The sequence below is a fragment of the Delftia sp. BGA-UO-ETr-SB1 genome, assembly GCF_059567865.1.
On sequence record NZ_JCAQOW010000006.1, the window covers coordinates 1,269,228 to 1,325,434 of the forward strand.

Annotated in this window: 50 protein-coding genes and 2 tRNA genes (2 of these 52 cut by a window edge); 30 read left to right on the forward strand and 22 right to left on the reverse strand. The window is 64.8% G+C overall.

Going from position 1 to position 56,207, the window contains the following annotated elements; all coding sequences use genetic code 11:
* The 4 genes from AC57B5_RS24510 to AC57B5_RS24525 all read left to right on the forward strand — a co-directional run.
* On the forward strand, positions 1-349 hold the 3' end of the coding sequence (locus AC57B5_RS24510) for a cytochrome c1 (RefSeq protein WP_012207299.1). The gene continues 407 nt to the left of window position 1, outside the view; the window shows 349 of its 756 coding nt (coding positions 408-756); the start codon falls outside the window, past its left edge; its stop codon occupies positions 347-349.
* A gap of 103 nt (positions 350-452) precedes the next feature.
* Positions 453-1,064: a glutathione S-transferase N-terminal domain-containing protein gene (locus AC57B5_RS24515; RefSeq protein ID WP_012207298.1), complete on the forward strand. Its 612-nt coding sequence runs from the start codon at positions 453-455 to the stop codon at positions 1,062-1,064.
* Between the two features lie 101 nt (positions 1,065-1,165).
* Complete coding sequence (locus AC57B5_RS24520) at positions 1,166-1,702, forward strand: ClpXP protease specificity-enhancing factor (RefSeq protein WP_486303107.1); 537 nt, start codon at positions 1,166-1,168, stop codon at positions 1,700-1,702.
* A 98-nt stretch (positions 1,703-1,800) separates the two neighbouring features.
* Positions 1,801-1,876 (forward strand) — tRNA-Thr (locus AC57B5_RS24525).
* 69 nt (positions 1,877-1,945) lie between these two features.
* On the opposite strand, the gene AC57B5_RS24530 is transcribed toward AC57B5_RS24525, so the two are convergent.
* Positions 1,946-2,251: a hypothetical protein gene (locus tag AC57B5_RS24530; RefSeq protein WP_034396930.1), complete on the reverse strand. Its 306-nt coding sequence runs from the start codon at positions 2,249-2,251 to the stop codon at positions 1,946-1,948.
* Between the two features lie 311 nt (positions 2,252-2,562).
* Between AC57B5_RS24530 and secA the strand changes: the two genes are divergently transcribed.
* The 4 genes from secA to AC57B5_RS24550 all read left to right on the forward strand — a co-directional run bounded on the left by secA (position 2,563) and on the right by AC57B5_RS24550 (position 8,384).
* Positions 2,563-5,310, forward strand: a complete 2,748-nt coding sequence (secA, locus tag AC57B5_RS24535; protein WP_012207295.1) for a preprotein translocase subunit SecA — start codon at positions 2,563-2,565, stop codon at positions 5,308-5,310.
* 150 nt (positions 5,311-5,460) lie between these two features.
* Positions 5,461-6,693: a bifunctional glutamate N-acetyltransferase/amino-acid acetyltransferase ArgJ gene (argJ, locus tag AC57B5_RS24540; protein WP_013800814.1), complete on the forward strand. Its 1,233-nt coding sequence runs from the start codon at positions 5,461-5,463 to the stop codon at positions 6,691-6,693.
* Between the two features lie 165 nt (positions 6,694-6,858).
* Positions 6,859-7,815, forward strand: a complete 957-nt coding sequence (locus tag AC57B5_RS24545; RefSeq protein ID WP_123690462.1) for an ATP-binding protein — start codon at positions 6,859-6,861, stop codon at positions 7,813-7,815.
* Between the two features lie 50 nt (positions 7,816-7,865).
* Positions 7,866-8,384, forward strand: a complete 519-nt coding sequence (locus tag AC57B5_RS24550; protein WP_065345741.1) for a (deoxy)nucleoside triphosphate pyrophosphohydrolase — start codon at positions 7,866-7,868, stop codon at positions 8,382-8,384.
* 10 nt (positions 8,385-8,394) lie between these two features.
* Here the strand turns inward: AC57B5_RS24550 and AC57B5_RS24555 are convergent, their stop codons facing one another.
* From AC57B5_RS24555 to AC57B5_RS24590, 8 genes are all read right to left on the reverse strand, one after another.
* Positions 8,395-8,631 (reverse strand): DNA gyrase inhibitor YacG, encoded by a 237-nt coding sequence (locus AC57B5_RS24555; RefSeq protein WP_123691054.1) that lies wholly within the window; start codon positions 8,629-8,631, stop codon positions 8,395-8,397.
* Positions 8,632-8,648: 17 nt separating this feature from the next.
* Complete coding sequence (zapD, locus tag AC57B5_RS24560; protein ID WP_012207290.1) at positions 8,649-9,404, reverse strand: cell division protein ZapD; 756 nt, start codon at positions 9,402-9,404, stop codon at positions 8,649-8,651.
* Positions 9,405-9,493: 89 nt separating this feature from the next.
* The gene (coaE, locus tag AC57B5_RS24565) at positions 9,494-10,138 is read right to left on the reverse strand and encodes a dephospho-CoA kinase (RefSeq protein ID WP_496400520.1); all 645 of its coding nucleotides are present in this window, start codon (positions 10,136-10,138) and stop codon (positions 9,494-9,496) included.
* Between the two features lie 14 nt (positions 10,139-10,152).
* The gene (locus AC57B5_RS24570) at positions 10,153-11,040 is read right to left on the reverse strand and encodes a prepilin peptidase (RefSeq protein ID WP_496400521.1); all 888 of its coding nucleotides are present in this window, start codon (positions 11,038-11,040) and stop codon (positions 10,153-10,155) included.
* Complete coding sequence (locus tag AC57B5_RS24575; protein ID WP_239972261.1) at positions 11,040-12,257, reverse strand: type II secretion system F family protein; 1,218 nt, start codon at positions 12,255-12,257, stop codon at positions 11,040-11,042. The genes AC57B5_RS24570 and AC57B5_RS24575 overlap by 1 nt, the downstream gene beginning before the upstream one ends.
* 38 nt (positions 12,258-12,295) lie before the next feature.
* The gene (gene pilB / locus AC57B5_RS24580; protein ID WP_496400522.1) at positions 12,296-14,038 is read right to left on the reverse strand and encodes a type IV-A pilus assembly ATPase PilB; all 1,743 of its coding nucleotides are present in this window, start codon (positions 14,036-14,038) and stop codon (positions 12,296-12,298) included.
* Between the two features lie 130 nt (positions 14,039-14,168).
* Positions 14,169-14,245: transfer RNA gene (locus AC57B5_RS24585), tRNA-Pro, on the reverse strand.
* Between the two features lie 33 nt (positions 14,246-14,278).
* The gene (locus tag AC57B5_RS24590; protein ID WP_496400873.1) at positions 14,279-15,208 is read right to left on the reverse strand and encodes a polyprenyl synthetase family protein; all 930 of its coding nucleotides are present in this window, start codon (positions 15,206-15,208) and stop codon (positions 14,279-14,281) included.
* A 230-nt stretch (positions 15,209-15,438) separates the two neighbouring features.
* Between AC57B5_RS24590 and rplU the strand changes: the two genes are divergently transcribed.
* From rplU to proB, 4 genes are all read left to right on the forward strand, one after another.
* The gene (rplU, locus tag AC57B5_RS24595; RefSeq protein WP_012207284.1) at positions 15,439-15,750 is read left to right on the forward strand and encodes a 50S ribosomal protein L21; all 312 of its coding nucleotides are present in this window, start codon (positions 15,439-15,441) and stop codon (positions 15,748-15,750) included.
* 15 nt (positions 15,751-15,765) lie between these two features.
* On the forward strand, positions 15,766-16,023 hold the full coding sequence (rpmA, locus tag AC57B5_RS24600) for a 50S ribosomal protein L27 (protein WP_012207283.1): 258 nt from the start codon (positions 15,766-15,768) through the stop codon (positions 16,021-16,023).
* Between the two features lie 149 nt (positions 16,024-16,172).
* On the forward strand, positions 16,173-17,288 hold the full coding sequence (gene cgtA / locus AC57B5_RS24605) for an Obg family GTPase CgtA (RefSeq protein ID WP_012207282.1): 1,116 nt from the start codon (positions 16,173-16,175) through the stop codon (positions 17,286-17,288).
* 83 nt (positions 17,289-17,371) lie between these two features.
* Entirely contained in the window at positions 17,372-18,520 is a 1,149-nt protein-coding gene (gene proB / locus AC57B5_RS24610) for a glutamate 5-kinase (protein WP_012207281.1), read from the forward strand.
* Between the two features lie 66 nt (positions 18,521-18,586).
* On the opposite strand, the gene AC57B5_RS24615 is transcribed toward proB, so the two are convergent.
* Complete coding sequence (locus tag AC57B5_RS24615; protein ID WP_012207280.1) at positions 18,587-19,276, reverse strand: RNA pyrophosphohydrolase; 690 nt, start codon at positions 19,274-19,276, stop codon at positions 18,587-18,589.
* Positions 19,277-19,369: 93 nt separating this feature from the next.
* Here AC57B5_RS24615 and AC57B5_RS24620 point away from each other — a divergent pair, with 93 nt between their 5' ends.
* Both AC57B5_RS24620 and AC57B5_RS24625 read left to right on the forward strand, forming a co-directional pair.
* Positions 19,370-21,115 carry a proline--tRNA ligase gene (locus AC57B5_RS24620; RefSeq protein WP_496400523.1) on the forward strand — a complete coding sequence of 582 codons (1,746 nt, stop codon included), beginning with the start codon at positions 19,370-19,372 and terminating at the stop codon, positions 21,113-21,115.
* Entirely contained in the window at positions 21,112-21,765 is a 654-nt protein-coding gene (locus AC57B5_RS24625; RefSeq protein WP_063328228.1) for a lytic transglycosylase domain-containing protein, read from the forward strand. Before AC57B5_RS24620 ends, AC57B5_RS24625 begins: the two co-directional genes overlap by 4 nt.
* Before the next feature lie 54 nt (positions 21,766-21,819).
* Here AC57B5_RS24625 and paeA read toward each other — a convergent pair whose 3' ends face one another.
* The 5 genes from paeA to hemA all read right to left on the reverse strand — a co-directional run bounded on the left by paeA (position 21,820) and on the right by hemA (position 27,282).
* Complete coding sequence (paeA, locus tag AC57B5_RS24630) at positions 21,820-23,193, reverse strand: polyamine export protein PaeA (protein WP_123690472.1); 1,374 nt, start codon at positions 23,191-23,193, stop codon at positions 21,820-21,822.
* A gap of 187 nt (positions 23,194-23,380) precedes the next feature.
* The gene (gene grxD, locus AC57B5_RS24635) at positions 23,381-23,704 is read right to left on the reverse strand and encodes a Grx4 family monothiol glutaredoxin (RefSeq protein ID WP_012207276.1); all 324 of its coding nucleotides are present in this window, start codon (positions 23,702-23,704) and stop codon (positions 23,381-23,383) included.
* A 116-nt stretch (positions 23,705-23,820) separates the two neighbouring features.
* Positions 23,821-24,690 carry a peptide chain release factor N(5)-glutamine methyltransferase gene (gene prmC / locus AC57B5_RS24640; RefSeq protein WP_496400524.1) on the reverse strand — a complete coding sequence of 290 codons (870 nt, stop codon included), beginning with the start codon at positions 24,688-24,690 and terminating at the stop codon, positions 23,821-23,823.
* A 10-nt stretch (positions 24,691-24,700) separates the two neighbouring features.
* Positions 24,701-25,783, reverse strand: coding sequence for a peptide chain release factor 1 (gene prfA / locus AC57B5_RS24645; protein WP_063328226.1), 1,083 nt, complete (start codon positions 25,781-25,783; stop codon positions 24,701-24,703).
* Positions 25,784-25,956: 173 nt separating this feature from the next.
* Entirely contained in the window at positions 25,957-27,282 is a 1,326-nt protein-coding gene (gene hemA / locus AC57B5_RS24650) for a glutamyl-tRNA reductase (protein WP_197944160.1), read from the reverse strand.
* A 72-nt stretch (positions 27,283-27,354) separates the two neighbouring features.
* Between hemA and AC57B5_RS24655 the strand changes: the two genes are divergently transcribed.
* Entirely contained in the window at positions 27,355-27,630 is a 276-nt protein-coding gene (locus AC57B5_RS24655) for a hypothetical protein (protein WP_013800828.1), read from the forward strand.
* A 55-nt stretch (positions 27,631-27,685) separates the two neighbouring features.
* On the opposite strand, the gene AC57B5_RS24660 is transcribed toward AC57B5_RS24655, so the two are convergent.
* A complete protein-coding gene (locus tag AC57B5_RS24660; RefSeq protein WP_496400525.1) occupies positions 27,686-28,609 on the reverse strand; it encodes a LysR substrate-binding domain-containing protein in 924 nt (307 codons plus the stop codon).
* Positions 28,610-28,756: 147 nt separating this feature from the next.
* Between AC57B5_RS24660 and AC57B5_RS24665 the strand changes: the two genes are divergently transcribed.
* Both AC57B5_RS24665 and AC57B5_RS24670 read left to right on the forward strand, forming a co-directional pair.
* Positions 28,757-29,749: a tripartite tricarboxylate transporter substrate binding protein BugE gene (locus AC57B5_RS24665; RefSeq protein ID WP_496400526.1), complete on the forward strand. Its 993-nt coding sequence runs from the start codon at positions 28,757-28,759 to the stop codon at positions 29,747-29,749.
* Positions 29,749-30,654, forward strand: a complete 906-nt coding sequence (locus AC57B5_RS24670) for an N-formylglutamate amidohydrolase (protein ID WP_013800830.1) — start codon at positions 29,749-29,751, stop codon at positions 30,652-30,654. Before AC57B5_RS24665 ends, AC57B5_RS24670 begins: the two co-directional genes overlap by 1 nt.
* On the opposite strand, the gene AC57B5_RS24675 is transcribed toward AC57B5_RS24670, so the two are convergent.
* The 6 genes from AC57B5_RS24675 to ugpB form a co-directional block, all read right to left on the reverse strand.
* Complete coding sequence (locus tag AC57B5_RS24675) at positions 30,651-33,080, reverse strand: DUF3772 domain-containing protein (RefSeq protein ID WP_496400874.1); 2,430 nt, start codon at positions 33,078-33,080, stop codon at positions 30,651-30,653. The genes AC57B5_RS24670 and AC57B5_RS24675 overlap by 4 nt on opposite strands.
* A 153-nt stretch (positions 33,081-33,233) precedes the next feature.
* Entirely contained in the window at positions 33,234-33,998 is a 765-nt protein-coding gene (gene ugpQ / locus AC57B5_RS24680; RefSeq protein WP_496400527.1) for a glycerophosphodiester phosphodiesterase, read from the reverse strand.
* 90 nt (positions 33,999-34,088) lie between these two features.
* A complete protein-coding gene (gene ugpC / locus AC57B5_RS24685) occupies positions 34,089-35,099 on the reverse strand; it encodes a sn-glycerol-3-phosphate ABC transporter ATP-binding protein UgpC (protein WP_034396898.1) in 1,011 nt (336 codons plus the stop codon).
* An 89-nt stretch (positions 35,100-35,188) separates the two neighbouring features.
* Positions 35,189-36,037: a sn-glycerol-3-phosphate ABC transporter permease UgpE gene (ugpE, locus tag AC57B5_RS24690; RefSeq protein WP_012207265.1), complete on the reverse strand. Its 849-nt coding sequence runs from the start codon at positions 36,035-36,037 to the stop codon at positions 35,189-35,191.
* Positions 36,038-36,039: 2 nt separating this feature from the next.
* Positions 36,040-36,921 carry a sn-glycerol-3-phosphate ABC transporter permease UgpA gene (gene ugpA, locus AC57B5_RS24695; RefSeq protein ID WP_012207264.1) on the reverse strand — a complete coding sequence of 294 codons (882 nt, stop codon included), beginning with the start codon at positions 36,919-36,921 and terminating at the stop codon, positions 36,040-36,042.
* Positions 36,922-37,044: 123 nt separating this feature from the next.
* Positions 37,045-38,349: a sn-glycerol-3-phosphate ABC transporter substrate-binding protein UgpB gene (gene ugpB / locus AC57B5_RS24700; protein ID WP_013800834.1), complete on the reverse strand. Its 1,305-nt coding sequence runs from the start codon at positions 38,347-38,349 to the stop codon at positions 37,045-37,047.
* Positions 38,350-38,769: 420 nt separating this feature from the next.
* On the opposite strand from ugpB, the gene AC57B5_RS24705 reads away from it, so the two are divergent.
* The 13 genes from AC57B5_RS24705 to AC57B5_RS24765 all read left to right on the forward strand — a co-directional run.
* A complete protein-coding gene (locus tag AC57B5_RS24705; protein ID WP_496400528.1) occupies positions 38,770-42,684 on the forward strand; it encodes a DUF3683 domain-containing protein in 3,915 nt (1,304 codons plus the stop codon).
* Positions 42,684-43,139 (forward strand): HIT family protein, encoded by a 456-nt coding sequence (locus AC57B5_RS24710; RefSeq protein ID WP_496400529.1) that lies wholly within the window; start codon positions 42,684-42,686, stop codon positions 43,137-43,139. Before AC57B5_RS24705 ends, AC57B5_RS24710 begins: the two co-directional genes overlap by 1 nt.
* Before the next feature lie 10 nt (positions 43,140-43,149).
* A complete protein-coding gene (locus AC57B5_RS24715; RefSeq protein WP_013800837.1) occupies positions 43,150-43,572 on the forward strand; it encodes a gamma-butyrobetaine hydroxylase family protein in 423 nt (140 codons plus the stop codon).
* 227 nt (positions 43,573-43,799) lie between these two features.
* A complete protein-coding gene (ubiE, locus tag AC57B5_RS24720) occupies positions 43,800-44,531 on the forward strand; it encodes a bifunctional demethylmenaquinone methyltransferase/2-methoxy-6-polyprenyl-1,4-benzoquinol methylase UbiE (protein WP_013800838.1) in 732 nt (243 codons plus the stop codon).
* A gap of 53 nt (positions 44,532-44,584) precedes the next feature.
* Entirely contained in the window at positions 44,585-45,601 is a 1,017-nt protein-coding gene (locus AC57B5_RS24725) for a Tim44 domain-containing protein (protein WP_012207258.1), read from the forward strand.
* Positions 45,602-45,723: 122 nt separating this feature from the next.
* Complete coding sequence (locus AC57B5_RS24730) at positions 45,724-46,362, forward strand: ubiquinone biosynthesis accessory factor UbiJ (protein ID WP_065345757.1); 639 nt, start codon at positions 45,724-45,726, stop codon at positions 46,360-46,362.
* Positions 46,359-47,924: a ubiquinone biosynthesis regulatory protein kinase UbiB gene (gene ubiB / locus AC57B5_RS24735; RefSeq protein ID WP_496400530.1), complete on the forward strand. Its 1,566-nt coding sequence runs from the start codon at positions 46,359-46,361 to the stop codon at positions 47,922-47,924. The genes AC57B5_RS24730 and ubiB overlap by 4 nt, the downstream gene beginning before the upstream one ends.
* Before the next feature lie 58 nt (positions 47,925-47,982).
* The gene (locus AC57B5_RS24740) at positions 47,983-49,431 is read left to right on the forward strand and encodes a high affinity choline transporter 1 (protein WP_496400531.1); all 1,449 of its coding nucleotides are present in this window, start codon (positions 47,983-47,985) and stop codon (positions 49,429-49,431) included.
* Between the two features lie 177 nt (positions 49,432-49,608).
* On the forward strand, positions 49,609-52,293 hold the full coding sequence (locus tag AC57B5_RS24745) for a DUF7933 domain-containing protein (RefSeq protein ID WP_496400532.1): 2,685 nt from the start codon (positions 49,609-49,611) through the stop codon (positions 52,291-52,293).
* Between the two features lie 223 nt (positions 52,294-52,516).
* The gene (locus AC57B5_RS24750; RefSeq protein WP_202758350.1) at positions 52,517-52,828 is read left to right on the forward strand and encodes an FmdB family zinc ribbon protein; all 312 of its coding nucleotides are present in this window, start codon (positions 52,517-52,519) and stop codon (positions 52,826-52,828) included.
* Between the two features lie 18 nt (positions 52,829-52,846).
* Complete coding sequence (locus AC57B5_RS24755; protein ID WP_012207252.1) at positions 52,847-53,470, forward strand: DUF502 domain-containing protein; 624 nt, start codon at positions 52,847-52,849, stop codon at positions 53,468-53,470.
* 41 nt (positions 53,471-53,511) lie between these two features.
* Positions 53,512-55,314 carry an aspartate--tRNA ligase gene (gene aspS / locus AC57B5_RS24760; RefSeq protein ID WP_013800843.1) on the forward strand — a complete coding sequence of 601 codons (1,803 nt, stop codon included), beginning with the start codon at positions 53,512-53,514 and terminating at the stop codon, positions 55,312-55,314.
* A gap of 78 nt (positions 55,315-55,392) precedes the next feature.
* Positions 55,393-56,207 carry the 5' portion of a CsgG/HfaB family protein gene (locus AC57B5_RS24765; RefSeq protein WP_099732903.1) on the forward strand. 1 nt of this gene lie beyond the right edge of the window, so 815 of the gene's 816 nt are visible here — the first part of the coding sequence; the start codon lies at positions 55,393-55,395; only part of the stop codon is in view: it crosses the right edge, with 2 bases visible at positions 56,206-56,207.

Genomic DNA, 56,207 nt, shown 5'->3' on the forward strand with positions numbered 1-56,207 from the left:
CCGCGATGACACCAAGGCCACGGGCTGGAACAACCTGGCCTTCCCCAGCGTGGGCATGCCCCATGCACTGTGGCAACTGCAGGGCGAGCGCCGTGCCATCTTCGAAGAAGCCGAAGAGCACGGCGTGAAGACCCAGGTTTTCAAGGGGTGGGAGCAGGTCTCTCCCGGCTCCATGAGCCCAGTGCAGTACGATCAGGCAGTTGGCGATCTGGTGAACTACCTGCAATGGATGGGTGAGCCGGCACAGAACAGCCGCATCCGCATTGGCGTGGGCGTGCTGCTTTTCCTGGCGGTCTTCATCTTCATTGCATGGCGCCTCAACGCCGCGTTCTGGAAAGACGTCAAATAAAACCGTGACTGCAGAAGGTCGTGCAAGCGATTGCGCGGCTGAACTGTGTGCAGAGTGGGCGCCGCGAGCGACCCACTCTTTTTGATTTTTAGGAGCCTCCACCATGATGGTGCTTTATTCGGGAACGACCTGCCCCTTTTCACACCGTTGCCGTTTCGTCCTGTTCGAAAAAGGCATGGACTTCGAGATCCGCGATGTGGACCTGTTCAGCAAGCCTGAAGACATCAGCGTGATGAACCCGTACGGCCAGGTGCCCATCCTGGTCGAGCGCGACCTGATCCTGTACGAATCGAACATCATCAACGAGTACATCGACGAGCGCTTCCCGCATCCCCAGCTGATGCCCGGCGACCCGGTGGACCGCGCCCGCGTGCGCCTGTTCCTGCTGAACTTCGAGAAGGAACTGTTCGTGCACGTGAGCACGCTCGAGGAGCGCAACGTCAAGGGCAACGAAAAGGCCATCGAAAAGGCGCGCGCCCACATCCGCGACCGCCTGACGCAACTGGCTCCCGTGTTCCTCAAGAACAAGTACATGCTGGGCGAGAACTTCTCCATGCTGGACGTGGCCATTGCCCCGCTGCTGTGGCGCCTGGACTACTACGGCATCGAGGTGTCCAAGAACGCCGCCCCGCTGCTCAAGTACGCCGAGCGCATCTTCTCGCGCCCTGCCTACATCGAAGCGCTGACGCCTTCCGAGAAGGTGATGCGCAAGTAATTCGCATCGGTTGACGACTGATTGCGCGGGCAGGGAAGGCGGTCAACCGGTCGCCATCCTGCCCGTTTTCGTATTACGACCACTCTTTTCCTGGGATCGTCATGACTGCCCCCGAAGCAACTTCCACCCGCCCCTACCTGATCCGGGCCCTGTACGAGTGGTGCACCGACAACGGCTTCACACCCCACATCGCAGTGCGCGTGGACCGCAACGTGCAGGTGCCGCGCGAGTTCGTGCGCGACGGCGAGATCGTGCTCAACGTCAGCTACGACGCCACCAGCGGCCTGCAGATGGGCAATGACTTCATCAGCTTCACGGCCCGCTTTGGCGGCAAGCCACGCGAAATCATGGTGCCTGTCGAGCAGGTGATGGCCATCTACGCACGGGAGACCGGCCAAGGCATGGCTTTCCCGGCGCCGGAGTCGGATGCCGACAACGACAACGACAACGAAGTTTCGGGCGAGCAGGAATCCGATGAGCCCGTGTCGCAGGACGCAGTTGCCGAAGTGCCGGCCGAGCCAGCTGCCGACGAACGTGTGGTGCAGTTGGTGAGTATCCAGAACGAGGGTGATGATGAAGAGCCCCCGCGCACGCCGCCGCCCTCGGGCACGCGGCCCTCGTTGAAGCTGGTGAAGTAGGTTTTTCGTATCCCGGGCCTGCGATCACGCGCGCAAGCGTGTTCGCAGACGCCGGGAACGGCTGAAGCAGTCTTTTTCTGCGCTAGAATTCGTGCTTCGCCGGTTTAGCTCAGTTGGTAGAGCACCCGCCTTGTAAGCGGTAGGTCGTCAGTTCGAATCCGACAACCGGCACCAAAAGGTCTCCTTCGGAGGCCTTTTTTCATTGCCTTCTTCATTTCCGGCCGCGTTTGTTTCAGCGGCCGATCAGGCCTGCACTTTGAGCCGGATCTCGGTCACATCCCATCCCTTGGTGCGCAGGTGGGCGGCCATGGCGGGCAGCAACTGGCGGATCTTGGCGGCGGCCGCATTGTTTCGCACCAGCAGGCACCAGGTGCTGCCCTCGATGGGGCCCGCCTGCAGGCTGGCGCGCAGCAGCGGCGGTACCAGGGGCAGGATGGCCGTCAGGCGATTGCTGGAGTCCCGCGTGAGCTGTGCGAGCCGCGCCAGCGTGGGCGAGTTCTCGACGGCGTGCAGGGCGGTGACGGCGTGGTGGCGGCGTGTGAAGGTCATGGGCTTGAAGGGCTGGACTGGCAGCGTTGGCATGCGCCGGCCCGGAGGGTCGTTATAGCAGCATCTGCGGTGTGGCGCGGGTCCGGGGATTCGGGTTCGGGGCTGTGCGGCTGCATGCGTCGGCCTGCCTGAGAGAGGGTTGGACAGAGGCAGTTAGAATCAATTGTTCGGTTCTCGCTTCGGCCCGGTCGCATGTGTTCTTCAGAAGAGCACTTGCAGGCAGGTGGAGCGGCCCCATCTGAAATCCAACAATCTAGGGATTCCAGGCACACCGCAGTCCGCTTCAGCGGGCGGCGGTGTGTCTTTTTCGCATGGCCACCAACTTCCTCACCAAACTATTCGGCAGCCGAAACGATCGGCTTCTCAAGCAATACCGCAAGACGGTTGTTCGCATCAATGCGATGGAGCCCGACTACGAGAAGCTCAGCGACGAGGCTCTGCGTGCAAAGACGCAGGAGTTCAAGGAACGTGTGGCCAAGGGCGAGTCGCTGGACGACCTGCTGCCCGAAGCCTTCGCCGTGGTGCGCGAGGGTTCCAAGCGCGTCATGAAGATGCGCCACTTCGACGTTCAGCTGCTGGGCGGCATGGCGCTGCACTACGGCAAGATCGCCGAAATGCGCACCGGCGAAGGCAAGACGCTGACCGCCACACTGCCGGTCTACCTGAACGCACTGTCGGGCAATGGCGTGCACGTGGTGACCGTGAACGACTATCTGGCCAATCGCGATGCGACCTGGATGGCCAAGCTGTACAACTTCCTCGGACTGTCGGTGGGCATCAATCTGCCCAACATGCCGCGCGAGGAAAAGCAGGCCGCCTACAACAGCGACATCACCTACGGCACCAACAACGAATACGGCTTCGACTACCTGCGCGACAACATGGTCTACGAGTCGGGCGACCGCGTTCAGCGCGTGCTCAACTACGCCATCGTCGACGAGGTGGACTCCATCCTGATCGATGAGGCCCGCACGCCGCTGATCATCAGCGGCCAGGCCGAAGACCACACGGCCATGTACGTGGCCATGAACAAGATCGTTCCCAACCTGGTGCGCCAGGAAGGCGAGGCCGACCCGCGCACCGGCGAAGGTGTGACCAAGCCCGGCGACTTCACCGTGGACGAGAAGAGCCACCAGGTGTTCCTGACCGACCAGGGCTACGAGGCTGCAGAGCGCCTGCTGGGCCACGCCGGCATGATTGCCGAGGGCGCCTCGCTGTACGACCCGGCCAACATCACCCTGGTCCACCATCTCTACGCGGCGCTGCGTGCCAACAACCTCTACCACCGTGACCAGCACTATGTGGTGCAGAACGGTGAGATCGTCATCGTTGACGAGTTCACGGGCCGCCTGATGGCAGGCCGGCGCTGGAGCGACGGCCTGCACCAGGCGGTCGAGGCCAAGGAAGGCGTGACCATCCAGGCCGAGAACCAGACCATGGCCTCGATCACCTTCCAGAACTACTTCCGTCTCTACGGCAAGCTGGCTGGCATGACGGGCACGGCCGATACCGAGGCCTACGAATTCCAGGAAATCTATGGTCTCGAGACCATGGTGATTCCGCCCAACCGTCCCAGCAAGCGCGACGACCAGCTCGACCGTGTCTACAAGACCACGCGTGAGAAGTACGAGGCGGCGATCCGCGATATCCGTGAATGCTATGAGCGCGGCCAGCCCGTGCTGGTGGGCACGACTTCGATTGAGAACTCCGAAATCATCGACGAGCTGCTCAACAAGGAAAACCTTCCCCACCAGGTGCTCAACGCCAAGCAGCACGAGCGCGAGGCCGACATCGTGGCCCAGGCCGGCCGTCCCGGCATGATCACCATCGCCACCAACATGGCCGGCCGCGGCACCGACATCGTGCTGGGCGGCAACATCGAAAAGCAGGTGGCTGCTGTCGAGGCCGATGAGTCCCTGTCCGAAGCCGAACGCCAGCAGCGCATCGAACAAATGCGCGCCGACTGGAAGATCGAGCACGACAAGGTCTCGGCCCTGGGTGGCCTGCGCATCATCGCCACCGAGCGCCATGAATCGCGCCGTATCGACAACCAGCTGCGTGGCCGTTCGGGCCGCCAGGGCGATCCCGGCTCCTCGCGTTTCTACCTGAGCCTGGACGATGCGCTGATGCGCATCTTCGCGGGCGACCGTGTGCGCGCCATCATGGACCGCCTGAAGATGCCCGATGGCGAAGCCATCGAGGCCGGCATCGTGACCCGCTCCATCGAAGGCGCTCAGCGCAAGGTCGAGGCCCGCAACTTCGACATCCGCAAGCAGCTGCTCGAATACGACGACGTGTCCAACGACCAGCGCAAGGTGATCTACCAGCAGCGCAACGAGATCCTCGACGCCTCGGACCTGTACGAGATGATCACGGTGATGCGCGACGACGTGGTGTCCGATCTGGTGCGCCAGTACGTTCCTGCCGAGTCCATGGAAGAGCAGTGGGACCTGGCCGGTCTGGAAAAGGCGCTGGAAAGCGAATGGCGCATCCAGCTGCCGCTGCAGTCGCAGGTGCAGTCCGCGCACGCCATCACCGACGAGGAAATCCTCGAAAAGGTGCTGCAGGCCGCCCGCGAAGTGTTTGATGCCAAGGTCGAGCTGATCGGCCGTGAGAACTTCACGCAATTCCAGCGCGCCGTTCTGCTGCAAAGCTTCGACACCAACTGGCGTGACCACCTGTCTGCACTCGACTATCTGCGCCAGGGCATCCACCTGCGCGGCTATGCGCAAAAGCAGCCCAAGCAGGAATACAAGCGCGAGGCCTTCGAGCTGTTCCGCCAGCTCATCGACCAGGTCAAGACCGAAGTCACGCGCGTGCTGATGACCGTGCAGGTGCAGTCGCGCGAACAGGTGGAGCAGGCCACCGAGGCCCTGGAGCAGCGCAGCGCCCACAGCCTGGAGCACATGACCTATGGCGCTCCGTCGGATGGCGACATCGGTGGCTCCGTTGAAGACGAGCCGCTGGAGCTGCCCGAAGGCGCTCGCGTGGGCCGCAATGATCCCTGCCCCTGCGGCAGCGGCAAGAAGTACAAGCAGTGCCACGGCAAGCTGTCGTGATGCGGCGGGCGTCGTAAGACACCGCAAGACACGGAAAACGGCACGGATGCACTCCGTGCCGTTTTCCTTTTTTAAGGTCGATGAAATACGTGCCGCTCCGGTTTGTTCCGATAATGGAGCGCGTTTTTCTTTCACTGTAGGAAGCCCTCAATGCCTGTGAATCTCTCCGCTCCCGTGCACGCCGACCTGTTGGCGATCGACGGCGTTCGCATCGGCGTCACCGAAGCCGGTGTGCGCAAGGCCAACCGCAAGGACCTGTCCGTGTTCCTGCTCGACGAGGGCGCTTCGGTGGCTGGCGTGTTCACACAGAACCGTTTCTGCGCAGCGCCTGTGCAGGTCAGCCGCGAGCATCTGGTTCAGACAGCGGGCGCCATCCGTGCCATGGTCATCAACACAGGCAATGCCAATGCAGGCACTGGCGCCGACGGCCTGGCACGTGCGCGCCGTACCTGCGCAGATCTGGCAGCGCTGCTGCAGCTCAAGCCCGAGCAGATCCTGCCGTTCTCTACTGGCGTGATCATGGAAGAGCTGCCTGTGGACCGCATTGCAGCCGGCCTGCCGGCCGCCATTGCCGCAGCCAAGGCCGACAACTGGGGCACGGCTGCCGAGGGCATCATGACCACCGACACGCTGCCCAAGGCCTTCAGCCGGGCCGTGGACATTGGCGGCAAGCGCGTGAGCATCACCGGCATCAGCAAGGGCGCGGGCATGATCCGCCCCAACATGGCGACCATGCTGGGCTTTCTGGCCACCGATGCGGCCATCGCTCCCGAGCTGCTGCAGCCCCTGGTCAAGGAACTGGCCGACGGCTCGTTCAACCGCGTGACCATCGACGGCGACACATCGACCAACGATTCCTTTGTGCTGGTGGCCACGCACAAGGCCGGCAATGCGCAGATCACTTCGCTGACCAGCGCCGAAGGCCAGGCCCTGAAGGCTGCATTGCTGGATGTGTCGCGTTTGCTGGCTCAGGCCATCGTGCGCGATGGCGAAGGTGCCACCAAGTTCATCACCATCAAGGTGGAGGGTGGCAAGACCGAGGCCGAGTGCCGCCTGGTGGCCTACTCCATCGCGCATTCGCCCCTGGTCAAGACGGCGTTCTTTGCCAGCGACCCGAACCTGGGCCGCATCCTCGCGGCGGTGGGCTATGCTAGCATTGACGATCTGGACCAGACCAAGATCGACCTGTACCTGAACGATGTGCATGTCGCAGTCAATGGCGGCCGCAACCCTGCCTATCAGGAGGAAGACGGCCAGCGCGTGATGAAGCAGCAGGAGATCATCGTGCGCGTGCTACTGGGCCGAGGGGAGGCCGAGCAGACCGTGTGGACCTGTGATCTGAGCCACGACTACGTGAGCATCAACGCCGACTACCGCTCCTGACTCTCCACCCACCGTGCCGCCGGCAGCCCCAGGCCTTGTGCCTGGCTGCTGCCAGCTTTCAATGGCGGCCGGCGCGCAAAAGCTCTGGCGTTGGCATGAGATCCATCTCGATTCCCGGGCATATCCAGCGTCGGTGGCCGTGAGATCCGTATTCGAGAGACATCCATGACATTGCCCACAGAAGCCGTCGCCGCCCCCTTGCTGCAACTCGTGCAGCGCGCCGAGCAGCTGATGCAGCGCATCGAGGCCATCCTGCCCCAGCCGCTGCAATCCCCCGCAGATTGGAATACCGCCATCGCCTGGCGCTATCGCAAGCGCGCCAACGGCTGCGGCCTGCTGGAGCCCGTGCGCCACGTCGGCGCCATGCAACTGTCCGACTTGCAGAACATCGATGTGCAAAAGGACAAGATCGCGCGCAACACCGAGCAGTTCGTGACCGGCCGCACGGCCAACAACGTGCTGCTCACCGGTGCGCGCGGCACGGGCAAATCTTCGCTGATCCGTGCCTGCCTGCATGCCTTTTCTGCGCAGGGGCTGCGCCTGATTGAGGTGGACAAGGCCGATCTGACGGACCTGCCCGACATCGTCGATGTGGTGGCCGGCCGGCCCGAGAAGTTCATCATCTATTGCGACGATCTGAGCTTTGAGGAAGGCGAGCCTGGCTACAAGGCCCTGAAGTCCATTCTGGATGGATCAGTCAGCGCCGCCAGCCCGAACGTGCTGGTCTATGCGACCAGCAATCGCCGCCACCTGCTGCCGGAGTACCAGTCCGAGAATCTGACCTACCAGCGCGGCGAGGATGGCGAGCTGCATCCCGGCGAGGTGATTGAGGAAAAGATCTCGCTGTCCGAGCGTTTCGGCCTGTGGGTGAGCTTCTATCCCTTCAGCCAGGACGAGTACCTGCGCGTGGTGGCGCAATGGCTGGAGGCCCTGGGACTGGACCAGGCCACGATCGAGGCCGCGCGTCCTGAGGCCCTGGTCTGGGCGCTGGAGCGTGGCTCGCGCAGCGGCCGTGTGGCCCATCAGTTCGCCCGTGACTATGCGGGCCGCGCCGAGCGCCCGAACCAGCGCCAGACCGGCATCGCCGATGTCCAAGGGCTGGCCGAAGAGGCCGAGCTCTGACAAGCCTGCTGCCTGGCCTTGGGGCCGGGCGGTTTTTTGCGAAAGATCAAGTGACTGAAAAAGAAATCTCCCTGAACACCGGCGCCGATGCTGCCCAGTCTCAACCGCCGTCTCAAGCGCCGGCCCAGCGCAAGCACACAGAAGTCGCCGTTGGCGTGCTCCTGCGCGAGTCCGATGGTGCGCTGCTGATCACCAGCCGGCCGCCGGGCAAGCCCTATGCCGGCTATTGGGAGTTCCCTGGTGGGAAGATCGAATCCGGCGAGACCGTGGAGCAGGCATTGCGTCGCGAGCTTCAGGAAGAGCTGGGCGTCGAGATCGCAGCAGCCCCCGTCTGGAAGGTGACCGAGCATGACTATCCGCATGCCCTGGTGCGCCTGCACTGGTGCAAGATCACGCGTTGGAGCGGGGAGTTCGAGATGCGAGAAGGCCAGCAGATGGCCTGGCAGCAACTTCCGCTGCAGGTGCAGCCGGTGCTGCCTGGCGCCTATCCGGTGCTGCAATGGCTCAGCGAGGAACGCGGGCTGCCTTTTGATGCCGGCTTCTACGAGGCAGGCCAACCGAAAGTCTGATCAGGCCTGATCAGGGTTCAGTACGAGGATCGCCGAAGGGCGAATCCTCGGGAGGCATGGGCGCAGGCACGCGGAATTCCTCGTTGGCCCAGGCGCCCAGGTCGATCTGGTAGCAGCGCTCGCTGCAAAAGGGCCGAAAGCGGTTGGCCGGCGCGAACAGGCTGGGGCCGCTGCAGGTCGGGCAGCGCACCGTGGGCCCTGCGGATGCGGATGATGCATCGACAGAGGGCGTGGCTTTCGTGGACATGCCGGCAGTCTTTTTCATCAGCTGCAAAGCGTGACCTCGAACGAGGCATCTTCGCTGCAAGGCTGGGGTTTGGCGCCGCTCTCGGGGCGAAGCAGGCGCACTGAAACCAGCAGGCGGTTGCCGCTGATTTCCGGAACAAGATTCAATGCCGGGTCTATGCGAAGGCGCAGCAGCTGAAAGCTGCGACCGGGCGGCATGGCCTGCTGGAACACGCCCTTTTCTGCGGCCACCCATTGCGGCACACCGGTTTCGCGCAGCATCTTGAGCAGCAGCTGCAGCGACTGACCCAGCGGGGTCAGTGTGCTGGCCCAGTCCTCCAGATCACGCAGTCGCACCTGGGGGTCATGGAACTGCCAGGCGTGATAGGCCGGCAAATCGAAACCGCAGGTGCCGCCAGGGATGCCGATGCGGCTGCGCACGGCCATCAGCCATTCGTTGTCGGTCAGGGACTGGCCGGCCTTTCCGTTCTGGGCATTGAGCTGGGCAAAGCACTGCTCCACATGGCGGGACACCTGGTCGAGCATGTGCTCGGCGATATCGGGGTTGCCGCGCAGGCTGTCGAGCAGGCTCTTGTGGCGTTCGAGGTCCTTGAGCACGTCCGTCTTCAAGTCGGTGCGTGCTGCCACATCCATGATCTCGAAGATGGTGACCAGCGCGAAATGGTGATCGATGGAATGAGCGCGCGACAGCAGCTCGCCCAGGCGGCGATACAGCTGCTCCAGCCTGAGGTAGGTCCTCAGGCGCTCATTGAAAGGATATTCGTACAGGATCACGCTTGCTGGGCTCCTCGGGGTGCTCAGGAATCAGCTGTCTACGTCGTGCACATGCTGAATTACACGCACAGGCCAAGCCATGGCGTGCATCATAGCCCGAACCATGCCGAGATTCGATCGGTGCATGCGTGCAAAGCCTCTATCGTCATGGCTTCGTCGTTGTAGAGCACCCAGTCGGCTGCCGCCAGCCGTGCCGCGCGGGTGGCCTGGGCGGCGATGATGGCTTGCACGGCATCGCGGGGCAATCCGTTGCGGGCCATGACGCGTGCGATCTGTGTTTCCGTCCGGCAGTCCACGACCAGCACGGCATCGAGCAGGGCAGGCCAGCGGCCGGACTCCACAAGCAGCGGGATGTCATGCACGATGAGCGCGCATCCGGCATCGGTGGCCTGCTGGACTTCAAGGGCCGTTTGCCGAGCCACCAGGGGGTGGATGATGGCTTCCAGCTGCTGGCGTGCGGCAGGCTGCTGGAAGACCAGTTCGCGCATGCGCGCACGGTCCAGAGCACCGTTCGCATCGATCAGTCCAGGTCCGAAGATGCGCGCAATCTCGGGCAATGCGGCGCCTGCCGGGGCGGTGAGGCTGCGCGAGATCTGGTCGGCATCGATGATGCTTGCTCCGCGCAAGGCAAGCTGTGCGGCCACGGTGCTCTTGCCGCTGCCGATGCCGCCGGTCAGGCCCAGCCGGAAAGGGCGCGGGTGCGGACGTGGTGGCGGGGCGTTGCTGGATTCCATGCCGCAGTGTCGGATCAAAGACCGATGGCCGCCAACAGGGATTGCAGCATCTGCTGGGGTCCGAACACCATGGCGGCAAAGCCGGCGCCCGCAAGAAAGGGGCCAAAGGGAACATAGCCACCTTCGCGCAGGCGGCTGTTGATCTTTAGCGCAATGCCCACGACGGCGCCAATCACGGACGAGATCAGGATGATGGGCACGAGTGCCTGCCAGCCGAACCAGGCGCCCAGCGCGGCAAACAGCTTGAAGTCGCCGTAGCCCATGCCTTCCTTGCCGGTGGCCAGCTTGAAGGCCCAGTAAACCAGCCACAGCGAAAGATAGCCCGCTGCGGCACCCCAGACCGCGTCGGCCAGAGGCACGGCGGTCCAGTGCAGTGCCGATGAAAGCAGCCCGGCCCACAGCAAGGGCAGGGTGATGTCGTCGGGGAGCAGTGTGGTATCCCAGTCGATCAGCGCCAGGCTCAGCAAGGCGGCGCTGAACAGGCACCAGATGGCGCCCGTGGGCGTGATGCCCCATTGCATCGTGCAGTAGGCGAATAGCGCAGCGCAGGCCAGTTCCACCAGCGGGTAGCGGATGCTGATCGATGCCTTGCATTCCGAGCACCGGCCCCGCAGCGCCAGATAGCTGAGCACGGGAATGTTCTCGTACCAGTGGATGGCATGGCCGCAATGCGGGCAGCGCGAGCGGGGGCGGCTCAGGCTCAGGGGAGCCTCGGCAGGGGCAGTCGCAGCAGCAGAGGGAGGCGCGGCGCCGGATTGCTCCTGTGCCCATTGGGCGCATTCCGCGTTCCATTGCTGTTCCATCATGCGTGGCAGCCTGTGCACCACCACGTTGAGAAAGCTGCCCACCAGCAGGCCAAGCAGGCCGCCCAACGCGGCCTGCATCCAGGGATCCAAGGGCATCAAACCACCTGGCCCAGCTTGAAGATGGGCAGGTACATCGAAACCACGATGCCGCCGATCAGGGTGCCCAGGAAGACGATGATGATGGGTTCCATCAGGCTGGACAGGCCGGCCACCATGTCATCGACTTCCTCTTCGTAGAAATCGGCTGCCTTGCCAAGCATGTGGTCGATGGAGCCGGATTCCTCGCCGATGGCGCACATCTGCAGCACCATGGAGGGAAAGACGTTGGCATTGGTCATGGCCACCGTGAGGCTGGTACCGGTGGAGACTTGCTGCTGGATCTGTTCCGTGGCATTGGCGTAGACGGCATTGCCGGATGCGCCGCCGACGGAGTCAAGCGCCTCGACCAAGGGAACGCCTGCGGCAAACATGGTCGACAGCGTACGTGTCCAGCGTGCCACACAGGATTTCTCGATCAACACGCCGAAGACCGGCACCTTCAGCAGCGTGCGGTCCATGAACTGCTGCATGCGCTCGTTGCGCTTCCAGGCCTGCATGAAGAAGTAGAAGCCGCCACCTATCACGCCGAAGATCACCCACCACCATTGGACAAAAATGTCACTGATGCCCATCACAAATAGCGTTGGGGCCGGCAGATCCGCTCCGAACGAGCTGAACACTTCCTTGAAGGCTGGGATCACGAAAATCATGATGATGGTCACGACGACGAAGGCCACGACGATCACTGAGGCCGGATACATCAGTGCTGACTTGATCTTGGACTTGATGGCCTCGGTCTTCTCCATGTAGGTGGCCAGGCGGTCCAGCAAGGCTTCCAGAATACCGGCAGCTTCGCCTGCCTCCACCAGATTGCAGTAGAGGCTGTCGAAGTAAAGGGGGTGCTTGCGATAGGCCGCATTCAGTGAGGTGCCGGTCTCCACGTCGGAGCGGATATCGGCCAGCAGGCGCGTCACACTGGGGTTGGTATTGCCGCGCCCGACGATGTCGAAGGCCTGCAGCAGCGGGACGCCGGCCTTCATCATCGTGGCCATCTGGCGCGTGAACAGCGCGATGTCCTTGGGCTTGATCCTCTTGCCGCCGCGCGTACGGCGCTTCTTGATCTTGCTGGGAAGCACGCCCTGGCGGCGCAGCATGGCCTGGACCTGATTGATGCCTCCGGCCCGGGTTTCGCCGCGGACGATCTTGCCGTTGCGATCCTTGCCCTCCCATTCAAAGACAAATTCCTTGATTCCCTTGGACGCGGCTGTGGCCATCGTGCTCCCTCGTTTGTTGTCTGCGCTGTCCGCGCTATCTACTCGTTGGTGACTGCCAGCACTTCTTCGAGCGAGGTCAGTCCTAGTCTGGCCTTGTGCAGTCCGGATCCGCGCAGAGACCGCACGCCTTCACGCTTGGCCTGTGCCGCGATCTCCAGTGCGCTGCCGTCCTGCAGGATGATGCGCTGGATTTCTTCGCTGATCGGCATCACCTGGTAGATGCCGACGCGTCCCTTGTAGCCGTTGTTGCATGCCTGGCAGCCCACGGGCTTGTAGGTGACCCAGCTGCCATCGATGTCCGCCTCGTCATAGCCCGCCTCCAGCAGCGCCTCCCGCGGGATATCCGCAGGCTCCTTGCACTGGGGGCACAGGCGCCTGGCCAGCCGCTGGGCGGTGATCAGAATCACGCTCGATGCGATGTTGAAGGGGGCAATGCCCATGTTGCGCATGCGCGTCAACGTGGTCGGTGCATCGTTGGTGTGCAGCGTGGACAGCACCAAGTGGCCGGTCTGCGCGGCCTTGATCGAGATGTCGGCGGTTTCCAGGTCGCGGATTTCGCCGACCATGATGATGTCGGGATCCTGGCGCAGAAAGGCCTTGAGCGCCGTCGCAAAGGAGAGGCCTGCCTTTTCGTTCACATTGACCTGGTTGACGCCGGGCAGGTTGATTTCCGAGGGGTCTTCTGCAGTCGCGATGTTCACGCCGGCCTTGTTCAGCAGGTTCAGGCAGGTGTACAGCGACACTGTCTTTCCCGAGCCGGTGGGGCCTGTGACCAGAATCATTCCGTAGGGGCGTCCGATGGCTTCAAGCAGTCGGGCCTTTTCTTCGGGTTCATAGCCCAAGGCGTCAATGCCCAGCTTGGCCGAGCTCGGGTCCAGAATACGGATCACGATCTTCTCGCCGAAGAGCGTGGGCAGAGTGCTCACGCGAAAGTCGATAACGCGGTCCGGGCCGACCTTGAGCTTCATGCGCCCGTCCTGCGGGACACGCTTCTCCGAGATGTCCATGCGCGAGATCACCTTGATGCGTGAGGCCAGCTTCTCCTTGATGGCAATGGGCGGCGAGGCGATTTCACGCAGCTCGCCGTCAATGCGGAAGCGCACGCGGTAGGTGTGCTCGTATGGCTCGAAGTGCAAGTCCGATGCACGCATGTTGAATGCGTCAAGCAGCATTCTGTGCAGAAATTTGACGACGGGTGCATCTTCGACATCTGATGCGGCCTTGTTGTCTTTTTCCTCGGTGATTTCTTCAGGCTTGAGGTCGCCAAACTCGAAGTCACCGCCAGCGCTGTAGCTTTCCAGCGCCTCTGTGGTGCTCTTGCTTTGTTGTGATATTAAACGGTCCAGCTTATCCGCTTCGACGATGATCCAGTCCACGCCAAGCTGGGTGGTGAATTTAATCTGTTCGGCCGCTTCCTGCTGCGTAGGATCAGCCGTAGCCACAGTGAGGCGATTCCCTCGCTTGCTCAAGGGGAGGACGCGATAGCTGCTGATGATTTTTGCATCAAGCAACTCCTGAGGCAGGCGTGTGGCGTCGATGGCATCGAGATCGAGCAGCGGCGCGCTGAACATGGTCGAAACCGTCTCCGCCACTTCCAGCGCTGAAAGGGTGCCAGCGCTGCTCAGTTCAGCAAGGAATGAGGTGCGATTGGCGGTGGCCTTGCTGGCCGCCGCTTCTGCCGCCTGTTGCGATACCTTGCCTGCTGATATCAGGGCTCGCCCGATGCCGGGGAGCGATGCAACAGCGGAAGCATTCTTGAGCGAGGAGTCAGCAACAGCCATGTAGCAAGACGTTTGAGAGGAAAGGACATTTATCCTATCATCCCTGAAGGCTTGAAAGGCCAGACGCACTGTTGCGCACCCAGGTCTTGAACCTGGCTCAATGGTGGCGTGGTGGTGAAGTGACCAGAAATGGTCGGGGTGAGAGGATTCGAACCTCCGGCCTCTACGTCCCGAACGTAGCGCTCTACCAGGCTAAGCTACACCCCGTCGCTTTTGTAGACAAAGCAATGCAGCCTGAAATCAGGTGCGTCGCTCCAAAAGCTGAGAGGCTAATTGTAGCAAACTTGCCGTATGCAAATTGCTCGGGAGCGCATTTATTGCGTCGATGGCGCGGCGTGCCTCGGCGTGTGCAGCTTCGCGTGCCACGTCCAGCGCGCCTGTGCTGCGCACGATATCCACCACGGCAGACAACTGCTCGGTTGAGCCCTGCTCGATGGCGTTGCGCACGATGGCAGCCTGCTCCGGAGTGCCGCGCTGCATGGCGGCAATCAGCGGCAGGGTGCACTTGCCTTCGCGCAGGTCGTCGCCCAGGTTCTTGCCCATTTCCTGGGTGTCGCCTGTGTAGTCGAGCACGTCGTCAATGATCTGGAAGGCGGTGCCCAGGGCCTGGCCATAGATGGCGCATGCCTGTTCGATCTCGCGGGGGGCGTCGGCCAGCACGGCGCCCAACTGTGCGCTGGCCTCGAACAACTGGGCGGTCTTGGAGCGGATGACGTGCAGGTAGCCGGCTTCATCCAGCGAGGCATCATGCGTGTTGATGAGCTGCTGCACCTCGCCCTCGGCGATCACGTTGGTGGCGTCCGAGAGGATCTTGAGCACACGCATGCTGCCCACTTCCACCATCATCTGGAAGGAGCGCGAGTGCAGGAAGTCGCCGACCAGCACGCTGGCCGGATTGCCGAAGGTCTCGTTGGCCGTCGGGCGGCCACGGCGCAGGGTGGACTCGTCCACCACGTCGTCGTGCAGCAAGGTGGCGGTATGAATCAGCTCGACCACGGCCGCCAGGACATGCCTGTCCCTGCCTTCGTAGCCCAGCGCATTGCAGACCATGAGCAGCAAGGCCGGGCGAAGGCGCTTGCCGCCGGCAGCGATGATGTACTGGGAGATCTGGGCAATCAGCGGGACGGTGGTCGTCAGGCGCTGGGCGATCACATGATCCACCTCGCGCATGTCGTCAGTGATCAGGGCAAGCGGATTGGGGGTGGAGAGAGCTGTGGTCAAGGTACTGTGGCCGCCAAGTGGATCGGCAATTATAGGAAGAGCGATCCCGCCTGCGGCCCGCCCTGGCGGTTGTTTGGGCGCGGGGTGGGAGCGCTTCATGCAAAGAATGTGAGTGCGTGCTAGAATCTCCGGCTTCCGTGGAAATTCGTTCGCGGAACTCTCAAATTCAAGAGGTTTAAATGTACGCAGTCATAAAAACCGGCGGCAAGCAGTATCGCGTTGCAGCCGGCGAAAAGATCAAGGTAGAACAGATTGCTGCGGACGTAGGCCAAGAAGTTGTGATCGATCAGGTTCTGGCAGTCGGCAACGGCGCTGAAATCAAGGTCGGCACACCTCTGGTGTCCGGTGCGTCTGTCAAGGCAACCGTGGTTGCTCACGGCAAGCACGACAAAGTGCACATCTTCAAGATGCGCCGTCGTAAGCATTATCAGAAGCGCCAAGGCCATCGCCAGCAGTTCACAGAGCTGCAGATCGTGGCGATCGCTGCTTAATTCAGGAGCTGAGTCATGGCACAGAAAAAAGGCGGCGGCTCTACGCGAAACGGGCGCGATTCCAAGCCCAAAATGCTCGGCGTGAAGGCTTTCGGTGGTGAACTGATCACGGCCGGCTCGATCATCGTGCGCCAACGTGGCACCAAGTTCCATCCCGGCGACAACGTCGGCGTGGGCAAGGACCACACCCTGTACGCTCTGGTGGACGGCCACGTGTCGTTTGCTGTCAAGGGTGCACTGTCCAAGCACACGGTCAATGTGACGGCTGCCTAAGCCCTGTCACTTCGACGCTCGAAGCCCCGACCTGTCGGGGCTTTGTCGTTTCAGGAGGGTTGTGCATCGTGCCTTCGCCCTCTTTTCCGTCTCTGAGGTGTGGCCTGGGGCTGTCTGGTGCACACTGCTTTTTGTAAACTGGATGCCTCATGAAGTTCGTCGACGAAGCTTATATCGACATTTCCGCCGGTGACGGCGGCAATGGCTGCGTGTCATTCCGGCACGAAAAATACAAGGAATTTGGCGGTCCCGATGGTGGAGACGGTGGCCGTGGCGGCCATGTCTACGCGGTGGCCGATGTCAACCTCAACACTCTGGTGGACTACCGCTTCTCGCGCCGGCATGATGCCACGCGCGGTGAGCACGGCAAGGGCTCGGACATGTTTGGTGCGGCTGGCAACGACATCACGCTGCGCATGCCGGTTGGCACCATCATCAGCGATGCCGAAACCGGCGAGGTGCTCTACGAACTGCTGACGGCCGGTGAGGTGGTCACCATTGCCAAGGGTGGCGACGGCGGCTACGGCAACCTGCGCTTCAAGAGCGCCATCAACCGCGCGCCTCGGCAAAAGACACCGGGCTGGCCTGGCGAGCGCAAGAATCTCAAGCTGGAGCTCAAGGTGCTGGCCGACGTGGGCCTGCTGGGCATGCCCAATGCGGGAAAGTCCACCTTCATTGCCGCGGTCTCCAATGCGCGCCCCAAGATTGCCGACTACCCGTTCACCACGCTGCATCCCAATTTGGGCGTGGTGCGCGTCGCTGCCGAGCAGAGCTTTGTGGTGGCCGACATCCCTGGCCTGATCGAAGGCGCCTCGGAAGGTGCGGGCCTGGGTCACCAGTTCCTGCGCCATCTGCAGCGCACCCGATTGCTGCTGCATGTGGTGGACCTGGCGCCGTTCGATGACAGCGTGGATCCTGTGGCCCAGGCCAAGGCCATCGTGGGCGAGCTGCAGAAGTACGATGCCGAGCTGTACAACAAGCCGCGCTGGCTGGTGCTCAACAAGCTGGACATGGTGCCGGCCGAGGAGCGTGCCGCCCGCGTCAAGGACTTCGTCAAGCGCTTCAAGTGGAAGGGTCCGGTCTTCGAGATTTCCGCCCTGACGCGCGAAGGCTGTGAAGTGCTGATCCGCACCATCTACAAACATGTGCATGAGCAGCAGCAGATCGAGGCCGGTCCCAAGGAAATCGATCCGCGCTTCGTCGAAGTCGAGGGTGATGGCGTGGATCTCACCGATCCGCGTTTTGCTCCCCGCGATTCCGAGTAAGAGCCGCCTGCCGCTCCCATCGCCTTGATCACAACAGCGGCGCGGCCTGCCTGGGCCTGCGCTGCAAGAATCACTATCCATCCATGTCTTCCAACTTGTTGCGTGATGCCCATCGCATCGTGGTCAAGGTCGGCTCCAGCCTGGTGACCAATGAAGGTCGCGGTCTTGATGAGGCCGCCATCCAGGAGTGGAGCCGCCAGCTGGCGGCCCTGGTGCGCGGGGATGAAAGCCATGGCGGTCAGCGGCGTGAGGTGATCATGGTCTCCAGCGGCGCGGTGGCTGAAGGCATGAAGCGCCTTGGCTGGGCCGCGCGGCCCAAGGAGATCCATGAGCTGCAGGCCGCTGCAGCCGTGGGCCAGATGGGGCTGATACAGATGTACGAGTCCAAGCTGCGCGAGCAGGGCATGGGCAGTGCCCAGGTGCTGCTCACGCATGCCGACCTGGCGGACCGCGAGCGCTATCTGAATGCGCGCAACACCTTGCTGACGCTGCTGGAGCTGGGCATCGTGCCGGTGATCAACGAGAACGACACCGTGGTCAACGATGAGATCAAGTTCGGCGACAACGACACCCTGGGTGCTTTGGTGGCCAACCTGATCGAAGCCGATGCCCTGGTCATCCTGACCGATCAGCGAGGCCTTTACAGCGCCGATCCGCGCAGCAATCCCGATGCGCGTTTCATCGACGTGGCAAATGCCGGCGATCCTGCACTGGAGGAGATGGCGGGCGGCGCGGGCTCGTCCATCGGCAAGGGTGGGATGATCACCAAGATCCTCGCGGCCAAGCGTGCGGCGGGGTCGGGTGCTTCAACCGTCATCGCCTGGGGCCGTGAACAGGACGTGCTGGTGCGTCTGGCTGCTGGCGAGTCCATTGGCACGCTGCTCGTGGCGCAGACCCACAAGAACCAGGCGCGCAAGCAGTGGATTGCCGACCATCTGCAACTGCGCGGTTCCGTGTCCGTGGATGCCGGTGCCGTGGCCAAGCTGCGCGACGAAGGCAAGAGCCTGCTTCCCATCGGCATGGTGAATGTGGATGGCGAATTCGCCCGCGGCGATGTGATTGCCGTGCGCGATGCGCTGGGCATCGAGGTGGCGCGCGGTCTGGCCAACTATGCAAGTGCTGAGGCGCGCCTGCTTTGTCGTAAGAGCTCGGTGGAGATCGAGCGCCTGTTGGGCTATTCCGCAGGCCCGGAGATGGTGCACCGCGACAACATGGTGATTGCCGGGCACTGATGCCTGCGCAATCGGGGCAAAGAAAAAGCGCACCCTCGGGTGCGCTTTTGCATGGAGCTTTTGGCTTCAGGCCTTGCCTGGATCGGGGTGCAAGACCTGCTGCTGCCCTGACTGTGGATCAGGGTCGAAGCAGGCACCAGGCGGCAGCTCCATGCCGGGATTGACGCGAAAACTGCCTGAGCGCGCCGGATGCAAGCCTGGAGCGCCATAGGTCTCGGGGCCTGTTTCATGGGCTTCCCTGGGGCGCATGCCGCTGCGAAGATAGCGGTTGCGCTGCTGCTCGCCGCGTGGCAGAAAGCGTGCCAGCTCGGTCAGGGCCATCTCGTAGACGCCGCGTTTGAACTCCACCACCACATCCAGTGGCACCCAGTAGTCATTCCAGCGCCAGGCGTCGAATTCGGGGTGGTCGGTGGCACGCAGGTTCAAATCCCAGTCGTGACCCATGAGTTGCAGCAAATACCAGATCTGCTTCTGGCCTTTGTAGTGTCCGCGCGCATCGCGGCGGATGTACCGGTCTGGCACCTCGTAGCGCAACCAGTCCCGGGTGCGGGCGACCACGCGAACGTGGTTGGGCATCAACCCCACTTCCTCATGCAGTTCCCGGAACATGGCCTGTTCGGGTGTCTCCCCCCGGTCAATGCCGCCCTGTGGAAACTGCCAGCTGTGGGTGCGGATGCGCTTGCCCCAGAACACCTGGTTCTTTTGGTTGAGCAGGATGATGCCGACGTTCGGGCGAAATCCGTCCCGGTCAAGCATAATCGAACCCCAATTTTCTGAATTGTGTCCATTATGCACGGTGCCTTGCCAGCGGCAAGCACGCTGCCCCGATTCCCGCGAAGCCCCTGATCCATGAAAGCCTCCCAATTTTTCATCTCCACCCTCAAGGAAGCTCCGGCCGATGCCGAAGTGGTCAGCCACAAGCTCATGACGCGGGCCGGCCTGATCAAGAAGCTGGGCGCAGGCATCTATAACTACATGCCCATGGGGCTGCGCGTGATCCGCAAGGTCGAGGCCATCGTGCGCGAGGAAATGAACCGTGCCGGTGCCGTGGAAGTGACCATGCCCGTGGTCCAGCCTGCCGAGATGTGGGAGGAGACGGGCCGCTTCGAGAAGATGGGCCCCGAGCTGCTGCGCATCAAGGACCGCCATGGCCGCGACTTCGTGATCCAGCCCACCAGCGAAGAGGTGGTGACGGACATTGCGCGCCAGGAGCTCAAGAGCTACAAGCAGCTGCCCAAGAATTTCTACCAGATCCAGACCAAGTTCCGCGATGAGCGCCGCCCGCGCTTTGGCCTGATGCGTGGCCGCGAGTTCATCATGAAGGACGCCTATTCCTTCGACAAGGACCGCGATACCGCCCAGATCAGCTACCAGACCATGCGCGCGGCCTACAAGCGCATCTTCGATCGCTTCGGCCTGCAATACCGTGCCGTGCGTGCCGACAGCGGCGCCATCGGCGGTGATCTGAGCGAGGAATTCCAGGTGATCGCCTCCACGGGCGAAGACGCCATCGTCTACTGCCCCAGCAGCGACTACGCCGCCAATATCGAGAAGGCCGAGGCCCTGGCGCCTGCAGGCCCCCGTCCCGCTGCAGCCCAGGCCATGGCCCGTGTGGCAACGCCGGGCAACAGCACCTGCGAATCCGTGGCCGCCCAGCTGGGCCTGCCGCTGTCGCAGACGGTGAAGTCCCTGGTGCTGGCCACCGACAAGCTCGACGACAAGGGCGATGTGGCGGGAAGCCAGGTCTGGTTGCTGCTGCTGCGCGGCGACCATGAGATGAACGAGATCAAGGTGGCCAAGGTGCCTGGCCTGGACGTGGGCTTCCGCTTTGCCACTGTGGCCGAGATCGAGGAGCACTTCGGTTGCCAGCCCGGGTACCTGGGCCCCATCGGCCTGAAGCAGCCCGTGAAGCTGGTCGTGGACCGCGAGGTGGCCGTGATGGCCGACTGGGTCTGCGGCGCGAACGAGGCCGACCTCCACATCACCGGCGTGAATTTTGGCCGTGACCTGCCTGAGCCCGATGTCGTGGCCGACCTGCGCAATGTGGTGGCCGGCGACAAGTCCCCCGATGGCGCAGGCGAGCTGGCCATCGAGCGTGGCATCGAAGTGGGCCATGTGTTCTACCTGGGTACCAAGTACTCCCAGGCCATGAATGCCACCTTCCTGGCCGAGAACGGCAAGCCCTCGCTGTTTGAAATGGGTTGCTACGGCATTGGCGTGACGCGCCTGCCCGCTGCAGCCATCGAGCAGAACCATGATGAGCGCGGCATCATCTGGCCCGACGCGATTGCGCCCTTCACCGTGGTGGTCTGCCCCATCGGCATGGACCGCAGCGAGCCCGTGAAGGAAGCCGCCGAGAAGCTGCATGCCGAGCTGCTGGCACTGGGCGTGGACGTGATCCTGGATGACCGCGGCGAACGCCCGGGCGCCATGTTTGCCGACTGGGAACTGATTGGCGTGCCGCACCGCGTGGTGCTGTCCGACCGGGGCCTGAAGGAAGGCCAGGTCGAGTACCAGCATCGCCGCGACACGGAAGCGACCAAGATGGCCGCTGCCGATGTGCTGGGCCATCTCAAGCAGAGGCTGGGTCTGTGAGCCAGGCCCCCGTGATAGCGCGCCGCGATTGCCTGCGCCTGGCGGCCTCGCTGGGTGCTGCGCCGTTGCTGGGCGGGCTGGCCGCGCCCGCCTGGGCTGGCGGGCAGCTGGAAGAGCCGCTGGCCGATTCGGTGCGCACCGCGCTGAGTTCGGCCGTCACGGGATCGGCGCCGCCCGAGCTGCGCTTTGCCTCCACCGAGGCCCGCATGGACTACCTGCGCTGGCTCACGGCCAGCAGCGAGCGCCTGCGCTCGCGCAAGCCCGAACTTGCAACACGGCTGGAGTTCCTGCAGACCGTCTGGTACGAGGCCAAGCGCGCCGGCCTGGAAGTCTCGCTGGTGATGGGACTGGTGCAGGTGGAGAGCGCGTTCCGCAAGTTCGCCATCTCCAGCGTGGGCGCGCGCGGCTATATGCAGATCATGCCGTTCTGGATGCGGCTGATCGGCGATGGCGACATCGGCAAGCTGTTCCACATGCAGACCAATCTGCGCTTTGGCTGCGTCATCCTGCGCCACTATCTGGACCGCGAAAACGGCGATGCCTACATGGCGCTGGGCCGCTACAACGGCAGCCGCGGCCAGCCCCAGTATCCGAATGCGGTGTTCGCTGCGCAGCGCCGCTGGGAGATCGAGCCCTCGCGCTCGGCCTGAGGGGCCTCAGGCTGGCGCCTGGCGGCAGTCCTGCAGGCCTGCCTTGCTGCGTTTTCAGGACGACGTGTCCGACGACATGCTGGACACCTTGGCCACGGCGGCGGCCGTGTCGCCTGCGTTGGGCGGCGCGGCCGGGCTGCTGCCCGACATGCGCGTGACCAGCACCTGGTCGATGCGATAGCTGTCCACATCCATGACCTCGAAGCGGTAGCCGCCCCATTGCACGGTGTCCGTGCGCCTGGGAATGCGCCGAAGCATGACCATGAGAAAGCCGCCCAGGGTTTCGTAGTCCTCGGAATGCGGCAACTCGTCGAGCTCCAGGGCCTGCATCACATCCTCGACCGGCGTGACGCCATCGATCAGCCAGGAGTTCTCGTCGCGGCGCAGGATCTGCTCCTCGTCGCCGGGGCTGACCAAGCCGCCCATCACCGTGCTCATCACGTCATTGAGCGTGACCACGCCGACCACCAGGCTGTATTCGTTGACGATGACGGCAAAGTCCTCATGCACCTGGCGGAACTGCTCCAGTACCTCGGCCAGCGTCAGGCGGTCCGGCACGACCAGCACCTTGTGGACCAGCGAATCGTCCATGAGCGACAGGGACTGGTTGTTCAGCGCGCGCTGGAACAGGTCCTTGGCATCGACATAGCCGACGATGTGGTCGATGTCGCCGTCGCACACGGGGTAGGTGGAAAAAGGCTCCTCGGCAATGCGGACCCGGATCAGTTCATCGGGGTCGTCGCGGTGGAAGTAGGCGATGCGGTCGCGCTGCGTCATGGCCGAGCCGATGGTGCGCGAGTCCAGCTCGAACAGGTTGGCGATCACCTGCTGCTCCTTCGCGGCCAGCACGCCTGCGCGTGCGCCGGCTTCGGTCATGGCCAGGATGTCTTCGTGCGTGATGCGGTCATCGCGCACCGTGGGCAGGCCGAACAGCTTGGCAACGGCGTCGGCCAGGTGGTTGAAGCACCAGACCAGGGGCTTGAGCACGGCCATGCACCAGAGCATGGGGCGCAGCACGCGGATGGCAAGGGCCTCGGGCTCGGCCATGCTCAGGCGCTTGGGCAGCAGGTCGGCAAACAGGATGAACAGGGAGGTGACGCTGGCGAACGAGAGCAGGAAGCCCACGGTCTGCGCACGGCTGTCGGGCAGCCAGAGCATCAGCAGCTCGGCCAGATAGGGGGTCAATGCCCCTTCGCCCACCACGCCGCCCAGGATGGCGACGGCATTCAGCCCAATCTGCGTGACCGTGAAATATTCGCCCGGCTGGGCCTGCATCTTCATGACCAGTTCGGCGCGGGGTTCGCCGTCCTCCATCATCTGCCGCAGTCGCAGGCGCCGCGAGGCGGCCAGCGAGATCTCGGCCACGGAGAAGAAGGCACTGGTCAATATCAGCGCGACGATCAACAGCAGACTTTGGGACAGACTCATAGGCAGGGCGGAGAAGCGGGCGCAGGCGCGCTTTTCCGGATGTGAAAGATGTGACCATTCGACCACACATCGCATGCCCCTGGCCCTGAGGCATGCCCGGGGAGTCCGCCGGCAGCGCGGCACAGGCGAAAAAAAGCCACCCGAAGGTGGCTCGATGCTGCGCCGAAGGCGCGTGGTGCGAGAAGGCTCAGGCCTTGGGTGCCAGCAGCTGCTGCAGCTCGCCCGACTCGTACATCTCCATCATGATGTCCGAGCCGCCGATGAACTCGCCCTGCACGTAGAGCTGGGGGATCGTGGGCCAGTTGCTGTAGTCCTTGATGCCCTGGCGGATTTCCTGGTCTTCCAGCACGTTGACGGTGGAGATGTCCTTGGTTTCCACGCCGCAGGCCTTGAGGATCTGGATGGCGCGGCCAGAGAAACCGCACATGGGAAAGCTGGCGCTGCCCTTCATGAACAGCAGGATGTTGTTGCTCTTGACCAGTTGGTCGATGCGTTGCTGGGTGTCGCTCATCTGTGTGGTGCTCCGGGGTCGTGGTGGGCGCCGCAGGCGCGGCGGCATGGATGGGATTATTTCACTCTCGGCGCGGACTTTGAAAGCATGCGGGATTGCTGCGCCCAGGCCAGAGCTCAGGTCAGAGCTCTGGCCTGCCCTTGCCATTGCCCGCCCGTGCAGCGGGCAATGCCGCCCAAGTCGTGGCGATGCTGCACGTCGCCAAAGCCGGCATGGCACAGCAGGGCGGCCACGGCATCGGCCTGGTCCCAGCCATGCTCCATCAGCAGCCAGCCGCCGCGGGCCAGCAGCGCGGGCGCCTGGGCGATGATGGCGCGGATATCGGCCAGGCCATCGGCACCGCTGGCCAGCGCCGACAGCGGCTCATGCGCCAAGGCCTGCAGATGCGGATCGTCATCACGGATATAGGGCGGGTTGCTGACGATGAGGTCGAACGGTGCCTGCCCTGCCAGCGGCTGGAGCCAGCTGCCATGCGCGAACTGCACGCCCAGTCGCAGGCGCGTGGCATTGGCGCTGGCCACGGCCAGTGCGTCGGCGCTGGCATCCACGGCCCAGACCGTGGCGCCGCGGCGCTGGCTTTGCAGGGCCAGCGCTATGGCGCCGCTGCCGGTGCCCAGGTCCACCACGCGGCAAGCGAGGCCTGCCTGGGTCTGGGCAGGCATGAGCTCCAGCGCCCAGTCCACCAGGGTCTCGGTATCGGGGCGTGGGTCGAGCACACGCGCGTCCACGGCCAGATCAAGCCCGTAGAACTCCTTGTGGCCGAGCAGGTAGGCAACGGGTTCCGCGCCAAGGCGGCGTGCGCACAGCGCGGCATAGGCCTCGGCCTGGGGGCCGGTCAGCATGTCCTCGTCATGGGTCAGCAGCCAGGCGCGGCCGCCAGACTGGCGCCCGAGCACATGCAGCAGCAGCATTTGCGCGTCGATGCGCGCAAGCCCCAGGGCCTGGGCCTGCTGCAGCGCTTCTTTGACGATGGGTGGATTGGCCATGGCCCGGGCCTCAGTTGTTGACCTGCAGCTCGGCCAGCAGTTCGGCCTCGCGTGCGGCCTGCAGCGCGTCGAGCACATCGCCCAGGTCGCCTTCCATCACGGCCAGCAGTTTGTAGATGGTGAGGTTGATGCGGTGGTCGGTGAGCCGGCCCTGCGGGAAGTTGTAGGTGCGGATGCGGTCGCTGCGGTCGCCGCTGCCGATCAGGCCCTTGCGCAGTGCGGCCTCCTTGGCCTCGCGCTCGCTGCGCTCCTTTTCCTGCAGGCGCGCCTGCAGCACCTGCAGGGCCTTGGCCTTGTTGCTGTGCTGGCTGCGGCCGTCCTGGCACTCGGCGACGATGCCCGTGGGCAGGTGGACCACACGCACGGCCGAGTCGGTCTTGTTGATGTGCTGGCCGCCGGCGCCGCTGGCGCGGAAGGTGTCGATGCGCAGGTCGGCCGGGTTGAGCGTGATGGCCTGGGTTTCGTCCGGCTCTGGCATGACGGCCACGGTGCAGGCGCTGGTGTGGATGCGGCCCTGGGTCTCGGTGGCCGGCACGCGCTGCACGCGGTGGCCGCCGGATTCGAAGCGCAGGCGACCGTAGACATCCGTGCCTTCCACGCGCAGCACCACTTCCTTGTAGCCGCCCAGCTCGCTCTCGTTGGCGCTCATGATCTCGACCTTCCAGCCCACGGCGTCGCAGTGGCGCGTGTACATGCGGGCCAGGTCGCCTGCGAACAGGGCCGATTCGTCGCCGCCCGTGCCTGCGCGGATTTCGAGGTAGGCGTTGCGCGCGTCATCGGGGTCCTTGGGCAGCAGCAGGCGCTGCAGCTCGTCCTCCAGCTGGACCAGCTCGGCCTCGGCGCTTGCGATTTCCTCCTGCGCCATGTCGGCCATGTCGGGGTCGGAGAGCATGTCCCGCGCGGCGGCCAGATCGGCCTCGCGCTGGCGGTGGCGCGCATAGCGGCCTGCAATGGCGGTGACGTCCGCGTGCTCGCGCGAGATGGCGCGGTACTGCTTCATGTCGCCCATGATGTCTTCGCGCGAAAGCAGGAAGTTGAGTTCTTCAAGGCGCTGGGCGTAGCGCTCCAGTTGTTGGCGCAGAAAGTCTTGCATGGTGTGGGGCGGTGGTGCGAAGGGCTGCTCGGGCAGCACTGCGGCAGGAAACGTGGGGGCCTGGAAGGGCGGATGGGCCGTAAAAACCGGGAGGGGCGGGGAGGGGCCGCAAGTGAGGCCGGGGCGCCACAGGCTCGCTGGCGCGCGGCCCTGCGCAGGGGCGGCGAGCGCCGCTAGAGCGCCTTGTCGGGGGCCGTGCCGCGCGGGCCGCTTTGGGCCGAGCGCAGGAACAGGCGCGAGACCGTGTCCATGGTCTGGCTGCGCTGGTCGGCATCGCCCTTGTGCAGCTCGGCCAGGGTGCCGTGCAGCATTTTCTGCGTGAGGCCGCGCGACAGGGCCTCCAGCACGGTGTCGATGTCTTCGCCCTTGGCCAGCAGCTTCTTGGCGCGCGCAATCTCCAGCGCACGCCATTCATCGGTCTGGGTGTTGAGCTGGCGGATCAGCGGCACCACGCCGGCCTGCGGGCGGCGCTGGTCCAGCCAGTGCATGAAGCTTTGCACGCCATGGTCGATGATGACTTCGGCCTGCTCGACCGCTGCCTGGCGCTGGGCCTGGCCCGTGCGCACCACGGTGGCCAGATCGTCCACGGTGTAGAGGTAGACGTCGCGCAGGTCCTTGACCTCGGATTCGATATCGCGCGGCACGGCCAGATCGACCATGAACATGGGGCGGTGCTTGCGCTTCTTGAGCGCGCTTTCCACGGCGCCCAGGCCGATGATGGGCAGGCTGGACGCCGTGCAGCTGATCACGGCATCGTATTCATGCAGATGGTCGGGCAGGTCGGCCAGCCGCATGGTGCCGGCGCCGAACTGGGCAGCCAGCTTCTCGCCGCGCTCCAGCGTGCGGTTGGCGATCATGATCTGCTTGGGGTGGCGGGCCGCGAAATGGGTGGAGACCAGCTCGATCATCTCGCCCGCGCCCACGAAGAGCACCTTGATCTGGGAAAGGTCTTCGAACAGCTGGCCGGCCAGCCGCACGGCGGCAGCGGCCATACTGATGCTGTGGGCGCCGATCTCTGTGGAGCTGCGCACTTCCTTGGCCACCGCGAAGCTGCGCTGGAACAGCTGGTTCAGCGTGCTGCCCAGGGCGCCTGCGTTCTCTGCGGCGCGCACGGCATTCTTCATCTGGCCCAGGATCTGGGCCTCGCCCAGCACCATGGAATCGAGTCCGCTGGCCACGCGGAAGGCATGGCGCGCCACATGGCCGTCTTCCAGCAGATAGGAGTGCGAGCGCAGCAATTCGGACGAAATACCGCCGCTGTTGGCCAGCCAGTGCAGGGTGTGGTCCATGGCCGGCATTTCGGCCGCGCAGTAGATCTCGGTACGGTTGCAGGTGGAGAGAATGGCGGTCTCGACGGCGCTGTGCTGGCGGCCGGGGCCGGTCAGCGATTCGCGCAGGCCCTGCAGCGTGGGCACGATCTGGTCAAGCGCGAACGCGAAACGTCCCCGCATATCAAGCGGAGCCGTGTGGTGGTTGATGCCGAGTGCCCAGACTGCCATAACCCGGGATTATAAAATTTCGCGCAGTTTCAGGCATCCCTGATCACAACACCCTGGAATCGGAGCCCGCACATGGGATGGATTGCGAGTACGAATCATTGGCTGAACTTCCTGGCGCCTGCACTTTTCCTGTCGCCGGCCCTGATGTTGTGCGCGCTTTTGATCTATGGGAAATCGCAGCAATCCCTTGCCTGGTGGTTGCAGGTTGCTATCAATTTGGTTGTTGGTGCGCTGGTGTTGCTGGCCGGTTTGTGGTGGTTCGGGCGCGATGCAAAGATGGCCACCTACACCGCCCTGGTCCTCGTGATGGCGCTTTGCCAGTGGGTGCTTTCGCGCGGCTGGCGCTGATGGCTGACAGCAAAGATTGATGCAGATCAACGGAAGAGGGCGTTTCTCCCGGCGATCAGGGGCCTGAGACTGCGGCTGGAGGCACGGCACCCGGCGCGGCCTGCTCCAGCAGCCATGCGCGGAACTGCACAAAGGCTTCGGAAGGCATCCGCGCAGCCGGGCGGCACAGAAAGTAGCCGCGTTCGATGTGGACGGGTGCAGGCAAGGCAAGGGCCACGCGGCCGGCGGCCAGGACTTCCTCCACCAGGCAGCGCTGCACCAGGGCCACGCCCATGCCGGCGGCCACGGCCTGGACCAGCAGGGCCACCAGTTCGAAGTCCGCCGCAGGCGCGGGGCAGGGCCCGGGCAGGCCGAGGTGGCTCATCCAGCGCGCCCAGTTGCCAGGGTAGTTGGTGTGAAACAGCAAGGGGCGCGCAAGCACATCCGCTGCGCTGCGAATGGCTTGCGGGCCCTGCAATTCGCGCGGATGGCAGATGGGCACCAGATCGCGGCCCACCACATAGTCGGCCACCACATGGGCGGGCCAGGGCTCGCTGCCCACGCGCAGCCAGCCGTCGATCTCGGCGGCGGACAGCGGGTCATCGCGCCGGTAGGGGGCGAACGAAAGGACGATGCCCGGATGCAGGGCATTGAATCGCGGCAGGCGTGGAATCAGCCAGTGGCTGAACAGCGTGGGAACGACCGACAACCGCAGTTGCGGGCCGAAGTGGCGCCTGCGTGCGGCGGCCGAGGCCGATTCGATGGCGTGTACGGAGGGCTCCACGGCCTGCAGATATTCACGGCCAGCCTCGGTCAGCACGCTGCGCCGGCCCTGGCGCTGGAAGAGGGCAAAGCCCAGGTGCTCTTCCAGCCGGGCGATGGCGCGGCTGATGCCGCCCTGGGTGACATACAGCTCCTGGGCTGCCAGCGAGTAGCTGCCCAGGCGCGCCGCCGCCGCAAAGGCGTGCAGCTCGGAAAGCGAGGGAGAGTGCATGCGCATGACGGATGCAATTATGACGGTTTGTCATAGTTGCTTGCCGTCTTGTCTCTTTTCGCGCGTGCGGCGGCTGTCCAGAATCGGCGCCTGTTCCGCGAAGCCCTGCCCGCAGCAGGCCGCTCTTTCATCCATCACGAGAGGAAACACACCATGGCAATGCGCCGCACCCTGTTGTCCAGCCTGGCCGCCTGCGCCGCCACTGCTCTTTTGGCTCCCGTCGCCTGGGCCCAGGGCCCGGCTGCCGACTATCCCAGCCGGCCGATCCGCCTGGTCGTGCCGTTTGGCGCGGGCGGCTCCACCGATATGGTGGCGCGTCTGCTGGCCGAGAAGATGAGCGTGATCCTGGGCAAGTCCGTGGTGGTGGACAACCGGGGCGGGGCGGGCGGCTCCATTGGCGCCTCCGAAATTGCGCGTGCTGCGGCCGATGGCTACACCATCGGCATGGCTACGGTGAGCACGCATGGCTCCAACCCGGCCATCTTCCGCAAGCTGCCCTACGACCCGATCAAGGACTTCGCGCCCATCACCAATGTGATGTCCGTGCCCAGCGTGTTCGTGATCAACGCCAGCGTGCCCGCCAAGACCATGAAGGAGTTCATCGCCCTTGCCAAGGCCAACCCGGGCAAGTACAGCTTTGCCTCGCCGGGCACAGGCTCCCTGGGCCACGCCAACATCGAGAATTTCATGAACCTGGCCGGTATCGACCTGCTGCACATCCCCTACAAGGGCGCGGGCCAGGCCATCACCGACGCGCTGGGTGGCCAGGTCAATGCCATGACGGACAACCTGCCCTCCACGCTGCCCCACATCAAGGACGGCAAGCTGCGCCCGCTGGCCGTGCTGGCCTTCAAGCGCGCCGACGTGCTGCCCGACGTGCCCACCTACACCGAACTGGGTTTCCTGCAGATGGGTGATGGCGGCTGGTTCGGGCTGGTCGCACCTGCCGGCACGCCGCGCCCCATCATCGACAAGCTCAATGCGGCTGCGCACAAGGCCATGGCCATGCCTGACTACCTGGAAAAGCAAAAATCCATCTCGGGCGAGTCCATGGGCAACACGCCCGAGGAATTTGCCAAGCAGATCAAGGCTGCCATCGAGCGCTACACGGCCGTGGCCAAGCGCGCCAACATCAAGCTCGACTGATGGACCGCATGGCACAGACCGATTTTCTGCGCCCCCGGCCGGACACCCCGGTCGTGGTGCATCCCGCCACCGGCGAGGTGCTGCCCATCGTCTGCGACTCGCCGCACAGCGGCACGTCCTATCCCGAGGATTTCGGCCATGCCGTGCCCATGTCCCTGCTGCGCCGTGGCGAGGACACGCATGTGGCCGCGCTCTGGGACCAGTGGCCCGCGCATGGCGCAACGCTGATCGAGGCCACCTTTCCGCGCACCTACATCGACCCCAACCGCAGCGAGGCCGACCTGGACCCCGCCCAGATCGACGGCCAGTGGCCCGTGCCCCTGGCGCCCAGCGTCAAGACCCGCCAGGGCCTGGGCCTGATCTGGCAGCGCATCAGCCGGGACGGCGTGGCCACGCCGCTGTATGAACGCCCGCGCACGGTGGCCGAGGTGGAGCACCGCATCGCGCGCTACTGGCGTCCCTACCATGCGGCGCTGGCGCAGGCCATCGATGACAGCGTGCAGCGCTTTGGCGGCGTCTGGCACCTGAACCTGCACTCCATGCCCAACGATGTCTACAAGCGCCTGGGCCGTACCGACGCACCGCCGCTGGCCGACTTCGTGCTGGGCGACCGCGACGGCACGACCTGCGCGCCCGAGTTCATCCAGCTGGTGGGCGAGACGCTGGCGGGCTTTGGCTACAGCGTGGCCTACAACGAGCCCTACAAGGGCGTGGAGCTGATCGGCCGCATAGGCCAGCCCCACCTGGGCCGGCACAGCCTGCAGATCGAGATCCGCCGGCCGGTCTACATGGACGAGGACACGCGCGAGCCCAACGCGGGCTTCGAGCCGCTGCGCGGCCATCTGCGTGAGCTGATGGCCGTGGTTGCGGCGCATGTGCGCGCTGAAATGGCCGGGCGAGGCTAGGCCGGGCTGGCGGGGTCGCCGGGCAGGGGCGGCGTGCCTGGCGTGCCCGGCATGCCTGCCACCACCGGCGCCGCCACCGAGGTGGTGGCCGGTGGCGACAGGTACAGGCCCGCGCCCTTGAGCGATGCCAGGATGCTGAACAGCACATCGCTGCGCACCCCGCCCGCATTGCGCGGGTTGCCCACGTAGCCGATGGCCAGGAAGGTCAGCGTGCCGTTGGCGATGCCTTCGAGCTGCACCACAGGCTCGGGCGTGTCCAGGATGCCTTCATGCGTGCGAAAGGCCTCCAATATCAGGGTCCGCATGCGTTCGGCATCGGTGTCCAGCGGCGCGGGCAGGCGCAGCAGCACGCGCCCGGGCGCGCCGGCCAGCGTCATGTTGCGCACGGTCTTGGTGATGAATTCCGAGTTGGGCACGATGACGGTGGAGCGGTCGCCCAGCTGGATCTCGGTGGCGCGCACGTTGACGCGGCGCACGTCGCCCTCGGTATCGCCCAGCACCACCCAGTCGCCCACTTTCACGGGCCGCTCGGCCAGCAGGATCAGACCCGAGATGAAGTTCTGCACGATGGCCTGCAGGCCAAAGCCAATGCCCACCGACAGCGCGCTGGCCACCCAGGCGATGCGCTCCACGCTGATGCCCAGCCCCGCCAGCGCCACGGCCACCACGAAGATGCCGCCCACATAGCCCAGCAGCGTGGTGATGGAGCTGCGCATGCCCGGCTCCAGCGAGGTGTTGGGGAAGTAGCGGTCCGTCAGCCAGCGCTTGATCACGCGGATCACGATCAGGCCCGTGACGATCACGGCGAATGCGGTGAACAGGGCCTGCGGCGCCATGGTGAAGTCGCCCACCTTGAGGCTGTGGTTCACCGTGCTACCGCGGCGAAACACCTCGTCCGGCCCTGTGCCCAGCGGGGCCAGCAGGGCGATCACCATGTAGAACAACAGGGCCACGCGCAGCAGGCCCGAGACCAGCACCGAGGCCTGGTCGAGCAGCCGGCCCTCGATGCCCAGGCTCTGGTTCAGCCGGGTGCCGAAGCTGCCCTTGGACGACAGCAGGGCCTCGCACAGATCGTCGCCCAGCTGGAACAGCAGGTAGGTGGTGGCAAAGACCACGCCGGTCCACACCATCTGGCGCGCCAGCGTTCCGGCCAACGCCACGTAGCCGGTCACGGCCAGCGCAATGGTGGCAATGCTGGCCACCGCCGCGCAGGCCACGAGCAGGCCCACCCACAAGGGCCGGGGCGGCGCAGGCTCTGCCTGGGCGCCGTCTTCCTGCGCGACCGGCGCAGGCGCGCGCAGATGCCGCAGGGCCAGCATGACCACGGCCGAAATCAGCAGGGCCGACAGGGCGTGCACCGTGACCTCGGCGGCCAGGCTGGCACCGATGATGGCGTTGACCTCGGTCACCAGGCCGTTGAGCGCGGCTCCGGCGGCAATCCACCAGGGATAGGGGCTGAGCCGCTCGGCCAGCTCGTCCGACACGCCGGGCAGGCGCCAGGAACTGCGCCTGCGCGACAGCAGGGTCTGGCCCAGCGACACCACGAAGGCGCCGAACAGCGTGACCTGCACACTGGCCTTGGCCAGCGCGTCCAGCGATTCGCTGAAGCCATCGCCGGCCTTGAGCACGCTCCAGGCCAGTTGCGCTGCCAGGCCGATCAGCAGCGTGTTGATCAGCACGGTGGCCGCCGCGCGCAACGAGCGGCGCAGGCGGCCGCTGGGCAGGCGCGCGGGCGCGGCGCGCACCAGCAGACGCTCGGCCAGCCAAGGGCCGAGCAGGGCGATCAGCAAGGCGGCGGCCAGGCTGGCGATGAAGCCGCCCCGGCGATCGGACGCCATGGTGGAGGCGACGGCCTGGCGCAGCTCGCGCCCCAGGCCCTGCAGGCGCGCCGCGTCCAAAGGCGCGGCAGCGCGCAGGTTGCGCCAGAAGGGCCGGCCCAGCGGCGAGTCGGTGCGGGCCGTCAGCGCGGCCTGGAATTGTTCGCGGCGCTGGCGTATCAGCTCGTTGCCGCGCTGGTCGGCATCGACCGACACCAGCCGCGCGAGTTTGAGTTCGGAATCCACGGCGCTGCGCTGCCTGGCCAGGCTGGCGCGCTGCTCGGCCACATCGGGCGCATCGGCAGGGGCGCCTTTTTCGGGCGCGGGGCCCAGGCCGGCCAGGCGCGAATCGATGTCGGCCAGTTCCTCGGTGCGGCGGGCCGCCACCTGGTCGGCCGCCGTGCCAATGGCCGCAGCCTCGTCCAGCAGCTTGCGGCCGTCATCGTCCTCGGCCAGCTTGCGGGGAATGGCGTCCAGCTGCTTGCGCAGATCGTCCACGCTGGGCAAGGCGGGCCGGCCGTCGGGCGCCGCCGCCGTGGCCGCCGCTGCCGTGCGGTCCTGCGCATGGGCCGGAGCGGGCGTAGTGAGGACCAGCATGGCCAGGACCATCAGGCCGGTGGCCAGGCATTGGCGCAAGGCCTGCGCCCACGTAGGGCGCAGCGGGAGAGGGCACGGGCGGGGCGGTGTCATGGACGCACATTGTGCGGCGGGCCGCCGCGACGGTTGTTTCCAAAGGTCCGGCCCCGCCAGCCGGCAGCCGTCTCAGCGCGATGCGGGACTGAACATATCGACACGGTCGGTGATGACGCCGTCCGTGCCCAGGTCGATCAGGCGCTGCGCGGCCCATTCATCGTTGACCGTATAGCTGCTGCAGCGCAGGCCCGCGCCATGCACCTTGGCGACCAGGGCAGCATCCCACAGCGCATGGTTGAGCACCATGGCCGCGCAGCCCAGGTCCAGCGCGATGCGCAGGTCGGCGTCGCCCGTGGCATCGGCCAGCTTGTCCACCAGCAGGCCCCGCGGAATGTGCGGTGCCGTGTCGCGTGCGCCCTTGAGCGCATCGGTCTTGAACGAGGTGAACAGCGGCTGGATGCGGTCCCTGGGCCAGATGCGGTTCATCAGCTCGCCCGTGGCGCGGCCCGTGGCCTCTTCCTGGCCGGGCGTGGGCTTGATCTCCACGTTCAGGAAGAAGTGGTTGGCCAGGCACCAGCGGGCCAGGGCTTCCAGCGTGGGCAGGGCCTCTCCCGCAAAGGCGCGCGAGTGCCAGCTGCCGGCGTCCAGCTGGGCGATCTCGCCCATGGACAGGTCGCCACCCGTGCCGTGGCCGTTGGTGGTGCGCTCCAGCGTGGCGTCGTGCATCAGGAACAGCACGCCGTCGGCAGACAGCTTGGCATCGCACTCGAACATGCGATAGCCGTGCGCGGCGCCCAGGCGGAAGGCGGCCATGGTGTTCTCGGGCGCCAGCTTGCCAGCGCCACGGTGGGCCACCCACAGGGGGTAGGGCCAGGATTTCAGGTTCTCGGTCATGGCGAGTCCGTCAAAAGAAGGGAGCTTGGATGGAAAAAGAGAGCCTCTGGGGCTCTCTTGGAAAAGGTCGGAGAGCCGGCCTTCAGGGGATCAGATCCGCTTTCCGGATTCTGCGTCGAACCAGTGCAGGCGACGCTCTTCGGAAGGACGCACGCGCATGGTCTCGCCGGACTTGGGGAAGGGCGCGCCTTCGTCGATGCGCACCGTCATCGTCTCGCCATTGAGCGAACCATAGACCAGGCGCTCGGCACCCAGCATTTCAACGGTGTCCACCTTGATTTCCCAGCCGCCTTCGCTGACGACGACCAGGTGCTCGGGGCGGATGCCCAGGATGCGGCCGGCCGTGCCGCCGGGCGCGTTCTTGAGCAGGTTCATCGGGGGCGAGCCGATGAAGCTGGCCACGAAGGTGGAGGCGGGCGTGTGGTAGACCTCTTCGGGCGTGCCGAACTGCTCCATCACGCCGCCGTTCATGACGATCATGCGCTGGGCCAGGGTCATGGCCTCGACCTGGTCGTGGGTCACGAACAGGCTGGTGATGCCCAGCTCGGCGTGCAGCTTCTGGATCTCGATGCGGGTCTGGCCGCGCAGCTTGGCGTCCAGGTTGGACAGCGGCTCGTCGAACAGGAAGACCTTGGGCTGGCGCACGATGGCGCGGCCCATGGCCACGCGCTGGCGCTGGCCGCCCGACAGCTGGCGCGGCTTGCGGTCCAGCAGGTGGGACAGCTCCAGGATCTTGGCGGCCTTGTCCACGCGGCGCTTGATCTCCTCGGGCGGCACCTTGGCGATCTTCAGGCCGTAGGCCATGTTCTCGTAGTTCGACATATGCGGGTACAGCGCATAGTTCTGGAACACCATGGCGATGTCGCGCTTGGCCGGTTCCACGTCGTTGACGACCTTGTCGCCGATCAGCAGCTGGCCGTCGGAGATCTCCTCCAGGCCCGCCACCATGCGCAGCAGGGTGGACTTGCCGCAGCCCGAAGGGCCGACGATGACGACGAACTCGCCGTCCTTGATTTCGGCGTTGACGCCGTGCAGTACCTGGTTGGCCGACGGGCCCTGGCCGTAGCGCTTGATCAGGTTGCGAAAGGAAATGGATGCCATACGAAGATTCTGGTTGAGTCGCAGAGCGAAGGGCGCTGGCGCTTGCTCTGCGGGGTTCTATACGGTGGGTTGGGGCGGCGGCGGGCGGTTTACTTTTCGGTGTCCACCAGGCCCTTGACGAACCAGCGCTGCATCAGGATCACCACGGCGGCGGGCGGCAGCATGGCCAGCAGGGCCGTCGCCATCACCACGTTCCAGTCGTTGCCGGTATCGCCGCTGGCCACCATGCGCTTGATGCCGATGACCACGGGGTACATGTCTTCCGAGGTGGTCACGAGCAGCGGCCACAGGTACTGGTTCCAGCCGTAGATGAACTGGATCACGAACAGCGCCGCGATCGAGGTCTTGGACAGAGGCACCAGCACATCCTTGAAGAAGCGCATGGGGCCTGCGCCGTCGATGCGGGCGGCCTCCACCAGCTCGTCCGGCACCGTCAGGAAGAACTGGCGGAACAGGAAGGTGGCCGTGGCCGAGGCGATCAGCGGAATCGTCAGGCCGGCGTAGCTGTTGAGCATGCCCAGCGTGGAGACGACTTCGTAGGTGGGGCCGATGCGCACTTCCACGGGCAGCATCAGGGTCACGAAGATCAGCCAGAAGCAGATCTTCTTGAACGGGAAGCGGAAGTACACCAGCGCGAAGGCCGACAGCAGCGAGATCGCGATCTTGCCCACGGTGATCACCATGGCCGAGACGAAGCTGATCCACATCATGCGTGCCACGGGCGCGCTGGAGCCGGGGCCCGAGCCGCCGAACAGCGCGGCCTTGTAGGTTTCCCAGAAGTTGCTGCCGGGCACCAGGGGCATGGGCACCTGGATGATGTCCTGCGGCGTGTGCGTGGAGGCCACGAAGGCGAGGTACAGCGGAAAGCCGACGATGATCACGCCCAGCACCATGATCAGGTGCGAGAAAAAGGAGAGAAGGGGACTGCGTTCAACCATGATCAGTACTGCACTTTCTTCTCAACATAGCGGAACTGGATCACGGTCAGTGCAACCACGATCACCATCAGCACGACGGATTGGGCAGCCGAGCCGCTCATGTCCATGGCCTTGAAGCCGTCGTGATAGACCTTGTAGACCAGGATGGAGGTGTCCTGTCCCGGACCGCCCTGGGTCGTGGCGTCCACGATGCCGAAGGTGTCGAAGAATGCGTAGACCACGTTCATCACCAGCAGGAAGAACGTGGTGGGGGACAGCAGCGGGAACTGGATGTCCCAGAAGCGGCGCATGGGGCCCGCGCCGTCGATGGCGGCGGCCTCGATCAGCGACTTGGGGATGGACTGCAGGCCCGCAAGGAAGAACAGGAAGTTGTAGGAAATCTGCTTCCAGATCGCGGCGATGACGATCAGCGTCATGGCGTTGCCGGAGTTCAGCAGGTGGTTCCAGTCATAGCCGATCATGCGCAGCGCATAGGCCACGACGCCGATGGACGGCGAGAACATGAACACCCACAGCACACCCGCAACGGCGGGCGCAACGGCATAGGGCAGCAGCAAGGCGGTCTTGTAGGCAAGCGCGCCCTTGATCACGCGGTCCGCAAAGATGGCCAGCATCAGCGACAGCGCAATGCCGAACACCGCCACCAGCACGGAAAAGATGGCCGTGGTCTTGAACGAGGCCAGGTAGGCAGGGTCATCCAGCAGGTGCTGGAAGTTGGCAAACCCCACCCATTCGGTGGAGAAGCCAAACGTATCCTGCGCCTGGAACGACTGCACGATGGCCTGGCCTGCGGGCCAGAAAAAGAAGACCAGCACGATGACCATCTGTGGTGCTATCAGCAACCACGGCAGCCAGGCGGATCGAAAAAGAACGCGTTTTTCCATGACGGAACTCGGTAGAACAAAACAGCCCGCAAACCGGATGGCCGTGGGGCCGCCGGTTGCGGGCCTGTGATGCACGGTGCGGGCTGCCTGCGCAGCGGCCACACCGCAGATCACATGGGAGGATTACTTGTTGGCCCGGGCGAAGCGGCCCAGTTGCTCGTTGCCACGGGTGACAGCGGTGTCCAGGGCTTGCTGGGGAGTCTTCTTGCCAGTCCAGATCTGTTCGGTTTCCTCATCGATGATGGTGCGGATCTGAACGAAGTTGCCCAGGCGGATGCCGCGCGACTTGTCGGTGGTCTTGCGGATCATCTGCGTCACGGCGGTGTCGGTGCCGGGATGCTTTTCGTAGAAGCCCGAAGCCTCGGTCAGCTTGTACGCAGCGGTGGTCACGGGCAGGTAGCCGGTGCGCTGGTGGCTGGCGGACTGGATCTTGGTGTTGTTCAGGAAGTTGAAGAAGTCAGCCACGCCCTTGTAGCGTTCGGCGCTCTTGCCGGCCATCACCCACAGGGAGGCACCGCCGATGGCCGTGTTCTGGGGCGCGCCCTTCACATCGGCGTAGTAGGGCAGTTGCGACTGGCCGAAGGCGAACTTGCCTTCCTTGACCACGCGGGCATACAGGCCGGAGGAGCCGGTGATCATCGCGCACTCGCCGGAAGCGAAGGCAGCGTCAGGCACGTTGCCGCGGCCCTTGTAGACGAAGCTGCCATCCTTGGCGGCCTTGGCCAGGTTCTCGAAGTGCTTGACGTGCAGCGGCGAGTTGAACACCAGCTTGGCATCGGTGCCGTCAAAGCCGTTGTTCTTGGTCGCGTACAGGGTGTTGTGCCACAGCGAGAAGCTCTCCAGCTGGGTCCAGCTCATCCAGCTCGTGGTCAGTGCGCAGCGGTGGCCCGAGGCCTTGAGCTTTTCGGCGGCGGCGAACACTTCGGGCCAGGTCTTGGGCGGCTTGTTCTCGTCCAGGCCTGCCTTCTTGAAGGCGTCCTTGTTGTAGTAGAAGATGGTGGTCGAGCTGTTGAGCGGGTAGCTCATCATCTGGCCGTTGGGGGCGGTGTAGTAGCCGGCCACGGCGGAGATGTACTCGCCTTGGTCGAACTTGAAGCCGCCGTCGTTCATGATCTTGGTGACGGGCACCACGGCGCCCTTGGAGGCCATCATGGTGGCCGTACCCACTTCGAAGACCTGCAGGATGTCAGGCGCGTTGCCGGCGCGGAACGCGGCGATGGCGGCCGTCATCGACTCGTCATACTGGCCCTTGTACGTCGGCACGATCTTGTACTGGGTCTGGCTGGCGTTGTACTCCTTGGCCAGGTCGTTCACCCAGTCGCCCAGGGCTGCGCTCATCGAGTGCCACCACTGGATTTCGGTTTGGGCTTGTGCCGAGATGGTGGTGGCCGCGATCGCGGCTGCCATGGCCAGTTGCTTCAGTTGCATGAGGACTCCTCTAGTTCGGTGACGGTTTCAGACCGCTGCCACGGTAAGGCAGGGGCATGACATGTCTGTGTCATTGTTTTCGGATGCTTCGTACCGCACTACAGGCCAAACCCGGTGAGCCGCTGGTCCCGTATGTCAGTCGTGTGACAAAAAATGACACGCGAAGCGGCGCTATTTTAGGTCAATACCATTTCGTTTCAAAAGCCGGGTTGTTCGTATTGGCTCGTTTGTGCTCTTTCTGTATAAGGCACATCCACCGGGCTCCGCAAGATCACGCCCCGTTGGCGAGGGCTGGCTTCGCGGGCCGAGACGGCGCGCCGTCCAGAGCCCCGTGGGAAGCGCATCCTCGGGGCGCTCGCTTAAAATTGCGCTCCCACTTGGCTTAGCGGCGCCCCGAGAGCGCCAGACACGGTCTACCCCATGAATGTACCGATTGCGTTGGCAGCCCTGCAGGCACAGGCTGCCGAACCTGCACGTCTGCGAGAGATTCCCTACAACTACACCTCGTTTTCCGATCGCGAGATCGTGATCCGCCTGCTGGGCACGTCCATGTGGGATGTGCTCAACCAGCTGCGCCAGGAGCGGCGCACGGGCCGCTCTGCCCGCATGCTCTACGAGGTGCTGGGGGACATCTGGGTCGTTCAGCGCAATCCCTACCTGCAGGACGACCTGCTGCACAGTCCCGACCGCCGCAAGTCGCTGGTGGAGGCCCTGGAGCACCGCCTGGGCGAGATCGACAAGCGCCGTGCTCCGCAGCAGGACCCCGTGCGCGATGCGCTGGTGGGCCAGCTGGTGGATGCGGCGCGGCGCGCCGTGCATGAGTTCAACGCCACCTTCGTCGAGGCCGAGCAACTGCGCCGCCGGGTGCAAAAGAGCCTGGGCCGCCACACGGCCAAGGACAACATCAAGTTCGACGGCCTGTCGCGCGTGGCCCATGTGACGGACGCCACCGATTGGCGCGTCGAATACCCCTTCGTGGTGCTCACGCCTGATACCGAAGCCGAGATGGCCGCCCTGGTGCGTGCCTGTATCGAGCTGCGCCTGACCATCATTCCGCGCGGCGGCGGCACGGGCTACACGGGCGGCGCGATCCCGCTGACCTGGCGCAGCGTGGTGATCAACACCGAAAAGCTCGAAGCCATGACCGAGGTGGAGATGCGCCGCATTCCCGGCGTGGACCACGAGGTGCCCACCATCTTCACCGAAGCCGGCGTGGTCACGCAGCGCGTGGCTGATGCGGCCGAGCGCGCGGGCTTCGTCTTCGCCGTGGACCCCACATCGGCCGAGGCCTCTTGCATCGGCGGCAATGTCGCCATGAATGCGGGCGGCAAGAAGGCCGTGCTCTGGGGTACGGCGCTGGACAACCTGGTGTCCTGGCGCATGGTCACGCCCGATGCACAGTGGCTGGAAGTCACGCGCGTGGGCCACAACCTCGGCAAGATCCATGACGCCGAGATGGCCAGCTTCGAGCTGCAGTACTTCGAGGCCGACGGCAAGACCCCCATCCGCAGCGAGCGCCTGGACATTCCCGGCCAGAAATTCCGCAAGGAAGGCCTGGGCAAGGACGTGACCGACAAGTTCCTGTCGGGCCTGCCGGGCATCCAGAAGGAAGGCTGCGACGGCCTGATCACCAGCGCGCGCTGGGTGGTGCACCGCATGCCCGAGCACACGCGCACGGTCTGCATGGAGTTCTTCGGCAACGCCAAGGACGCCGTGCCCAGCATCGTCGAGATCAAGGACTTCATGTTCGCCGAGCAAAAGCGCTCGGGCGTGCTGCTGGCCGGCCTGGAACACCTGGACGACCGCTACCTGAAGGCCGTGGGCTACGCCACCAAGAGCAAGAAGGGCAACGGCCATCTGCCCAAGATGGTGCTGCTGGGCGACATTGCCGGCGACAACGCCGACGATGTGGCCCGCGTGGCCGCCGAGGTGGTGCGCATTGCCAACTCGCGCAACGGCGAAGGCTTCACGGCCGTCAGCGCCGAGGCGCGCAAGAAATTCTGGCTTGACCGCAAGCGCACGGCCGCCATCTCGCGCCACACCAACGCCTTCAAGATCAATGAAGACGTGGTGATCCCGCTGCCCCGCATGTGGGAGTACACGGATGGCATCGAGCGCATCAACATCGAACTGTCGCTGCGCAACAAGCTCAAGCTGTGCGATGCGCTGACGGACTTCTTCCAGCACGGCGACCTGCCGCTGGGCAAGCAGGACGATGCGGGCGACATCCCCTCGGCCGAGCTGCTGGAGGACCGCGTGCAGCAGGCCCTGGCCCTGGTGGCCGACGTGCGCATGCTGTGGCAGGGCTGGCTGGACGATGTCGAGAACCTCTTCCCGCAGCTGCAGGACCACACGCTGCGCGCCAGCTGGAAGACCCAGCTGAAGGCGCCCATGGCCCAGATCTTCGCGGGCGCGGCCTTCCAGCCTCTGCTGGCCGAAGTCAACGCCATCCACCAGCGCGTGCTCAAGGGCCGTGTCTGGGTGGCGCTGCACATGCACGCTGGCGACGGCAACGTGCACACCAACATTCCGGTCAACAGTGACGACTACGAGATGCTGCAGACCGCCCATGAGGCCGTGGCACGCATCATGGTGCTGGCGCGCCATCTGGACGGCGTGATCTCGGGCGAGCACGGCATCGGCATCACCAAGCTGGAATTCCTCAGCGACGACGAGCTGGCGCCCTTTGCCGCCTACAAGCAGCGCGTGGACCCCGAAGGCCGCTTCAACAAGGGCAAGCTGATCCGCAACGAGAGGCTGCAGGCCGTGGTGGGCCAGAGCCATGACGGCCGCTCGCCGCGCGAATCGCTGATGTTCGCCGACCTGACCAACGCCTACACGCCCAGCTTCGGCCTGATGGGGCACGAGTCGCTGATCATGCAGCAGAGCGACATCGGCGCCATCGCCGACTCGGTCAAGGACTGCCTGCGTTGCGGCAAGTGCAAGCCCGTGTGCGCCACCCACGTGCCGCGCGCCAACCTGCTGTACAGCCCGCGCAACAAGATCCTGGCGACCTCGCTGCTGGTCGAGGCCTTCCTCTACGAGGAGCAGACGCGCCGCGGCGTGTCGTTGCGCCACTGGCAGGAGTTCGAGGACGTGTCGGACCACTGCACGGTCTGCCACAAGTGCTTCAACCCCTGCCCGGTGAAGATCGACTTCGGCGACGTGACCATGAACATGCGCAACCTGCTGCGCAAGATGGACAAGAAGAGCTTCCGGCCTGGCAACAAGCTGGCCATGGCCATGCTCAACGCCACCAATCCGGACACCATCAAGTTCATGCGCTCGGCCATGGTCGGCGTGGGCTTCAAGGCCCAGCGCCTGGCCTCCGACGTGCTGCACAGCCTGGCCAAGAAGCAGACCCAGCGTCCGCCGGCCTCGGTGGGGCGCGCGCCGCTCAAGGAGCAGGTGATCCATTTCGTCAACAAGAAGCTGCCCGGCGGCCTGCCCAACAAGACGGCGCGCGCCCTGCTGGACATCGAGGACAAGGACTACGTGCCCATCATCCGCAGCCCGCAGACCACGAGCGCGGACACCGAGGCGGTGTTCTACTTCCCCGGCTGCGGCTCCGAGCGCCTGTTCAGCCAGGTGGGCCTGGCCACCCAGGCCATGCTCTGGCATGCCGGCGTGCAGACCGTGCTGCCACCCGGCTACCTGTGCTGCGGCTATCCCCAGCGCGGCAGCGGCCAGTTCGACAAGGCCGAGAAGATGATCACGGACAACCGTGTGCTCTTCCACCGCGTCGCCACCACGCTCAACTACCTGGACATCAAGACCGTGGTGGTCAGCTGCGGCACCTGCTACGACCAGTTGCAGGGCTACGAGTTCGGCAAGATCTTCCCGGGCAGCCGCATCATCGACATCCACGAATACCTGCTGGAAAAGGGCGTGACGCTGCAGGGCAAGGAGGGCTACCTCTACCACGACCCCTGCCACTCGCCCATGAAGCTGCAGGACCCCATGAAGACCGTCAAGGCCCTGGTGGGTGAAGGCGTGGTCAAGAGCGAGCGCTGCTGCGGCGAATCGGGCACGCTGGGCGTCACGCGCCCCGACATCTCCACGCAGATCCGCTTCCGCAAGGAAGAGGAACTCAAGAAGGGCGAGGCCGCGCTGCGCGCCAGCGGCGCCCTGGCCGAGAAGGACAACGTGAAGATCCTCACCAGTTGCCCCAGCTGCCTGCAGGGCCTGTCGCGCTACGGTGGCGATATGAACAACGGCCTGCTGGAAGCCGACTACATCGTGGTCGAGATGGCGCGCCAGATCCTGGGCGAGAACTGGATGGCTGAATATGTTCAGCGCGCCAACGCCGGCGGCATCGAACGGGTGCTGGTCTGATGGCCGCTCCCGCTTCCTGCCCCCTGTGCGCCACAGAAGGCGGCGTGCCCGTCTGGCGCGGCCAGCGCCTGCGAGTGATTCGCGCGCAGGAAGAAGGCTTTCCAGCCTTCTACCGCGTGGTCTGGAATGCGCATGCGGCCGAGTTCTCCGACCTGGACGCCGCCGACCGCCAGCACTGCATGGATGCCGTGGTCGTGGTCGAGCGCGTCTTGCGTGAGCGCCTTGCGCCGGCCAAGATCAACCTGGCGGCGCTGGGCAACATGGTGCCGCACCTGCACTGGCATGTGATTGCGCGCTTTGACTGGGACAGCCATTTCCCGGGCGCGGTCTGGGCCCCGGCCCAGCGCCCGTGCAATGGCGAGCGCGAGGTCGAGGTGGCAGCGCGCTTGCCAGCCATAGACACGGCGCTGGTCCAGGCACTCGATGCCTGGCAGCAGCACCCCGCCACTGAATGAGGAGCACCGCATGGCCGGCCTGACCCCTGACACCCCAACCCCCGAAGCCCTGACCGTGCACGGCGCATCGCGCGTGCTGGAAGTCGCCTACTCCGACGGCGCAAGCTTTCGCATCCCCTTCGAGCTGCTGCGCGTGTACTCGCCCTCGGCCGAAGTCCAGGGCCATGGCCCGGGCCAGGAAGTGCTGCAGACGGGCAAGCGCGAGGTGTCCATCACGGCCATCGAGCCCGTGGGCAACTACGCCATCAAGCCCTTCTTCAGCGACGGGCATGAAAGCGGCCTGTACACCTGGGAATACCTCTACGAACTGGGCCGCCGCCAGGACGAGTTCTGGGCGCAGTACCTGGACCGGCTGCAGGAGTCCGGCATGGACCGCGACACGCCCATGCCCGGCAAGGCCAGCGGCGGCGGACACGGCTGCGGCAGCCACTGACGCCGCGCACGGGTGCGCGCTGTATGGCGCCGTTCCCCTCGCACCACATTCCGGACCTCTGTACGGCACAGGGTTATTGGGGGTGGTGCTATATTTAAAATAGCTTGAAAGTCTTTGTTTGAATGCGTTTCAAGCTGTTTGTTCTTGATAACCCTTGCCCGGCAAAGCCCGTGGCCACACGGGGTTGTCGCTGTACGCATTACTACTGCTTGCTTAGCATCGTTGTTATGAGCACCACACATTTCGGATTCCAGTCGGTGGACGAGCGCGAGAAGGCCAGCCGCGTGCGCGGCGTGTTCGACTCGGTCGCTTCGCGCTACGACGTCATGAACGACCTGATGTCGGGTGGTCTGCACCGTGCCTGGAAGGCCTATACGGTGATGGTGGCCAACCTCAAGGAAGGCGACAAGGCGCTGGACATCGCGGGTGGCACGGGCGATCTGGCCCTGGCCTTCGCCAAGAAGGTCGGCTCCACCGGCCAGGTGGTGCACACCGATATCAACGAAGCCATGCTGCGCGTGGGCCGCGACCGCCTGATCGACAAGGGCGTCATCCTGCCCACCATGGTCTGCGATGCCGAGGCTCTGCCGTTTCCCGACAACCATTTCGATCTGGTCAGCGTGGCCTTCGGCCTGCGCAACATGACCCACAAGGATGCGGCGCTCAAGGAAATGAACCGTGTCCTGCGCCCCGGCGGCAAGCTGCTGGTGCTGGAGTTCTCCAAGGTGGCCAAGCCCCTGGAGAAAGCCTACGACTGGTACTCCTTCAAGATTCTTCCGGCCATGGGCAAGCTCGTGGCGGGCGATGACGCCAGCTACCGCTATCTGGCCGAGTCCATCCGCATGCACCCCGGCCAGGAGGATCTCAAGCGCCTGATGCAGGAATGCGGCTTCGGCCATGTGGACTATCACAACATGACGGGCGGCATTGCGGCCCTGCATGTGGGAATCAAGTGCTGAGCGCGTGAGGCGTTCGGTGAGGTGACGGCAACACGATTATTCGAGGAGATGACATGAAAAAGCTATGGTCTATGGTCTTGGTCGCGATGCTGGTGGTGGTCCACGGCACGGCCGACGCCAAGCGCATGGGCGGTGGCGGATCGGTGGGCAAGCAGTCGAGCAATGTGACGCAGCGTGAAGCTACGCGCGCGCCGGCGCAGAACACGCCGCCGCAGAACGCCGCCACACAGAACGCTGCGGGCAAGCCTGCCACGCCGCCTGCGGCCGCTCCGGCCAAGAAGCCCTGGGGCGCCATGCTCGGCGGCCTGGCCGCCGGCCTGGGCCTGGCCTGGCTGGCCCACTCGCTGGGCCTGGGCGCCGCCTTCGGCCAGTTCCTGCTGATCGCCCTGCTGGCCCTGGTCATCATGGTCGTGGTGGGCATGGTCATGCGCTCGCGCCGTGCAGCGGCCGGCGCGCAGCAGGCATCGTCCAGCCCCTTCGCCTTCCAGAACGCGGCCCCTGCGGGCGCGGGCAACATGGGTGGCAACGTGGACAGCGCACCGCTGGCACGCCAGTACAACCCCGAGAAGGTCGGCAACGACGCCTCGGCCCGTCCCTGGGAGCAGAACCACCAGCCGGCCGCCCTGGCCTCGGGTTCCGGCGTGCAGATCGGCTCTGCCCTGGCAGGCTCGCAGAACTGGGGTGTGCCTGAAGGCTTCGATACCGAAGGCTTCCTGACGGCTGCCAAGCGCAACTTCGTCACCCTGCAATCGGCATGGGACCGCTCGGACATCGCTTCGCTGCGCGCCATGATGACCGACGAGATGCTGACCGAGATCCGTGGCCAGCTCAGCGAGCGCGAAGTGCAGCGCCCTGGCCAGCCCAACCAGACTGACGTGGTCATGATCGATGCCCAACTGCTGGGCATCGAGGATCTGGGCAATGACTATATGGCCAGCGTGGAATTCTCGGGAATGATCCGCGAGGACGCCTCGGCAGGCCCCACGCCCTTCCGCGAGGTCTGGAACATGACCAAGCCCAAGAGCGGCAGCAGCGGCTGGCTGGTCGCCGGCGTCCAGGCACTGCAGTAAGTAATTTGCAGAGGACCGGCGCAAGCCAGGGATGCGACAGGGGGTCACGCCATGGGCTGGCCACTTGTCTCGACCGGATTTGCGTCGGCCGCATCCTCTCACTTCGGGAATAATCGGGGACTATGGCAACACAGTCCCCTTTTTCTTTTCTGAACGGTCTCATGGAACGCGTGATGGCCGGTCCGCAACCGCCGCAATGGCTGGTCAGCGAGGTGCATCAGCGCCTCGTGCTGTTCCTCAACCATGTGCTGATGCAGGAGAAAGAGGCGATGGAGCGCCTCGTGCGGCAAAAGGGCCGCGTGGCGCGCGTGCAGTGGCGCGGCTACTCCATGGCCCTGCAGATCACGCCCGCCGGCCTGTTCAACGTGGCGCCCGAAGGCGCGCAGCCCGACCTGCTGCTTGAAGTCACCGAGACCTCCCCGCTGGCCCTGGCCCAGGTGGCCCTGCGCGGCGACAAGCCCTCCATCCGCATCGAGGGCGACGTGCAACTGGCCGCCGACATCAACTGGCTGGTGGACCACGTCGAATGGGACGTGGAGGAAGACCTGGCCCGCATCATCGGCGATGCGCCCGCGCACACCGTGGCCAAGGTCGCGCGCAGCGCCGCCCAGGCGCTGCGCCAGTTCGTGGGCGCCCGCATGGCCGGCAAGCCCGATGCCGATGCCCCCGCCCCCGAGGCCGCACGTGCGGCAGCGCCCGCCAGCGCGCCCGTTGGTTCCCCCGTGGTATCCCTGCCCGGTTTCGAGAACGACAAGCCATGAGCCGGTTTCTTCGCGGGCTGACCATCCTCTGGGTGGTGTTCCGCTACGGACTCGACGAACTGGTGCTGTCGAGCTTCGAGCATCCCTGGATGCGCCGCGCACGCGCGGTGCTCACGCTGGGCCGGCGGCTGGACAAGCCGCGCGGCCAGCGCCTGCGAGAGGCTCTGGAGGAGCTGGGGCCCATCTTCGTGAAGTTCGGCCAGGTGCTGTCCACGCGCAGCGACCTGATGCCGCCCGACGTGGCCGAGGAGCTGGCCCGGTTGCAGGACCGCGTGCCCCCCTTCAATTCGCAGATTGCGGTGGACACCATCGAGCGCGCCTTCCGCAAGAAGCTGGACCAGATCTTCGTGAGCTTCGAGCGCGAGCCGGTGGCCAGCGCCTCCATCGCCCAGGTGCACTTTGCCGTGATCAGCGACCGCAACGGCGTGCAGCGCGACGTGGCCGTCAAGGTGCTGCGTCCGGGCATGAAGACCGTGATCGACAAGGACCTGGCGCTGATGCACATGATGGCGCGCTGGGTCGAGCGCCTGTCGGCCGACGGCAAGCGCCTCAAGCCCCGCCAGGTCGTGGCCGAGTTCGACAACTACCTGCACGACGAGCTGGACCTGATCCGCGAAGCCTCCAACGCCGCGCAGCTGCGCCGCAACATGGAAGGGCTGGACCTGGTGCTGATCCCCGAGGTGTACTGGGATTTCTGCCGCAACGACGTGATGGTCATGCAGCGCATGACCGGCGTGCCCATCAGCCACGTCGAGCGCCTGCGCGAAGCTGGCGTGGACATCCCCAAGCTGGCACGCGACGGCGTGACCATCTTCTTCACCCAGGTCTTTCGCGATGGCTTCTTTCACGCCGACATGCACCCGGGCAACATCATGGTCAGCCTGGAGCCCGAGACCTTCGGGCGCTATATCTCGCTGGACTTCGGCATCGTCGGCACGCTGACCGAGTACGACAAGGAATACCTGGCGCAGAACTTCACGGCGTTCTTCCGCCGTGACTACAAGCGCGTGGCCGAGCTGCACATCGAAAGCGGCTGGGTGCCGCCGAGCACGCGCGTGGACGAGCTGGAGGCCGCCATCCGCGCCGTCTGCGAGCCGTACTTCGACCGTCCGCTGGCCGAGATTTCGCTGGGCATGGTGCTGATGCGCCTGTTCCAGACCTCGCGCCGCTTTCAAGTCGAGATCCAGCCGCAACTGGTGCTGCTGCAAAAGACGCTGCTCAACATCGAAGGCCTGGGGCGCCAGCTGGACCCCAACCTGGACCTGTGGAGCACGGCCAAGCCCTTCCTCGAAAAATGGATGCTGGACCAGATGGGCCCGCAACGGCTGTGGCGCGAGCTGCTGGCCGAGGCGCCGCGCTATGCCAAGCTCATTCCCGAGTTGCCGCGCCTGATCCATCGCCGGCTCACGCGCAACTCCGGCGAGCACGACGAACTGCTCAAGGAGCTGCTGCAGCAGCAAAAGCTCACCAACCGCCTGTTGCAGGCCATCGTCAGCGCCGGCATCGGCTTTGTCATAGCGCTGATCCTGCTGCAACTGGTGGTGCGGCTGCGCTGGTACTGAGAACACTGACGGGTTTCCGGACCTCTCCCTTTTCCCACTTTGAAACAGGAGTGCCAGCGTGCTGCTCTCTATGGTGATCGCCTACCTGTTCGTGACCATCGCCATCGGCCTGTGGGCGGCCAGGCGGGTCAAGAACACGGCCGACTTCGCAATTGCCGGGCGCCATCTGCCCATGTACATGATCATCACCACCACGTTTGCCACGTGGTTCGGCTCGGAGATCGTGCTCGGCGTGCCCGCCAAGTTCATCGAGGGCGGCCTGCGCGGCGTGGTCGAAGACCCGTTCGGCGCGGGCATGTGCCTGATCCTGGTGGGCCTGTTCTTCGCGGGCAAGCTCTACCGCATGACGCTGCTGACCATCAGCGACTACTACCGCCACCGCTATGGCCGGTCCATCGAGATCGTCTGCTCGCTGATCATCATGCTCAGCTACCTGGGCTGGGTCTCGGCCCAGGTCACGGCCCTGGGCCTGGTGTTCAACCTGCTGTCGGGCGGCACGGTCAGCATTTCCATGGGCATGGCCATCGGTGTGGTGTCCATCCTGGCCTATACGCTGTTCGGCGGCATGTGGTCGGTGGCGGTGACGGACTTCCTGCAGATGATCATCCTGGTCGTCGGCCTGGTGGTGCTGGCCTGGTTTGCCAGCGACATGGCTGGCGGTGCCGGCAAGGTCATCGACCTGGCCGTGAGCCGCGATCTGTTCCAGTTCTGGCCCGAGCCCAGCTGGCATGAAATCCTCTTCTTCTTTGGCGCGGCCATCACCATGATGCTGGGCTCCATTCCCCAGCAGGACGTGTTCCAGCGCGTGATGTCGGCCCACAGCGAGAAGGCCGCCACGCGCGGCACCGTCATCGGTGGCTCGGCCTATATCTGCTTCGCCTTCGTGCCCATGTTTCTCGTGGCCAGCGCGCTGATCATCATGCCCGGCGAGACGGCGGAGCTGCTCAAGCAGGACCCGCAGAAGGTGCTGCCCACCCTGGTCATGGACAAGATGCCCTTCGTCATGCAGGTGCTGTTCTTCGGCGCGCTGCTGTCGGCCATCAAGTCCTGTGCCTCGGCCACGTTGCTGGCGCCCAGCGTGACCTTCACCGAGAACATCTGGCGCCAGTTCCGCACCCAGGCCAGCGACCGGGAAATGCTGCTGGCCATGCGCATCAGCGTGCTCGTCTTCAGCATCTGCGTGCTGGCCTACTCGATCAAGATGGAAGGAACGCCCATCTATGAGCTGGTCTCCAGCGCCTACCAGGTGCCGTTGGTTGGTGCCTTCGTGCCGCTGGTCTTCGGGCTGTACTGGAAGCGCGCCACCACGCAGGGCGCCATTTGCGCCGTGGCACTGGGCATTGGCGTGTGGGTGGTCTTCATGGCCACGCCGGCTTTGCACGAGGCATTTCCGCAGCAATTGGCGGGACTGCTGGCTGCAGTGACGGGGATGGTGGCCGGATCACTGGCGCCGCAGTGGCTGGCCAATCGCAGTGCAGACATTCTTGAATTCAGCCCCGAAAGGTAAGCGCCGTCACACCATCATTTGTAAAAACAATTGATGACAATCATCAATAGTCATTAACTATATAGTCGGCGGCTGGGATTGTGGAGGTCCCGGAATGCTGACTTGGGTGGTTTGAAGCACAGGTCGTGACAGTACGGTGGACCTCCGAATAGCAAACGCTTGGGAGGAAGCACCGTCATGAAAACACTCAAACTGATTGCGAGGGCTCGCCAGCTGAAGCTGCGGCCTGTTGCTGGCGTCCGGTTCCGATGGAGGTGGCTTGGAGGCGCCTTGCTTGTGCCAGCCCTGTGCGGCCAAGTGGCAATGGCTGCGCCGAGGATACCGGTCGCGCCGGTCATTGTCTGGAGCGAGGACTTCGAAAACCCGCAGACACCCCCCATCACCACGGAGGGGCGGGATCTGCTGGTCTACCAGGGCGCGGACCCTGCGGGGCAGATGTATACCGCCGACCCCCTGTACCGGATGAGCGCCAACCAGTGCAATGGCATAGTCACGTCCTTCAACCAGGATCCAACTTCGGCGACGATGAGTGCGGCCTGCGGTTCCCAAGGCAATTGGAACGCCCTGCAGCAGATGGCGGAGGTCGCAGGGCGCTATCAGGGCCAGAGTGCGGCGGATGCGGTCAAAAATCACGTCATGGCGATGCTTACAGCGAATGGAACCTATCCTGCTGGCGCAATTGCCTTTCGCACCAAGGCCAATATTCCGCAAAGTTCCGGCAGCAGATTCCTCACGGCCCGTGCCGATGTGGTGGCGAACTTCTGCTCGTCAGGATTCGTCGCTCCGTTGCTGCGTTTTTCTCTTGTCAATGACGCTAATGCGGAACTGCCCATCTCCATGAACGCTGTCGATCCATGCGTGGATGGTGTGTCGTTCAATACGATGCCTATCGGTATTGGGATCATACAAACGGCCAGGGCCCAGACAGTGACCTCTCCCGGAGCCCTGCTCTTCAGCGGAGCCTCTGTCGGGTTTGTTCTGCACAATGACCAGACCAGCTCCATGGGCAACGATTCGTCGATCGACAACGCGCAGATCATCGATGTCACGCCGCAGCTGGACAAGGCCTTCTCGCCTGCCAGCATTCAACTCGGCCAGGTCTCCCGGCTGACCATGACCATCACCAATACGACTGATCTGCTGCGCAAGCGAGGCTGGTCGTTTACCGACAACCTGCCTGCAGGACTGGTCGTCGAGGGCAATGCCAGCACCACCTGCCCCGGCACGACCGTGCAGGCGGCAGCAGGCGGCAGCACCGTGACCGTGTCCAACGGAGACCTGGCCCAGGGCGCCGCCTTCTGCGAGGTGAGCCTCGACGTGCGCCCGACCGCGACAGGCAGCTTCACCAACGGTCCTTCCAACCTCTCCCTGATCGGCCTGAACCAGCCGGCCACACTGGCTGTGCTGGCGGTTGCGCCAGCGGCCGACATGCAGGCCACCAGCGTCGATCTTCCGCCATCCATGACGGTGGGGGCGCCGGTATCCGGCAGCTTCAGCTGCACCAATGCGGGACCCAGCCCTGCGGCGGCAGCATCGTGCGCCATTTCAGGTCTGCCGGCAGGCGCTTCCGTGTCCTGCACTCCCGCTGTTCCTACAGGATCGCCGCTGGCCGCAGGCGACAGCATCGCCTGCACGGTAGGCTTCACGCCTGCTGTCACGGGCGCCATCACGGCACTGGTGACGGCCGGCAGTGCAACGACAGATCTGGTGCCGAGCAACAATGCGATGTCCTTCCCCTACAACCCAGGGGAGTCGGCGGACATGAGGGCCACGGAGCTGACCCTGCCGGCCTCCATGGCGGTGGGCACGCCGGCATCCGGCAGCTTCAGCTGCACCAACGCGGGGCCCAGCCCTGCGGCGGCAGCCTCGTGCGCCATTTCAGGCCTGCCGGCAGGCGCTTCCGTGTCCTGCACTCCCGCTGTACCTACAGGATCGCCGCTGGCCTCGGGCGCCCGCATCGACTGCACGGTGGGCTTCACGCCCACAGCGGGCGGGGCATTCACGGCCCTGGTCTCCGCCAGCAGCGGCACGCCGGACCCGGTGCCTGCCAACAACACCATCTTGCGCCCCTACAGCCCCGGGGAGCGTGCCGACATGCAGGCCACCTCCATCACGCTTCCCCTGACCATGACGGTGGGCGTGCCGGTGTCCGGCAGCTTCAGCTGCACCAATGCCGGCCCCAGTGCGGCGACGGCGGCTTCGTGCGTGATCTCCGGCCTGCCAGCCGGGGCGACCACGTCCTGCACGCCCGGCGTGCCCACGGCCTCGCCATTGGCATCGGGCGGCAGCATCGCCTGCACAGTGCAGTTCACGCCCACCACAACGGGCACCATCGCGGCCTTGGTGACGGCGAGCAGCAGCACGGTGGATCCGGTGCCGGCCAACAACACCAAGGCCCACCCCTTCAACCCCGTGGAGCGGGCCGACATGCAGGCCACCAGCGTCACGCTGCCGGCCACCGCCAACGTGGGTGTTCCCGTGAAGGGATCGTTCGTCTGCACGAATGCCGGCCCCAATGCGGCGGCCTTTGCTAATTGCTCCATCGCAGGGCTGCCGGCAGGTGCCAGCACCTCATGCACGCCTGCGGTGCCGACTGGCGCGCCGCTGGCCTCGGGTGCCAGCATTTCCTGCACGGTGAGCTTCACGCCCACCACGCAGGGCAGCCTGACAGCCACGGTGACGGCGGTCAGTGGAACCACGGACCCGGAGCCGGCCAACAATTCGCGTGACCAGGAGTTGGTGGTTGCTGCCGCATTGACGCCGGAGCCGGTCCCCGCCACCGGGGTGCCTGCCCTGGTGCTGATGGGCCTTGCCGTCATGCTGGCCGGTATGGGGATGCAGCGGCGCCGGGCACGGCGCTGAACATGGACGCGGCAGGCGCCCCGGCAGCGGGGCTTGCCGGCACCGCCCTGATGGAATGCCAGTCCGCGCGACTGGCATTTTGCATTTCGGGCCATCAGGTACCGACTGATGCATGCGGCTTGCGGCTCTCCGGCCTGGGCCTTTGGGGGCAAGGCAGCCGCAGTATCGGGCGGATGCCTATAATCGAAAGTTTTGCATCTTCTCTCGTATAAGCATTAGCGCCATGCCTATTTATGCATACAAGTGTGGCTCCTGCGGTCATGCCAAGGACGTGCTGCGGAAAATCTCGGATGCTCCGCTGACGACCTGCCCGGCCTGTGGTGCCGAGGCCTTTTCCAAGCAGCTGACGGCTGCCGGCTTCCAGCTCAAGGGCTCGGGCTGGTACGCGACCGACTTCAAGAACAGCGGCAGCAAGAGCGCCGCCACGCCGGCTCCAGCGGCAGACACCCAGGCCTCGGATGCATCCGCCGCACCTGCGGCAACTGCGCCTGCTGCGGCCCCAGCATCTGCTCCCGCACCCTCCACGGGCCATTAATCAAGGCTTGCATTTCTCATGTCCGCTCTGCGCAAATGGCTGTTCGCCGGCCTGCTGGTGATTGTTCCTCTGGTGATCACGCTGGGCGTGCTCAACTGGATCATCGGCACGCTGGACCAGACGCTGGCCATCCTGCCCGAGGCCTGGCATCCGGACCGGCTGCTGGGTTTCCACATTCCCGGCTTCGGCGTGGTGCTCACGCTGCTGATCCTGCTGGTGGTTGGCGCTGCGGCCAGCAACTTCATCGGCCGCAAGCTTGTCTCCTGGGGCGATGCGGTGGTCAGCCGCATTCCCGTGGTGCGCTCCATCTATTCCAGCGTCAAGCAGGTGTCCGACACCGTGTTCTCGGACAGTGGCAATGCGTTTCGCACCGCCGTGCTGGTGCAGTGGCCGCGCGAAGGCGTCTGGACCGTGGCCTTCGTCACCGGCTCGCCCAGCGGAGAGGTCGCCGCCTATCTGCGTGACGAATACCTGAGCGTCTTCGTGCCGACAACGCCGAATCCGACGGGCGGCTATTTCGTCATCGTTCGCAAGAGCGATTGCATCGAGCTGGAAATGAGCGTGGATGCCGCGCTCAAGTACATTGTTTCGATGGGCGTGGTGACTCCTCCGGATCTCACACTGCCCGCGGAATCCAAATAACAAACTGTCGCGCCCATCCCGGGCGCAGGAAGCTTTTCATCATGGCCATGCGCTCCCATTACTGCGGTCTAGTGACCGAAGCCCTGATGGGCGAAACCGTTACCCTGTGCGGCTGGGTGAACCGTCGCCGCGACCATGGCGGCGTGATCTTCATCGACCTGCGCGACCGCGAAGGCTATGTGCAGGTGGTCTGCGACCCCGACCGTGCCGAGATGTTCAAGACTGCCGAAGGCCTGCGCAACGAGTTCTGCGTGCAGGTCAAGGGCCTGGTGCGCGCACGTCCCGAAGGCACGACCAACGACAAGCTCAAGAGCGGCCAGATCGAAGTGCTGTGCCACGAGCTGAACGTGCTCAACGCCTCGGTCACGCCTCCGTTCCAGCTGGACGACGAGAACCTGTCCGAGACCGTGCGCCTGACCAACCGCGTGCTGGACCTGCGCCGCCCCTACATGCAGCGCAACATGATGCTGCGCTACCGCACGGCCATCCAGGTGCGCAACTTCCTGGACAAGGAAGGCTTCATCGACATCGAAACGCCCATGCTGGGCAAGAGCACGCCCGAAGGCGCGCGCGACTACCTGGTGCCCAGCCGCGTGCACGACGGCGAGTTCTTCGCCCTGCCGCAGTCGCCCCAGCTGTACAAGCAGATGCTGATGGTGGCCGGCTACGACCGCTACTACCAGATCACCAAGTGCTTCCGCGACGAAGACCTGCGCGCCGACCGCCAGCCCGAGTTCACCCAGATCGACTGCGAGACCTCGTTCCTGGACGAAGAGGAAATCCGCGCCATCTTCCAGCGCATGATCACCGAGGTCTTCAAGACCCAGCTGGACGTGGATCTGGGCGAGTTCCCGATGATGACGTACCAGGATGCGGCCTTCCGCTTCGGCTCGGACAAGCCTGACCTGCGCGTCAAGCTCGAGTTCACCGAACTGACCGAAGTCATGAAGGACGTGGACTTCAAGGTGTTCTCCACCCCCGCCACGACCAAGGGCGGCCGCGTGGTCGCGCTGCGCGTGCCCGGCGGCTCGCAGATCTCGCGCGGCGAGATCGACCAGTACACCGAATTCGTCAAGATCTACGGCGCCAAGGGCCTGGCCTGGATCAAGGTCAACGAAGTGGCCAAGGGCCGCGATGGCCTACAGTCGCCCATCGTCAAGAACCTGCATGACGCGGCCATTGCCGAAATCCTCAAGCGCACGGGTGCACAGGACGGCGACCTCATCTTCTTCGGCGCCGACAAGGAAAAGATCGTCAACGACTCCATCGGCGCGCTGCGCCTGAAGGTGGGTCACAGCGAATTCGGCAAGGCCAACGGCCTGTTCGAGAACCGCTGGGCGCCGCTGTGGGTGGTGGACTTCCCCATGTTCGAGCACGACGAGGAAAACGACCGCTGGGCGGCCGTGCACCATCCCTTCACCTCGCCCAAGGACGGCCACGAGGAACTCATGGTCACCGACCCGGCCAACTGCCTGGCCAAGGCCTACGACATGGTCCTGAACGGCTGGGAGCTGGGCGGCGGCTCGGTGCGTATCCACCGCGCCGACGTGCAGAGCAAGGTGTTTGACGCGCTCAAGATCTCGCCCGAAGACGCTCGCGCCAAGTTCGGCTACCTGCTGGACGCGCTGCAGTACGGCGCGCCCCCGCACGGTGGCCTGGCCTTCGGCCTGGACCGCCTGATCACGCTGATGACGGGTGCCGACTCCATCCGTGACGTGATCGCCTTCCCCAAGACCCAGCGTGCCCAGGACCTGCTGACGCAGGCACCTTCGCCCGTGGACGAGAAGCAGCTGCGCGAGCTGCACATCCGCCTGCGCAACCCGCTGGCGGCCACCCAGGGCTGAGGACCGGGCCTGGCGGCTTGATACGGACGGCAGAAGCTGGCACAGCTTCTGCCGTTTTTCTTTTTGCGGAGAGCTTTCATGCGTTTTCAAGGCATTGCATCGCTGGCGCTGGCTGTGCTGGCAGGGCTGGGCCTGTCCGGCTGCGGGGAAAAGAAGACCGAGTTGGGGCAGGGCGGTTCGGAGATCACCGGCTCCGCCGGGCCCCTGGGCGCGAACAATGGCTCGCGCGAACTCGTGCGCTGCGACGCGCCAGTGGCCACGCTGGCCCTGGCCGAGAATCCCAACGGCTACGTCATGGGGTCGGGCTACCAGCTGCCCGCCTCGCCCGTGCCGCTGATCAAGCTGCTGGCCCAGCAAAGCGGCTGCTTTCGTGTGGTGGACCGGGGCGCGGGCCTGCGCGGCACGGTGCAGGAGCAGGACCTGAAGAACGCCGGCGTGCTGCGCGAGAACTCCACGGTGCGCAAGGGCCGTGGCTATGAGGCGCAATACACGCTGACGCCCAGCCTGACCTTCAGCGAGCAGGACGCGGGCCGGGGCCTGGCCGGCGTGGTTGCCATGATTCCGGTGCTGCGGGACATCGCGGGGCTGGCCGGCATGGTCGAGCAGGTCAAGTTCAAGGAGGCGCAAACCGCGCTGCTGCTGTCGGACAACGAAACCACCGAGCAGGTGGCCGCTGCCACGGGCGCCGCCCGCACCACCGATCTGGGCGTGGGCGGCATGGTGCTGGGCCGCCTGGGCGCCGCAGGCGCGGGCTGGAGCAATACCAACGAGGGCAAGGTCATCGCCGCCGCCTTTCTGGATGCGCACAACCAGCTCGTGCATCAGGTGCGCGCGCTGCAGGCCAAGGAGCTGCCACCGCCCGTGGCGACCAAAGCGGTCCAGGGCAAGGGCTG

What these genes read in the sequence shown, in the direction of transcription:
- AC57B5_RS24515 (WP_012207298.1), top strand. Translation starts at nt 453, where the DNA reads ATGATGGTGCTTTATTCGGGAACGACCTGCCCCTTTTCACACCGTTGC.
- AC57B5_RS24520 (WP_486303107.1), top strand. Translation starts at nt 1,166, where the DNA reads ATGACTGCCCCCGAAGCAACTTCCACCCGCCCCTACCTGATCCGGGCC.
- AC57B5_RS24530 (WP_034396930.1), bottom strand. Translation starts at nt 2,251, where the DNA reads ATGACCTTCACACGCCGCCACCACGCCGTCACCGCCCTGCACGCCGTC.
- secA (WP_012207295.1), top strand. Translation starts at nt 2,563, where the DNA reads ATGGCCACCAACTTCCTCACCAAACTATTCGGCAGCCGAAACGATCGG.
- argJ (WP_013800814.1), top strand. Translation starts at nt 5,461, where the DNA reads ATGCCTGTGAATCTCTCCGCTCCCGTGCACGCCGACCTGTTGGCGATC.
- AC57B5_RS24545 (WP_123690462.1), top strand. Translation starts at nt 6,859, where the DNA reads ATGACATTGCCCACAGAAGCCGTCGCCGCCCCCTTGCTGCAACTCGTG.
- AC57B5_RS24555 (WP_123691054.1), bottom strand. Translation starts at nt 8,631, where the DNA reads ATGTCCACGAAAGCCACGCCCTCTGTCGATGCATCATCCGCATCCGCA.
- coaE (WP_496400520.1), bottom strand. Translation starts at nt 10,138, where the DNA reads ATGGAATCCAGCAACGCCCCGCCACCACGTCCGCACCCGCGCCCTTTC.
- AC57B5_RS24570 (WP_496400521.1), bottom strand. Translation starts at nt 11,040, where the DNA reads ATGCCCTTGGATCCCTGGATGCAGGCCGCGTTGGGCGGCCTGCTTGGC.
- AC57B5_RS24575 (WP_239972261.1), bottom strand. Translation starts at nt 12,257, where the DNA reads ATGGCCACAGCCGCGTCCAAGGGAATCAAGGAATTTGTCTTTGAATGG.
- pilB (WP_496400522.1), bottom strand. Translation starts at nt 14,038, where the DNA reads ATGGCTGTTGCTGACTCCTCGCTCAAGAATGCTTCCGCTGTTGCATCG.
- AC57B5_RS24590 (WP_496400873.1), bottom strand. Translation starts at nt 15,208, where the DNA reads ATGCGCGAGGTGGATCATGTGATCGCCCAGCGCCTGACGACCACCGTC.
- rplU (WP_012207284.1), top strand. Translation starts at nt 15,439, where the DNA reads ATGTACGCAGTCATAAAAACCGGCGGCAAGCAGTATCGCGTTGCAGCC.
- rpmA (WP_012207283.1), top strand. Translation starts at nt 15,766, where the DNA reads ATGGCACAGAAAAAAGGCGGCGGCTCTACGCGAAACGGGCGCGATTCC.
- cgtA (WP_012207282.1), top strand. Translation starts at nt 16,173, where the DNA reads ATGAAGTTCGTCGACGAAGCTTATATCGACATTTCCGCCGGTGACGGC.
- proB (WP_012207281.1), top strand. Translation starts at nt 17,372, where the DNA reads ATGTCTTCCAACTTGTTGCGTGATGCCCATCGCATCGTGGTCAAGGTC.
- AC57B5_RS24615 (WP_012207280.1), bottom strand. Translation starts at nt 19,276, where the DNA reads ATGCTTGACCGGGACGGATTTCGCCCGAACGTCGGCATCATCCTGCTC.
- AC57B5_RS24620 (WP_496400523.1), top strand. Translation starts at nt 19,370, where the DNA reads ATGAAAGCCTCCCAATTTTTCATCTCCACCCTCAAGGAAGCTCCGGCC.
- paeA (WP_123690472.1), bottom strand. Translation starts at nt 23,193, where the DNA reads ATGAGTCTGTCCCAAAGTCTGCTGTTGATCGTCGCGCTGATATTGACC.
- grxD (WP_012207276.1), bottom strand. Translation starts at nt 23,704, where the DNA reads ATGAGCGACACCCAGCAACGCATCGACCAACTGGTCAAGAGCAACAAC.
- prmC (WP_496400524.1), bottom strand. Translation starts at nt 24,690, where the DNA reads ATGGCCAATCCACCCATCGTCAAAGAAGCGCTGCAGCAGGCCCAGGCC.
- prfA (WP_063328226.1), bottom strand. Translation starts at nt 25,783, where the DNA reads ATGCAAGACTTTCTGCGCCAACAACTGGAGCGCTACGCCCAGCGCCTT.
- hemA (WP_197944160.1), bottom strand. Translation starts at nt 27,282, where the DNA reads ATGGCAGTCTGGGCACTCGGCATCAACCACCACACGGCTCCGCTTGAT.
- AC57B5_RS24655 (WP_013800828.1), top strand. Translation starts at nt 27,355, where the DNA reads ATGGGATGGATTGCGAGTACGAATCATTGGCTGAACTTCCTGGCGCCT.
- AC57B5_RS24660 (WP_496400525.1), bottom strand. Translation starts at nt 28,609, where the DNA reads ATGCGCATGCACTCTCCCTCGCTTTCCGAGCTGCACGCCTTTGCGGCG.
- AC57B5_RS24665 (WP_496400526.1), top strand. Translation starts at nt 28,757, where the DNA reads ATGGCAATGCGCCGCACCCTGTTGTCCAGCCTGGCCGCCTGCGCCGCC.
- AC57B5_RS24670 (WP_013800830.1), top strand. Translation starts at nt 29,749, where the DNA reads ATGGACCGCATGGCACAGACCGATTTTCTGCGCCCCCGGCCGGACACC.
- AC57B5_RS24675 (WP_496400874.1), bottom strand. Translation starts at nt 33,080, where the DNA reads ATGGTCCTGGCCATGCTGGTCCTCACTACGCCCGCTCCGGCCCATGCG.
- ugpQ (WP_496400527.1), bottom strand. Translation starts at nt 33,998, where the DNA reads ATGACCGAGAACCTGAAATCCTGGCCCTACCCCCTGTGGGTGGCCCAC.
- ugpC (WP_034396898.1), bottom strand. Translation starts at nt 35,099, where the DNA reads ATGGCATCCATTTCCTTTCGCAACCTGATCAAGCGCTACGGCCAGGGC.
- ugpE (WP_012207265.1), bottom strand. Translation starts at nt 36,037, where the DNA reads ATGGTTGAACGCAGTCCCCTTCTCTCCTTTTTCTCGCACCTGATCATG.
- ugpA (WP_012207264.1), bottom strand. Translation starts at nt 36,921, where the DNA reads ATGGAAAAACGCGTTCTTTTTCGATCCGCCTGGCTGCCGTGGTTGCTG.
- ugpB (WP_013800834.1), bottom strand. Translation starts at nt 38,349, where the DNA reads ATGCAACTGAAGCAACTGGCCATGGCAGCCGCGATCGCGGCCACCACC.
- AC57B5_RS24705 (WP_496400528.1), top strand. Translation starts at nt 38,770, where the DNA reads ATGAATGTACCGATTGCGTTGGCAGCCCTGCAGGCACAGGCTGCCGAA.
- AC57B5_RS24710 (WP_496400529.1), top strand. Translation starts at nt 42,684, where the DNA reads ATGGCCGCTCCCGCTTCCTGCCCCCTGTGCGCCACAGAAGGCGGCGTG.
- AC57B5_RS24715 (WP_013800837.1), top strand. Translation starts at nt 43,150, where the DNA reads ATGGCCGGCCTGACCCCTGACACCCCAACCCCCGAAGCCCTGACCGTG.
- ubiE (WP_013800838.1), top strand. Translation starts at nt 43,800, where the DNA reads ATGAGCACCACACATTTCGGATTCCAGTCGGTGGACGAGCGCGAGAAG.
- AC57B5_RS24725 (WP_012207258.1), top strand. Translation starts at nt 44,585, where the DNA reads ATGAAAAAGCTATGGTCTATGGTCTTGGTCGCGATGCTGGTGGTGGTC.
- AC57B5_RS24730 (WP_065345757.1), top strand. Translation starts at nt 45,724, where the DNA reads ATGGCAACACAGTCCCCTTTTTCTTTTCTGAACGGTCTCATGGAACGC.
- ubiB (WP_496400530.1), top strand. Translation starts at nt 46,359, where the DNA reads ATGAGCCGGTTTCTTCGCGGGCTGACCATCCTCTGGGTGGTGTTCCGC.
- AC57B5_RS24745 (WP_496400532.1), top strand. Translation starts at nt 49,609, where the DNA reads ATGAAAACACTCAAACTGATTGCGAGGGCTCGCCAGCTGAAGCTGCGG.
- AC57B5_RS24750 (WP_202758350.1), top strand. Translation starts at nt 52,517, where the DNA reads ATGCCTATTTATGCATACAAGTGTGGCTCCTGCGGTCATGCCAAGGAC.
- AC57B5_RS24755 (WP_012207252.1), top strand. Translation starts at nt 52,847, where the DNA reads ATGTCCGCTCTGCGCAAATGGCTGTTCGCCGGCCTGCTGGTGATTGTT.
- aspS (WP_013800843.1), top strand. Translation starts at nt 53,512, where the DNA reads ATGGCCATGCGCTCCCATTACTGCGGTCTAGTGACCGAAGCCCTGATG.